Source organism: Flavobacterium sp. N2270 (assembly GCF_025947225.1).
GTDB lineage: Bacteria > Bacteroidota > Bacteroidia > Flavobacteriales > Flavobacteriaceae > Flavobacterium.
The window spans coordinates 1,730,142-1,787,812 of the sequence record NZ_CP110005.1 but is presented as its reverse complement, the minus strand read 5'-3'; the positions used below and the strand labels follow the sequence as shown (position 1 = coordinate 1,787,812).

58 protein-coding genes and 1 pseudogene (2 of these 59 cut by a window edge) are annotated in these 57,671 nt (G+C 29.7%); 27 read left to right on the top strand and 32 right to left on the bottom strand.

Features of this window, described 5'->3' with window-relative positions:
* The 8 genes and pseudogenes from OLM55_RS08370 to OLM55_RS08335 form a co-directional block, all read right to left on the bottom strand.
* Positions 1 to 368: the start of a PD-(D/E)XK motif protein gene (locus OLM55_RS08370; RefSeq protein WP_264558453.1), read on the bottom strand. 619 nt of this gene lie to the left of the window's left edge; 368 of the gene's 987 nt are visible here — the first part of the coding sequence; the start codon lies at positions 366 to 368; the stop codon falls past the left edge of the window.
* A gap of 4 nt (positions 369 to 372) precedes the next feature.
* Complete coding sequence (locus tag OLM55_RS08365; protein ID WP_264558452.1) at positions 373 to 2,538, bottom strand: Z1 domain-containing protein; 2,166 nt, start codon at positions 2,536 to 2,538, stop codon at positions 373 to 375.
* A gap of 3 nt (positions 2,539 to 2,541) precedes the next feature.
* A pseudogene (locus tag OLM55_RS08360) lies at positions 2,542 to 3,945 on the bottom strand (ATP-binding protein); the annotation flags it as partial.
* Positions 3,946 to 4,068: 123 nt separating this feature from the next.
* A complete protein-coding gene (locus OLM55_RS08355; protein ID WP_264558451.1) occupies positions 4,069 to 5,361 on the bottom strand; it encodes a DNA cytosine methyltransferase in 1,293 nt (430 codons plus the stop codon).
* Between the two features lie 615 nt (positions 5,362 to 5,976).
* Positions 5,977 to 8,136 (bottom strand): VapE domain-containing protein, encoded by a 2,160-nt coding sequence (locus tag OLM55_RS08350; protein WP_264558450.1) that lies wholly within the window; start codon positions 8,134 to 8,136, stop codon positions 5,977 to 5,979.
* A 97-nt stretch (positions 8,137 to 8,233) separates the two neighbouring features.
* A complete protein-coding gene (locus tag OLM55_RS08345) occupies positions 8,234 to 8,515 on the bottom strand; it encodes a helix-turn-helix domain-containing protein (protein ID WP_153200096.1) in 282 nt (93 codons plus the stop codon).
* A gap of 89 nt (positions 8,516 to 8,604) precedes the next feature.
* On the bottom strand, positions 8,605 to 9,513 hold the full coding sequence (locus OLM55_RS08340) for a hypothetical protein (RefSeq protein ID WP_264558449.1): 909 nt from the start codon (positions 9,511 to 9,513) through the stop codon (positions 8,605 to 8,607).
* A 326-nt stretch (positions 9,514 to 9,839) separates the two neighbouring features.
* On the bottom strand, positions 9,840 to 11,057 hold the full coding sequence (locus tag OLM55_RS08335; RefSeq protein ID WP_264558448.1) for a site-specific integrase: 1,218 nt from the start codon (positions 11,055 to 11,057) through the stop codon (positions 9,840 to 9,842).
* A 399-nt stretch (positions 11,058 to 11,456) separates the two neighbouring features.
* Between OLM55_RS08335 and OLM55_RS08330 the strand changes: the two genes are divergently transcribed.
* The 9 genes from OLM55_RS08330 to OLM55_RS08290 all read left to right on the top strand — a co-directional run bounded on the left by OLM55_RS08330 (position 11,457) and on the right by OLM55_RS08290 (position 18,961).
* Positions 11,457 to 12,047 carry a hypothetical protein gene (locus OLM55_RS08330; RefSeq protein WP_264558447.1) on the top strand — a complete coding sequence of 197 codons (591 nt, stop codon included), beginning with the start codon at positions 11,457 to 11,459 and terminating at the stop codon, positions 12,045 to 12,047.
* A gap of 157 nt (positions 12,048 to 12,204) precedes the next feature.
* A complete protein-coding gene (locus OLM55_RS08325; RefSeq protein WP_264558446.1) occupies positions 12,205 to 13,194 on the top strand; it encodes an EbsA family protein in 990 nt (329 codons plus the stop codon).
* A gap of 151 nt (positions 13,195 to 13,345) precedes the next feature.
* Positions 13,346 to 14,176: a hypothetical protein gene (locus tag OLM55_RS08320; protein WP_264558445.1), complete on the top strand. Its 831-nt coding sequence runs from the start codon at positions 13,346 to 13,348 to the stop codon at positions 14,174 to 14,176.
* 173 nt (positions 14,177 to 14,349) lie between these two features.
* On the top strand, positions 14,350 to 14,991 hold the full coding sequence (locus OLM55_RS08315; protein WP_264558444.1) for a hypothetical protein: 642 nt from the start codon (positions 14,350 to 14,352) through the stop codon (positions 14,989 to 14,991).
* Positions 14,992 to 15,351: 360 nt separating this feature from the next.
* A complete protein-coding gene (locus OLM55_RS08310) occupies positions 15,352 to 15,765 on the top strand; it encodes a hypothetical protein (RefSeq protein WP_264558443.1) in 414 nt (137 codons plus the stop codon).
* Positions 15,766 to 15,925: 160 nt separating this feature from the next.
* Positions 15,926 to 16,492, top strand: coding sequence for a hypothetical protein (locus OLM55_RS08305; protein ID WP_264558442.1), 567 nt, complete (start codon positions 15,926 to 15,928; stop codon positions 16,490 to 16,492).
* A 204-nt stretch (positions 16,493 to 16,696) separates the two neighbouring features.
* A complete protein-coding gene (locus OLM55_RS08300; protein WP_264558441.1) occupies positions 16,697 to 17,203 on the top strand; it encodes a hypothetical protein in 507 nt (168 codons plus the stop codon).
* A 146-nt stretch (positions 17,204 to 17,349) separates the two neighbouring features.
* Complete coding sequence (locus OLM55_RS08295; RefSeq protein WP_264558440.1) at positions 17,350 to 18,117, top strand: YqjF family protein; 768 nt, start codon at positions 17,350 to 17,352, stop codon at positions 18,115 to 18,117.
* Between the two features lie 91 nt (positions 18,118 to 18,208).
* Complete coding sequence (locus tag OLM55_RS08290) at positions 18,209 to 18,961, top strand: hypothetical protein (protein WP_264558439.1); 753 nt, start codon at positions 18,209 to 18,211, stop codon at positions 18,959 to 18,961.
* A 149-nt stretch (positions 18,962 to 19,110) separates the two neighbouring features.
* Here OLM55_RS08290 and guaB read toward each other — a convergent pair whose 3' ends face one another.
* From guaB to OLM55_RS08255, 7 genes are all read right to left on the bottom strand, one after another.
* On the bottom strand, positions 19,111 to 20,583 hold the full coding sequence (gene guaB, locus OLM55_RS08285; RefSeq protein WP_264558438.1) for an IMP dehydrogenase: 1,473 nt from the start codon (positions 20,581 to 20,583) through the stop codon (positions 19,111 to 19,113).
* Between the two features lie 83 nt (positions 20,584 to 20,666).
* On the bottom strand, positions 20,667 to 23,150 hold the full coding sequence (locus OLM55_RS08280; protein ID WP_413614310.1) for a TonB-dependent receptor domain-containing protein: 2,484 nt from the start codon (positions 23,148 to 23,150) through the stop codon (positions 20,667 to 20,669).
* Positions 23,089 to 24,462, bottom strand: a complete 1,374-nt coding sequence (locus OLM55_RS08275; protein WP_413614309.1) for an HTTM domain-containing protein — start codon at positions 24,460 to 24,462, stop codon at positions 23,089 to 23,091. Before OLM55_RS08275 ends, OLM55_RS08280 begins: the two co-directional genes overlap by 62 nt.
* 3 nt (positions 24,463 to 24,465) lie before the next feature.
* Entirely contained in the window at positions 24,466 to 25,578 is a 1,113-nt protein-coding gene (locus OLM55_RS08270) for an imelysin family protein (RefSeq protein ID WP_264558436.1), read from the bottom strand.
* A 72-nt stretch (positions 25,579 to 25,650) separates the two neighbouring features.
* Entirely contained in the window at positions 25,651 to 26,853 is a 1,203-nt protein-coding gene (locus OLM55_RS08265) for a DUF4856 domain-containing protein (protein ID WP_264558435.1), read from the bottom strand.
* Positions 26,854 to 26,967: 114 nt separating this feature from the next.
* On the bottom strand, positions 26,968 to 27,831 hold the full coding sequence (locus tag OLM55_RS08260; protein WP_264558434.1) for a hydroxymethylglutaryl-CoA lyase: 864 nt from the start codon (positions 27,829 to 27,831) through the stop codon (positions 26,968 to 26,970).
* Positions 27,832 to 27,851: 20 nt separating this feature from the next.
* Positions 27,852 to 28,889, bottom strand: coding sequence for a quinone-dependent dihydroorotate dehydrogenase (locus OLM55_RS08255; protein WP_264558433.1), 1,038 nt, complete (start codon positions 28,887 to 28,889; stop codon positions 27,852 to 27,854).
* Between the two features lie 125 nt (positions 28,890 to 29,014).
* Between OLM55_RS08255 and pepT the strand changes: the two genes are divergently transcribed.
* A complete protein-coding gene (pepT, locus tag OLM55_RS08250) occupies positions 29,015 to 30,253 on the top strand; it encodes a peptidase T (protein WP_264558432.1) in 1,239 nt (412 codons plus the stop codon).
* A gap of 63 nt (positions 30,254 to 30,316) precedes the next feature.
* Here pepT and rimK read toward each other — a convergent pair whose 3' ends face one another.
* Positions 30,317 to 31,189 (bottom strand): 30S ribosomal protein S6--L-glutamate ligase, encoded by an 873-nt coding sequence (gene rimK, locus OLM55_RS08245; protein WP_264558431.1) that lies wholly within the window; start codon positions 31,187 to 31,189, stop codon positions 30,317 to 30,319.
* A 149-nt stretch (positions 31,190 to 31,338) separates the two neighbouring features.
* On the opposite strand from rimK, the gene OLM55_RS08240 reads away from it, so the two are divergent.
* Positions 31,339 to 31,914 (top strand): YdeI/OmpD-associated family protein, encoded by a 576-nt coding sequence (locus tag OLM55_RS08240; RefSeq protein WP_264558430.1) that lies wholly within the window; start codon positions 31,339 to 31,341, stop codon positions 31,912 to 31,914.
* Here OLM55_RS08240 and yajC read toward each other — a convergent pair whose 3' ends face one another.
* The 4 genes from yajC to OLM55_RS08220 form a co-directional block, all read right to left on the bottom strand.
* A complete protein-coding gene (gene yajC / locus OLM55_RS08235) occupies positions 31,915 to 32,187 on the bottom strand; it encodes a preprotein translocase subunit YajC (RefSeq protein ID WP_264558429.1) in 273 nt (90 codons plus the stop codon).
* 26 nt (positions 32,188 to 32,213) lie between these two features.
* On the bottom strand, positions 32,214 to 32,663 hold the full coding sequence (locus tag OLM55_RS08230; protein ID WP_264558428.1) for a DUF1573 domain-containing protein: 450 nt from the start codon (positions 32,661 to 32,663) through the stop codon (positions 32,214 to 32,216).
* A gap of 17 nt (positions 32,664 to 32,680) precedes the next feature.
* On the bottom strand, positions 32,681 to 33,589 hold the full coding sequence (gene nusB / locus OLM55_RS08225) for a transcription antitermination factor NusB (protein WP_264558427.1): 909 nt from the start codon (positions 33,587 to 33,589) through the stop codon (positions 32,681 to 32,683).
* A gap of 111 nt (positions 33,590 to 33,700) precedes the next feature.
* A complete protein-coding gene (locus OLM55_RS08220) occupies positions 33,701 to 34,807 on the bottom strand; it encodes a Glu/Leu/Phe/Val family dehydrogenase (RefSeq protein WP_264558426.1) in 1,107 nt (368 codons plus the stop codon).
* 195 nt (positions 34,808 to 35,002) lie between these two features.
* Between OLM55_RS08220 and OLM55_RS08215 the strand changes: the two genes are divergently transcribed.
* Positions 35,003 to 36,766, top strand: coding sequence for an ABC transporter ATP-binding protein (locus tag OLM55_RS08215; RefSeq protein ID WP_264558425.1), 1,764 nt, complete (start codon positions 35,003 to 35,005; stop codon positions 36,764 to 36,766).
* 66 nt (positions 36,767 to 36,832) lie between these two features.
* Positions 36,833 to 37,207: a PUR family DNA/RNA-binding protein gene (locus OLM55_RS08210; protein WP_264558424.1), complete on the top strand. Its 375-nt coding sequence runs from the start codon at positions 36,833 to 36,835 to the stop codon at positions 37,205 to 37,207.
* A 51-nt stretch (positions 37,208 to 37,258) separates the two neighbouring features.
* On the opposite strand, the gene OLM55_RS08205 is transcribed toward OLM55_RS08210, so the two are convergent.
* On the bottom strand, positions 37,259 to 37,600 hold the full coding sequence (locus tag OLM55_RS08205) for a tRNA-binding protein (protein ID WP_264558423.1): 342 nt from the start codon (positions 37,598 to 37,600) through the stop codon (positions 37,259 to 37,261).
* A 113-nt stretch (positions 37,601 to 37,713) separates the two neighbouring features.
* On the opposite strand from OLM55_RS08205, the gene OLM55_RS08200 reads away from it, so the two are divergent.
* Together OLM55_RS08200 and OLM55_RS08195 are read left to right on the top strand one after the other, a co-directional pair.
* The gene (locus OLM55_RS08200) at positions 37,714 to 38,268 is read left to right on the top strand and encodes a thioredoxin family protein (protein WP_264558422.1); all 555 of its coding nucleotides are present in this window, start codon (positions 37,714 to 37,716) and stop codon (positions 38,266 to 38,268) included.
* Positions 38,269 to 38,271: 3 nt separating this feature from the next.
* Positions 38,272 to 38,724 carry a hypothetical protein gene (locus OLM55_RS08195; protein WP_264558421.1) on the top strand — a complete coding sequence of 151 codons (453 nt, stop codon included), beginning with the start codon at positions 38,272 to 38,274 and terminating at the stop codon, positions 38,722 to 38,724.
* On the opposite strand, the gene OLM55_RS08190 is transcribed toward OLM55_RS08195, so the two are convergent.
* The 5 genes from OLM55_RS08190 to OLM55_RS08170 form a co-directional block, all read right to left on the bottom strand.
* Positions 38,717 to 39,142 (bottom strand): hypothetical protein, encoded by a 426-nt coding sequence (locus OLM55_RS08190; RefSeq protein WP_264558420.1) that lies wholly within the window; start codon positions 39,140 to 39,142, stop codon positions 38,717 to 38,719. The genes OLM55_RS08195 and OLM55_RS08190 overlap by 8 nt on opposite strands.
* Positions 39,139 to 39,483, bottom strand: a complete 345-nt coding sequence (locus tag OLM55_RS08185; RefSeq protein ID WP_264558419.1) for a hypothetical protein — start codon at positions 39,481 to 39,483, stop codon at positions 39,139 to 39,141. Before OLM55_RS08185 ends, OLM55_RS08190 begins: the two co-directional genes overlap by 4 nt.
* Positions 39,484 to 39,485: 2 nt before the next feature.
* Positions 39,486 to 39,989 (bottom strand): hypothetical protein, encoded by a 504-nt coding sequence (locus tag OLM55_RS08180; protein WP_264558418.1) that lies wholly within the window; start codon positions 39,987 to 39,989, stop codon positions 39,486 to 39,488.
* Positions 39,990 to 40,039: 50 nt separating this feature from the next.
* A complete protein-coding gene (locus tag OLM55_RS08175) occupies positions 40,040 to 40,327 on the bottom strand; it encodes a c-type cytochrome (protein ID WP_264558417.1) in 288 nt (95 codons plus the stop codon).
* Positions 40,328 to 40,423: 96 nt separating this feature from the next.
* A complete protein-coding gene (locus OLM55_RS08170) occupies positions 40,424 to 41,356 on the bottom strand; it encodes a peptidylprolyl isomerase (protein ID WP_264558416.1) in 933 nt (310 codons plus the stop codon).
* 174 nt (positions 41,357 to 41,530) lie between these two features.
* Here OLM55_RS08170 and OLM55_RS08165 point away from each other — a divergent pair, with 174 nt between their 5' ends.
* The 6 genes from OLM55_RS08165 to OLM55_RS08140 all read left to right on the top strand — a co-directional run bounded on the left by OLM55_RS08165 (position 41,531) and on the right by OLM55_RS08140 (position 47,233).
* On the top strand, positions 41,531 to 42,250 hold the full coding sequence (locus tag OLM55_RS08165; RefSeq protein WP_264558415.1) for a 3-ketoacyl-ACP reductase: 720 nt from the start codon (positions 41,531 to 41,533) through the stop codon (positions 42,248 to 42,250).
* Between the two features lie 73 nt (positions 42,251 to 42,323).
* Positions 42,324 to 43,121: a class I SAM-dependent methyltransferase gene (locus OLM55_RS08160; RefSeq protein WP_264558414.1), complete on the top strand. Its 798-nt coding sequence runs from the start codon at positions 42,324 to 42,326 to the stop codon at positions 43,119 to 43,121.
* A gap of 2 nt (positions 43,122 to 43,123) precedes the next feature.
* Complete coding sequence (locus OLM55_RS08155; RefSeq protein ID WP_264558413.1) at positions 43,124 to 43,567, top strand: DUF1569 domain-containing protein; 444 nt, start codon at positions 43,124 to 43,126, stop codon at positions 43,565 to 43,567.
* Between the two features lie 60 nt (positions 43,568 to 43,627).
* The gene (gene trmD / locus OLM55_RS08150) at positions 43,628 to 44,305 is read left to right on the top strand and encodes a tRNA (guanosine(37)-N1)-methyltransferase TrmD (protein ID WP_264560613.1); all 678 of its coding nucleotides are present in this window, start codon (positions 43,628 to 43,630) and stop codon (positions 44,303 to 44,305) included.
* A gap of 134 nt (positions 44,306 to 44,439) precedes the next feature.
* Positions 44,440 to 44,796: a 50S ribosomal protein L19 gene (gene rplS / locus OLM55_RS08145; protein WP_264558412.1), complete on the top strand. Its 357-nt coding sequence runs from the start codon at positions 44,440 to 44,442 to the stop codon at positions 44,794 to 44,796.
* A 214-nt stretch (positions 44,797 to 45,010) separates the two neighbouring features.
* On the top strand, positions 45,011 to 47,233 hold the full coding sequence (locus OLM55_RS08140; protein ID WP_264558411.1) for an NADP-dependent isocitrate dehydrogenase: 2,223 nt from the start codon (positions 45,011 to 45,013) through the stop codon (positions 47,231 to 47,233).
* A 59-nt stretch (positions 47,234 to 47,292) separates the two neighbouring features.
* On the opposite strand, the gene OLM55_RS08135 is transcribed toward OLM55_RS08140, so the two are convergent.
* On the bottom strand, positions 47,293 to 47,985 hold the full coding sequence (locus OLM55_RS08135; RefSeq protein ID WP_264558410.1) for a hypothetical protein: 693 nt from the start codon (positions 47,983 to 47,985) through the stop codon (positions 47,293 to 47,295).
* Positions 47,986 to 48,107: 122 nt separating this feature from the next.
* Here OLM55_RS08135 and OLM55_RS08130 point away from each other — a divergent pair, with 122 nt between their 5' ends.
* From OLM55_RS08130 to OLM55_RS08120, 3 genes are read left to right on the top strand one after another with little or no spacing between them, the layout of a single operon-like run.
* The gene (locus tag OLM55_RS08130) at positions 48,108 to 50,486 is read left to right on the top strand and encodes a TonB-dependent receptor (protein WP_264558409.1); all 2,379 of its coding nucleotides are present in this window, start codon (positions 48,108 to 48,110) and stop codon (positions 50,484 to 50,486) included.
* Positions 50,487 to 50,490: 4 nt separating this feature from the next.
* Positions 50,491 to 51,327 (top strand): DUF4249 domain-containing protein, encoded by an 837-nt coding sequence (locus OLM55_RS08125; RefSeq protein ID WP_264558408.1) that lies wholly within the window; start codon positions 50,491 to 50,493, stop codon positions 51,325 to 51,327.
* A gap of 33 nt (positions 51,328 to 51,360) precedes the next feature.
* Positions 51,361 to 52,023: a thiamine diphosphokinase gene (locus tag OLM55_RS08120; RefSeq protein WP_264558407.1), complete on the top strand. Its 663-nt coding sequence runs from the start codon at positions 51,361 to 51,363 to the stop codon at positions 52,021 to 52,023.
* On the opposite strand, the gene OLM55_RS08115 is transcribed toward OLM55_RS08120, so the two are convergent.
* Both OLM55_RS08115 and OLM55_RS08110 read right to left on the bottom strand, forming a co-directional pair.
* On the bottom strand, positions 52,020 to 52,403 hold the full coding sequence (locus OLM55_RS08115) for a hypothetical protein (RefSeq protein ID WP_264558406.1): 384 nt from the start codon (positions 52,401 to 52,403) through the stop codon (positions 52,020 to 52,022). The genes OLM55_RS08120 and OLM55_RS08115 overlap by 4 nt on opposite strands.
* A gap of 55 nt (positions 52,404 to 52,458) precedes the next feature.
* Positions 52,459 to 53,637, bottom strand: coding sequence for a M20/M25/M40 family metallo-hydrolase (locus OLM55_RS08110; protein ID WP_264558405.1), 1,179 nt, complete (start codon positions 53,635 to 53,637; stop codon positions 52,459 to 52,461).
* A gap of 151 nt (positions 53,638 to 53,788) precedes the next feature.
* Between OLM55_RS08110 and uvrB the strand changes: the two genes are divergently transcribed.
* The 3 genes from uvrB to OLM55_RS08095 all read left to right on the top strand — a co-directional run bounded on the left by uvrB (position 53,789) and on the right by OLM55_RS08095 (position 56,807).
* The gene (uvrB, locus tag OLM55_RS08105; RefSeq protein WP_264558404.1) at positions 53,789 to 55,777 is read left to right on the top strand and encodes an excinuclease ABC subunit UvrB; all 1,989 of its coding nucleotides are present in this window, start codon (positions 53,789 to 53,791) and stop codon (positions 55,775 to 55,777) included.
* Between the two features lie 99 nt (positions 55,778 to 55,876).
* Positions 55,877 to 56,335: a YciI family protein gene (locus tag OLM55_RS08100; protein WP_264558403.1), complete on the top strand. Its 459-nt coding sequence runs from the start codon at positions 55,877 to 55,879 to the stop codon at positions 56,333 to 56,335.
* 4 nt (positions 56,336 to 56,339) lie between these two features.
* Positions 56,340 to 56,807, top strand: coding sequence for a DMP19 family protein (locus tag OLM55_RS08095; protein WP_264558402.1), 468 nt, complete (start codon positions 56,340 to 56,342; stop codon positions 56,805 to 56,807).
* On the opposite strand, the gene OLM55_RS08090 is transcribed toward OLM55_RS08095, so the two are convergent.
* The 3 genes in view from OLM55_RS08090 to OLM55_RS08080 are tightly spaced (at most 13 nt apart) and all read right to left on the bottom strand, a layout consistent with a single transcriptional unit that may run on beyond the window.
* Complete coding sequence (locus tag OLM55_RS08090; RefSeq protein WP_264558401.1) at positions 56,804 to 56,962, bottom strand: hypothetical protein; 159 nt, start codon at positions 56,960 to 56,962, stop codon at positions 56,804 to 56,806. The two genes, OLM55_RS08095 and OLM55_RS08090, sit on opposite strands and share 4 nt — an antisense overlap.
* A 12-nt stretch (positions 56,963 to 56,974) precedes the next feature.
* On the bottom strand, positions 56,975 to 57,445 hold the full coding sequence (locus OLM55_RS08085) for a hypothetical protein (RefSeq protein WP_264558400.1): 471 nt from the start codon (positions 57,443 to 57,445) through the stop codon (positions 56,975 to 56,977).
* A 13-nt stretch (positions 57,446 to 57,458) separates the two neighbouring features.
* A protein-coding gene (locus OLM55_RS08080) for an alpha/beta hydrolase (RefSeq protein ID WP_264558399.1) crosses the window boundary here: on the bottom strand, positions 57,459 to 57,671 show its 3' portion. The gene runs 429 nt beyond the window's last position; 213 of the gene's 642 nt are visible here — the last part of the coding sequence; its start codon lies off the right edge, out of view; the stop codon is at positions 57,459 to 57,461.

Genomic DNA, 57,671 nt, shown 5'->3' with positions numbered 1-57,671 from the left:
AGTTCTTTTAAATTTGCTATTGCAGGTAGTTTTAATAAAACAAAGTACAAAATATTTAAAAAATATTCTTGTAAATCTATCGAATCTGTTTTCAGTGCAATTATTGTATAAATGCCATCTGCAACTTTTTTATCATTTGATAGTAATTGACATTTTTGATTAAATTGAATAGATATAGATTCTAAATTATAATCCAATGCTTTTTCATTAGTTTCATTTTCGCATTTAATAAAAAATAAAGGCAATCCATCATTAGACAATCCAATTTTATGGTTTTTTATTTTTGGTAAATTAGCAATAATGAAACCATCTGTTTTACTAGGAGTTTCATTTTTTAAATTTTGAAATATTTTAAAAATAGATTGCATTGGTTTATTTATTAATTCCAACAAATGAATGAGCAAAATCCTCAGGATAATATATACCAAGAGTGTGAATTAATTTATTATCCCATTGCATTGAATAATGTTTTAGTCTAATTCTATGTATCTGTATACAAATTGAATCTTCAAAGCATATGCCTTTATCTCCTGGATATTTGTCAGTTCCTGATAATGCACGACCTGAAAAAATATTATTAATTTTCAATTTTCCATCCTCAGTATCCAAACTTCTTCTTCTTCCTTCTTCAACTGAATATGCCATTTGGAAAATATAAACGTGATTTACTTCCTTTTTGTCTGCTAAAAATCTTAAATACTGAATTGTTGAGGATTTTCTCAATGCATCTGGCATATTAGCAATTTTGAAATTCTTTAAAAACTCTATCGCAACATTAATTTCTAGTTTTACATATCTATGTCGTCTATCTGGAGTACCAAAATCCTCATAGTTTTTAAAATTAATGTTGGAAATAAAATTTTCAACAAAAATATTATTTTCATCAATGTGTTGTAAAGCATTAAGTTGTCTCCAACCACTAAGTTTATGTTTTATTAAGTCAACTGATAAAATGTTATTTCTTGTTGGATTTACATTACCACTCAGTATTAAAAGTTGTTCATATTCTTCTAATGAATGTTCTTTTAAGTTTGTTCTGAAAATTTCTTCATGTTCAACATATTCTCGGTATTCCATTATTGATTCGTTAGGAAGAAATACTCTACAACTATCCAGAAAATTTCTTTTATAACCAAAAAAACGACATCGTTGTTGGATTGTATCAGCATTAGACTTACCAATGCTATATCTTGGCATATAAGAAACCATTAATCCTTCTACAGTGTAACCACGATTAAGCATATCAGCACCAACTAAGATATGAGCCGTTGCATTACTCCAATCAATCTCTTTAGAACCAGCTATTACTAATTCAATATTTGTATCAAGAATAACTTGTAATACTTCAACCATTACGGCCTCAAATTCAGGAGGATTTTGAATTCTTCTTACAGCTTCATTATAATTCTCTTTGAATTGTTCAATAAGTTCAGTTTTACTTGGGTCACCATCAGGTAGTTTCAATCTATCTTCCCAACTATCTTTCATCATTTTTACCCAATCATAAAATTGACGACTTACATCTTTCAAGCTATCTGCATGAATTAACATGGAAAGGAAATTCTCTTTATCTTGAATATTTACCGTTATAGCAACTCCACAAATGAAAATTTGTAAAGCATTAATCAGACTTTGAGGACATTCTGATAATTGATTTTTTTTATGATGATATACTTCACCTTCGGGAATAGAAATTATCAAATCTGTATTTTCTTCAAAAAAAGTTTTACCACCTGTATAAGATTTACCAGGAGTTAATACTTTATGAAATTTAGGCGAAAGCAAATCCATTATGTTAATTAACAAAGGACCTTGAGGTGTAGCTGTATATTGAATATATGAATGATTTGGGAGAGCAGCTCTTAAATTTAAAATACTTGAATAGGTAGAGCTAAATTCGTCTTCTTCCCAATCTTCACTTTTACTATTTTTTCTCCCATAAGTATTCAAACTAGCTTGGTCAGCTTCATCATCTATTATTAAAACGCCATTATTTCCTAGTGCTTCTTTTACTTCATATGTATCAAAAATCTTTGTTAACTCTGAAATATGTTTGTGATGTTTTAAAACTGTAATTAGAATTGCTGGTTTATGGTTTAATAATAACGCTCCTTTTATTTTAAGATGAACATTATCTGTTATTGTAGGGCTTTGATATACTTTAAAAAACCTACTATTGTCAGAGTCGGTTAATAAGTCTTTTTTTAGACGATTAGTTGTTTGTTCAAGTAAGTTTACTTTTATTCCAGCAAAATAAATTATAATACGAAAACGATTATCTATAGCTAATGCTGTTAATGTAGTAAATGACATTGTTTTACCACTTTGAACATAACCAATCGCAATTCCAGTAGTACTACCAATTGTCTCAATAGGATTTACACAATTTTTTAAAATACTTTCGGATTCATACAATAAAGTTTCTTTCTCTTCAGCATCTAATTTTGTTAACCGATTAATTAAATCCAATGTTCTTGAACCTTGAATTATATTTAATTCAGAATTAGCTTGATTAATAATTTTAATGGTTTCAGCCATAGTTTATAGATTTTTTATAAATGAATTAAAATTCAACCTGACGTTACCTGCCCCTTTTGTGCCTTGTGAAGGTGCAATGATTTCTGCCAATACAAGTGATCTTATAATTAATAAAATTGGCTGATAATCTTCTTCTTTTTTCAATTTCTCAAAACGTGCAAAGAAAGGATGTGCTAAATTTATTTTGTAGATTACTTTTTTTGAAAAAAGTTCATCGTCAATTATTACCATTGAATATAAATCAGATACAGCATGTTCTGTAATTAATTCAAGACGTAATTTATATTTATCACCCTTTAACTCTATAATTTCTTCATGAGAATCTATAGTTTCTGCTTTTTTTGAAAATTCAATATTATTAGCTACTAAAGTTTCATTTTCAATCTCTTTGATTGAATTTTCAAGTTTTGTTTTAAGATTTTCTTTGTCGGATACTTTCTTTAAAGCACTAACGATATTTTTACCAACAACCTTATTGTCTTCTATTGTTTTAGGTTTGATATATTTTTCTGCCTGAGTATATAAATCAAAATCTTTATTTGATATTTCAGTTTGAATAGCTTCCATTAGAGCTTCTAAATCCTCTTGCTCCTGAAAACTACCTTTATTAAAACTTACAGCAAACCCTTCTAGTTCTAATTCACCAAAAATTCTTTTATATCTTGGAGAACCCACTTGACCACACAAAACTTTAGGTCTATATTTTTCATCATGGCTACCTTCAATAACTCTACCACGTCTAAAAAGAGAAAGACCATTTAGCGTACTTGTACTCATGGTATTCAGTATTGCAATGAATCCACTAACTTTATATTTGCCTGTTGAAAAATTTATTTCTTTTTTCCATTCAATTGCTTCTCCTTGAGGATTGTTATAATATGGTGCTTTTAAAATTTCAGGTTCCTCATAAATCAATTCTTCATCATTTATAAAAAGTTTCATATCGCCTTTGCGAATGAATTTTCTATAAATACTTAATAAATGCCTTTTAATTTTATCTATTTGATGATTAGAAGGGGCATTCATTGAAAGGTCATGTAAGACAATTTCAGTGTAATGTACGTTTGGACTTTTATCAATATTTTTTACACTTAACAATTCTTGCTCCTCTTTTAGAACTTTATCTAAATCAAATTCTACAAATCTAAGTTCATCTTCACCTAGAGCTGCTGTTTCAACTGTCCATAAGTTAGCAAGCCATATAGAGGCAGTTTTCATTCCCATTCCAAACTCATGCAATCCGGTATTATCTATAGGAATATGCGCTGGTTCGAATGCTCTTTGAAAGTTAACAGAATCTATACCTGCTGCATTGTCAAATATTCTGATGAAGTTATTTTCATTGTCTATATCAATTCTAACCTCAAATTGATAATCATTATTATTATTTTCAAGTAATCTTTTTCTATTACTTTCAAAACTTTGAACCGCATTATCAACATATTCACCTAAAGCATACCAAACAGTATTTTTAAGTTTCTAAATTGACCGTAGACTCCAGTTTGAATTTTTATTGAAACATTTTCTATTTTACTCATAATCCCTTATCAGATTAAATGCAATTCTTTTTACAACACCAACATTAACAGCATTACCTAAAGCTCTAAATGCCTTAGCAACTGTAGGTGGCAATTCTTTTAAGTCTTCCATACATTGCAACTTAGCTGCTTCTTTTCTAGTCATGTATCTACCAAGCCAAGGGAAAATTGGAATTTGAGTAGTTGTAAGAACTAAAGCTGGTGAATATGTAGGTTGCTTAACTCTTATTCCTGATGGTCGGAATTGTACTATTTTATCATTTATTGTAAGTGGTCCTTTATCTCCACAATTCCATTCGAATTTTTGATGACTATTTTCAAATTCTTTAATCTTTGGAATCCAATTATCCAACCATTCTTTGTGTTTAGCATAAAATTCTCTATTGGCACGGATATAGTACTTTTTCCAAACAGGAAATTCAGTTTGACTTGATTTTAAACCATCTTGAGCATAAGTTGGTAAACATTTTAGCATGTCATCAAAGGAGTTGCCTTGAATTAAAGTTCCGAATGCTCCCTTTTTATTTTTTAAATCTCTAGAGTTTAACTTTATTGGAGCTTTACCTTCAAAAGGATAATCGGCACCAAATTCCATTGCCCAAATCGGAAATCTAGGAACTTCTTCTGGTTTTAAATTATCCAAAAACTCTTGCCAAATCATTAAATGATTTTTCGTTGTTTCCTTAAATGTCATGAAATCATCATCATCTGGAATGATAATGTCATGAATACTTATATCGTCTTTTTCTTCTTTTTCTGGGAATTTAAAATCACATAATCCACCTTTCTCTTTTAACCTTCCAACAATATAGAATCTTGAGCGATGTTGTGCAATTCCAAAATGATGAGGAGATAAAATTTCCTCCTTTACATCATATAATTTTGACAATTCATCATGAATTACCTTCCAAGTATTACCTTCATCATGTCCTTTTAAATTTGCAACATTTTCTAAAAAAACAAATTCAGGTTTATGACGATTTAATATTTCTACTATTTTATAAAATAAATTCCCATTTCTTGGATCTTCTAAACCTAATCGTGCACCTGCTTTTGAAAAAGGTTGGCATGGAAAACCTGCGCAAAGAATATCATGGCTTGGAATTTTATTTACATCAACTAAATTAATATCACCTTCGATTTTAGTGTTATGATTTTTCTCATATAAATCTCTAAGTTCACTATTTAGCTCACTTGCAAAAACACAATCATGTCCTAAAGATTGGAGAGCTAAATGGAATCCACCAAGTCCAGCAAATAAATCTATAAATTTTAACTTTCTCATTTTATTATTTATCCCATCATATTTTTGAAACAAAACTTTAAAAAAACAACTAAAATCACTAAAAAACATTAGTGCCTTTCTATTATTTAAAATATTGTTTTAATGATTTAATTCTTACCGAGAGTTTATAATTTCGGATAGTATTAGTATTGACTGTAAATATATAAAAAACCTACATAAAGAAAAATGAGGGAATCCGTATTTACGTTAAAAAAGAAGAAAAATAGTGCAAAATTATGCAGGGTGTAGGGTGTAGGGAAAAAACGTGTAAAAGATTTTTATTTTTTTAGAAATAAAAAAAACGGATTTATTTGAGGAATTGGGTGCAAACTAAACTTAGTCCTTTATTGATTTGCTTTTAATTGTGCTGATGTTGCTAGAAAATTTGAAAAGTAAAAAAACAAAAAATGTTTGTGTGAAAATTTGGTTACACCCCTTACACCCTCTTTTTAGTATTCAGTTTTCGGTGTTCAGTTTGCAGAAAGAAAAGTGGATATCCTAACTAGAATCTCATTGTCTTTCCAAATTCATCTTTAATTTTTTTGGAGAAACTGAAACAAGTTCAGTTTGACAAGTAATCTTATTTTAGGACATCCACTTTTGAAATATTTGGGTTTATATTTCGGATTGTCGGTTGGTTTGATCTACTTCTTCGTAGGTAAATTCTTTTACTGCGTAGACTGGACTTCCTTTTCGCATTAGTCTTGTGAAATTGTGTTTTTTTAATGCTTTTCCAATTTTGTTTATTGTTCCATCGGTGATGGTTATTTTTGCTCTTTCAGCTAGTTTGGCTGCTATTTGTGAGGCGTTTAAATAATGGGTGGCATTTTCTCTATCGCAAGGTTCAAACCATGTTAAAAGCAATTCTTCTTCTGGGCTTCTTAGTTGGTATTGTTCGTTGTTTTCTGTGATTTTTTTGATTTCTTCTTGGTCGAACCAATGTCTGAATCCTGTTTTAAATAAATACAAGGCTTGTGATAATACATTGTCAATGTTGATTTCGTGTTGGTATTGGATGTTTTCCACTTCAAAACAAAGGAATCGTCTGCTTCCTGTACTGTCGTTTAAGAATTGCGCTGTGTTGACACTTCCGGCAAATGATGCGCGTCTTGGCATGGTTTCGTTGTTGTGTCCGTAGGCTTTTCTCATTCTAATTTGTGTTTTTGTAATGATTTCTTTTAAGCTTCCAATTTCAGAACGGTTTAGATTTTCTAATTCGTCCAGGTTGATTAACATACATTCTGAAAGCTGCACTAAAGTGTCTTTGTTGTTCGGGTTTATGGTTCCAGAGAACAAATACTCTTTTAATTTTCTAGGTACTAGTTTTTCTACCCAAGTGGTTTTTCCTAATCCTTGTTTTCCACTGAATACAATTACGGTGTGATTGATTACTTTGTCATCTAAAACACAACCGACCATTGCTACCATCCATTTTTTAAAACACTCTTGCCAAAGTTCTTGTTTTGTAGTGGTTATGGTGTTTGCCAATTCTAAAATATAGTCTGTTTTTTCATTATACCCTGGTAGATTGAAAAAGTAATCTTCGAACGGATTGTATAATTCACAGAAATCGGAATACAATAGGTTTCGCAACGAAGAAAGGTTTGTTTTGATTCTTCCTTTTAAACATTCACGAAGCATTGAGTTTTCTATAAAGTCATTCATTACATGCCATTTCTTTTTGGCCCCACCCGACCTCCCCGAAAGGGAGGAGCTTGAAAGCTGTTGATATTCTAGTTTACCTGATACTATGTTGTGACGGAAATTGTATCGAGATGTTAGAAAATTTTCTAGTTTGTCGATTGGTGTTATTCTTGTTTTTTCTTCTTCTTCGTCCTCGTAGAAGTCGCCTCTCGACTCCGCTCGAGGTGACAGGTTTTGATTGTCTGATTTTTTTGTGTTGTTTTTAGTGTTTCTGTTCTTTTCAAAGTTTTCATCTTTACCAAATTCGTGAATGTTACCGTAGGCGCTGTGAACGGTTTGTGTTACTTCTTTTTCATCATAGCCAAAGTCTGTTAATATAAAGCTTAGTGCTTCGTTTAATGAAATGCCTTTTCGGTTTAGGTTACACGCAAGTTGGTGTACGAATACGTTTCGGCTACCTGTCGCGTATTGCACTTTTTTTTCGGTGAATCGGATGCAGTGATTATACACAGCTTCACTGTTAGTCGCAGTCGCAGTCTCAGTTGGTAGTTGAGCCACTTCGACAAGCTCAGTTTGACTAGATTGCTTCGTTTCACTCGCAAAGACAATGGCAGCTTCGTTATGATAGAGGTTATCATCGAATGAGTAGAAACATAGTCGGGTTATGTCTTTTCCGGATTTGTCTATTTCATGGTTTAATAGGGTTTCATAGTGTTTTTGGATGGCCAAAAAGGTTTCCTTGTGATCTTCTTTTGCGGTGTTTACTTTTACTAAAATCTTTAATCCATTGCCTGATGGACTTATGAAACTTGCATAGGTGTATTCGGATTGGTTGGCTTTGTGTTTTGCGTTTTGTAAATCGGTTTGACTTAATTTATCGATGTCTAGGATAATGAAATTGGAGTATGCTTCCAGAAATTCCATTTTTCTTCCACCTACAAATTTTCCTGAAGGTGTGAATGCAGGTAATGATTTTTTGGCTTTTTCATAGGCTTCTAGTTTGTTTTCGGCTAATGATTTACGCAAATAGGTTATCCCTGGTCTGTACTTTCCTGTTTTGATTTCGTGCAGGATTTCGGGAATTGTTTTGTGTTCTATTACTTCGTTGAAGTTTTTGAAGATTGTTATCATGTTCAAGTGAAAAGTGATTAGTGATTAGTGAAAAGTCTTAATGGTTGTTCCTGTTTTACAGTCACAAACCTCACATGTTCCGTTGCACTGTTTCATACTATTTTCCTTTGAATGATTTGTTGTAGTGTTCTTGTAGTAGTTTTTCAACATCAGAAAGTTTGTAGTAGATTTTGCTTCCTACTTGACTGAATGAAATTTTGCCTTCATCTCTCCAGGTTTGTGCTGTGCGTTTGGAGATTTTCATCAGCATAATGAACTCTTGATTGTCTAAGAAGGTTTCTTTCTTTGGGTCTGGCTTGGTGTTTAGTTGGCTTTGAATTGCATCTAATTTTGCCATTAAGTCATTGTACTGGTCTTTTGTTAAAATAATTGCTTCCATTTTCGTAGTTTTTAAAAGATTATGGAGCAAAATTGTGAAGTAAAAAAAAGTCCCTTAGTCCCAATCGGGTCCCAAGGGACTATTATTTATTAGAGGAAATTGTCGAGGTCTATTCGTTTGTGGGTCTTTGGTCGTTTATCGCCTCGTGATGGTTTCAGGATGGTTTCGACTGTTTGGGGACTTATTTCGTTGTTGTCTTTATCGATGAAGTTATTGACGATCATATTTACTATGTCGCCATTAGAAGCATCAATAAAAGATTTTCCTTCTACAAATAATTCGCGACTTAGTTGGTAGAAAATATCAACTAATTGGTTTAGATTTCCGTTGAATTTCAGTTTTTTAGTGATTAGTTTTTTCTCCAGTTCTAGTTCTTTTTCCTTCTCAATTTCAGAACGCATTTTACGAAGCGTTTGTAATTTTTCGATGAATTGAACACATTGCTGGTCATAAGCCTGCAGCTTGTTGTTGATTGAAATGATGTCGGCTTGTCGGTATTCGAAAATTTCTTCGTTTAAAAACAAGATTTGATCATTGAACGATTCCATTTTTTCGACCTGATGTTTGATTTCAAAAAACGAAAAATAACGATCTTCCGATTCTGCATTGATTAACCTTTTTGGAGTTACTTGTTTGGTTTCTTTTACGCTCGAAGATTGCAGCTCCGTTCGTTTTTTCTCAATGATGTTGTACAATTTATTGAATCTACTCAATGCCTTTTGGCTAAAGAATAGTTCTTCATTGTTGGCTAATAATTTTTCGAATTTGTTTAACCAAGTGTTTCCGTCTTGGGCAAGTTGGAGTTGGTAGTTTATGAATTCGGGTAGTTGGGATTGTGGGATTGTAAATACTTTTTCGAGTAAAGCAATACAATAGTTTTCCAGTGTGGGTTCCTGGTCGTGCGTAATGTCAAAAATAGAAGCTGCACTTTGTGCTGTGTCGATGGTTCTCCATTCTGAGAACAATGATTTTTTGATGTTTTGCCCTTTCAAGTTCACGTTTTTTGCCGGTGTTAAATTTGTTCATTCGTAATTATTTGGTTAGTCCATGTAAAAACCAGTTTACTCACATCAGCTTTTAGCTCAAAGTTCGAGTAAACTTCAAGTAAATTAAGGCTTGATTTTGTGTAAATAAGATTTTTTTGGATGCCTAAAATTAGAACAAATTCAGTACCGTTTTGCGTTGTTTTTCGTACAAGTTTTCAACAATTTTGCGAAGGCTTGTATTTGCTAGGGTTTTGAAATTCAGGAGTAAAAAAGCATAAAATTTACCTTCGAAAAAGAAAACGAGAGTAGTTTTTTGAAAAAATTACTCTCGTTCTGTTTTAGTAGATGTAGTTGTCAACCGCTTTGTCTAATTCTTCCGAAATGATTTTAGCATATACCTGGGTTGTGCTGATATCTCGGTGGTCCATTAGTTTTGAAACGTGCTCAATTCTCATTCCGTTGTTTAAAGCATTGGTTGCAAAGGTGTGGCGGCTTATGTGAAATGTTACTTTTACTGGAATTTCTAATTTCTTTGCTATGCGTTGTAATTGAAAATTAGCTGCTTTATTGGCACTTTCTATAAAAGTATAACGGTATTCATCATTCTTTAAATACAGTTCTTTATTTGTGATTACAGGGAATATAAAGTCGTCTTGTTCTGCATTTTCCTTTTTGTATTTATTGATGATATCCAATGCTAACTGACCTATTTTAAACTGATGCATTCTTCCTGTTTTGCGAATTACTTTTTGTATTCTTCTTTCTTCTTCATTGAAGTGTTTTACTTGAAATTCTAATACATCACTGAATCGTAATCCTCCTGCGAAAATTGAAAAGATAAACATATCGCGATATACACTCGCTTTTGATTTTTCATCTATTTTATAATTGATAATCGCCTCGAATTGCTCTTTCTTTAAAAACTGTCTTCTGCTTGGGTCTTTCTTTAATTTCAACTTACTAAACGGATACATGTATTCCGGAATTAAATCTTCTTTAATGGCTTCTTTAAACATAATTGCCAAAATCATAATCGAATAACGTTGTGTTGTATTTCCGTTTTTTAGTTCGTTGCTTAGATAACTCATGTAATCCATCAATAATGAAACTGTAATGTCATCAAAATAAACTTCCTTAGTCCCTACCCATTTTTCAAACTTATCTAAATAAGCATGGTAATTTTTATAGGTTGAAATAGATACGTTGTTTCTGATTCGTTCACAATGTTTTCTGGAATACTCGAAGAAATTTGGTACTTCTTTACCTTTTATGGCTTCTTTTAGTTTTTTAATGGAAACGGTTTTTACTTTACGTTCCATATCGGCAACTTGTCCTTCAGCATCAGCAATTTTTTGAGCAAGTGCTGCATTCATTCGCGCGCTATTAGGATAGCTTTTCTTTACTCTCTGCTTTGCTTCATCCCAATCACTTTCTTTAAGCTTGAGTCCGGCAGTGATAAATTTCGTTTTTCTATCTTTTATAATTCTAATGTACAAAGGGCTTTTACCTGTTTGATCTTTCTGATTGGTGCGTAGTATTAATTTAATAGATGCCATAAAAATAGAATATTAGAAATGTTGTACTATATTTGTAAAGCGATGCAAACGAGTGAAAGTATTGATTTTACTAGTGTTTCATTCTAGTGCAACGGAGTACTAAGGTACAACAATTGGTACAACAAATCAAGTATTTTGATGCTTTTTTATGCTTATATTTGCTTTAGTATTTTTTTTAAAGTCAATAAATACAGTACTTTAAGTGCAAAAGGGTACTTTCAGAAATATTATAGAGATAACAGCGGTTTGCTTCAATGGCTACTTCCGGATTTTCCTACGGAAAATCCGCTGCTGAATGGAATGTTTTGTTATATTTGTAATGGCTTGGTGTTGGTGCAACGCCACTGAGAGCAAGCCGCAGAACGTTATGCGTCACTTTGAAAAAACGGAACGAAAAAGATGAGAATTTTAAAAAATTTAACGGAAAATAATTTAGAAGTTTTAATTAAATCGTTTCCGATTGAATTAAAAGAAGACGTTGAAATTGTTGTTAATTTTTTGAACACAAAAAAATTAACCGTTCATCCTTATTTTGAAAAAGAAATTTTCATAAATAACGAATCAATCTATATTCCAGGAAGAATATATACCGACGAAAATTTAAAAGTAAACGAAATAACTCTATCCGAAAAGCAAAAAACGATTTTAAATTGTTTGTATTTAACTCATAACGATGGATATTTAAGACAACAGAAATTAGAATTATTAAAAGATAATTTTGAAGACTTTGTAATTCCTTATAAAATGAAAATTTTAGGTGAATATGTGATTGAAATTATAGCTGATTTAGAAAAGCATATAACCGAGAAATCAATCGGAAATTATTTAAAGTTTATTCGTGGAAATCCAAAATATTGGAATTTAACAAAAAGTAGAATTGTAAGTTACTGGGGCGAATATTATAAGAGAGATTACAAACTTAAAAATTATATTGGGTATAAATTGATTAAAAAAATAGAAAACGAATTAAAATTAAAAGCGAACGCATAACAGCAGTTAAAAGTAATGGCTTAGGCAAGGGCATACTTCCGAATTTTCTTCGAAAATTCAAAAGTTTGCGTTATATTTGTTTTGGCTTGGTCTTGGCTCGTCGCCACTTCTTTTAGCTGCAAAACGTTGTGCACAATACTATTGAAAAAACGTATAAATGAACGAATCTATAAAAATAAGACCTAACTTAAAATTAATATTCATTTTTAGTTTTTTTAGTGTGTTTCTTTTTGGAATGTTAACATTTCATTTTTCTAAAAGATTTATTGAAGAATTAAATACTGAATTTAATTTAATCATATTTTTAATTCTTTGCGTATTTTTAATTCTATTAATAATTACTTCATTTTTTTCATTAAATTTTTTTTCAAACATTGAAGTAAACGAAAAAGAAATTATTGTAAAGAAAATGTTTTCTAAAAAAATTATTCATATTGAGGATATTAAAGAAATAGTTGTGTCAGAAATAATTGAATTATATGAATTTCTTGCAGAAAGAACTCAAATTCAATTACTAAACAATGAACAAATAAATTTTTATGCATTTAAATATAAAGATTTTTACAAATTAAAAAATTTGTTAAACTACATAAATGAAATTTTAAAAAATGAAAATATAAAGATCAAGAAAATAAATTTGAAAACCGTTTTAACTTCAAATAAAAAATCAAAAGTAAATATAACTAGAGTAAGTAAAACATACAATTTCTCAAGTATTTTATCATTTTCAGGTTTATTATTTTACAGCTTCTTTATTATAATTTTTTTTAACATTATTTCAGGAAAAACAAAAGAGATTAATGATATATTATTGGCGGTTTTAATAATATTCTTTTTTCTTTTTTTATATTCTTTAAATACTAATTATTTCATAATTACTGAAAAACATCTAATAATAAAAAACTCAATATTTTTTTGGAAAAAAGAATGTTTTGAATTTAATGAAATTGAATCAATTAATATTCATTATCACTATAAACAATTAGGAAAAACTGTTGTTGTAAAAACAAAGAAATTTGAAAACAGAAGATTTGTTTCAGATAATTTATTAGAAGGAAACTGGAATGCATTTAAAAGAGAACTAAAAAATAATGGTATTTATACTTTTGACGATAGTAATAATACAACAAGAAGAATATTATATTAAAATACTGTGCACAACAACGGTTAGCAAAAATGGTTTTGGCTTGGTTTTTCCTTCGGAAAAACCTTTATGATTCGTGATTTTATTTTATATTTGCTTTGGTCAGTGATTAATTCAAACCACTTTCGCTAGCCGCAAAACGTTGGCAATAATTATGAAAAAATATCGCAGAAAAATATTCTTATTACTTTTTATTATTCCAATTTTTGGTTTTTCACAGAATCAGTTTTTGGATTTTGTTGTTGACCAAAATAATGATACTATTTATGGAACTATCAGAAATAGAAAAGTTCTTTATGAGAAAAACTCAAATAGTGAAAGAGATAAAATAAAGTTTCGTAGTCATAAATTAAAAAGATACAGAAAGTTTAGAATTAATGATGAAGTTTATATTTATCAAAAACCAAAATTTGAAGACGGAATTTATGCTTCAAAAGAATCTAATACTTCAAAAGATACAATCGTAAAAAAAATTGATGATTTCATAAATGTCCAAAAAAGATTAACTGATTTTGTTATAACAAAAACTAATGATACTATTTACGGAAAAATCGAAGAACCAATATTTGGAAAACTACGTCTTTTTGATTCATCAAATGATATGATTAAAATAGAAAAAGAAAACATCAAAAGATTTAGATTTAACAATGAAATTTTTGAACATAAAGAAAAAAGAAGAGCTACACTTTTTGATGATAAAGATGCTTATCTAAAATTATTAGTAGATGGTAAAGTTAAACTTTACGAATATGAATATAACTACAACCAAAATGATTTAAATTCTGGATTATTTTTAAATGAATATAAAAACTATTTTTACATAGAAATCGATAATGAACTAATATTAATTAATAACTTATTATACAAAAAAAAATTAGCTGAAATATTTTCTGATAATCAGAAATTAGTTTCTAAAATATTGAATGAAGAATATAAAATCGACAATATTTATCTAATAGTAAAATACTATAATGAGTATAAATAACTATTGCCAACAGCTGTTTTGCACAATGGCTTGGGCTTGGTTTTTCCTTCGGAAAAACCTCTATGAATCGTAATTTTGTCTATATTTGTTTTGGTCAGTCTTGAATCACAAGCCACTGATGTAAAGCAGCCAAACGTTAGCAAACATATTGCCAAAAACTGAAAATCAGAAATATGAAATCAAAAATATTTTTTTTAAACTTAATTTTTTGCTTGTTTTATATTTCGTGTAAAGAACCAATCGTAACTTTCGAAGTTGCTCAACCAGAAAACGTAAAAGAACAGAAAGAGTTTCCTAAAAAACTTATTGGAACTTATTACAATTCAGAAAATGATAGTGAATTAATAATTAGAAAATATTTCATCTTTAAAAAAATGCTTATAAAAGATACTTTGAGAATTTCAGAATTAAACAAAAATGAAATAATTAAAAATGACACTTTATACAAACTTAATTCAAATGAAAAATATAAGATTATTAAAATAAATGACAGTTTGTTTTCAAATTATGTCTATTCTGACACAATTTTTAATCTTAAAAAATCAGACGCTTTAAAAAAATTTAAAGGTTACTATTTTCTAAATAAATTAATTGAAAATACTGGATTTTGGGAAGTTGAAAAACTAAACCTAACTAAAGGAATTTTGAATATAAATGGAATTGAAACTGAAAACGAAATAAGTTTATTAGAAAATATTACGGAATCAAAAAAAGATACTGTCAAACCATTTACTATTAAACCAACTAAAAAACAATTTAAAGAATTCATCAAAAAAAATGGTTTTAGTAATGGTGAAGTCTATGTTAAACAATAAATACGTTTGCTAACAACGGTTTGTAGCAATTGCTCGGCTTGGTCTTTGTTTGAATTTTCTCCGAAAATTCTAAAGTAGTTTTGTAATTGTGAAATTAAGTGCTAAATTTACGCAACTACCACAAGCCGTCAAACGTTAACTGCAAGTTTAAAAAACGATATGATTAAGACAATAATGTTTCTCAAAAAAGTTATAATTTTATCAATTGTGATTTCCGCTTTTTTTCTAATTGTAAACGCTTTTTTTGGTGAAAATATATTTAAATACCCGAATAGATTATTGATAATTTTTGGCCTTCAGATTGGACTATTTACAATATTCCATATTAGTTTAATAATATTGAAGAAAAACAGAAATTAAATGAAAAAAAAACTAACAATATTAATACTTTACTTATTTATATTTAGCAGTTTTTGCCCATCTATCTTCCAAAAAGGAGGAGTAAATGATTGTATTTATATTTTAACTTTTATTAACTCAATACTTATTTCTTTAACTCTATCATATGAAATGAAAAAACTTTTCTATGTTGAGAAAATATTTATTTCATTAATAATTGGCTGTTTTGTAGCATCAGTTACTTCTTTAATCGTTTTCCCAGCAATCATAGATTTTATATTTGATGATAAAACATGGTTTCTATGGAAAACAACAAATAGAATATTAATCAACTATTTTTACTATTTAATGAATTTTATAATAATCGGAGTTTTAAATGCATTTTATTATAGTTTTAGAATTCAGAATGGGAAATATGTAAAAACCAGCAGTTAACAGCCGTTTGTAGCAATTGCTAGGCTTGGCTTGTGTTCGGAATTTTCTCCGAAAATTCCACGAGGAGTTTTGTACTTGTAATCTTTTGTTATAAATTTACGCAACTGCCACAAGCGGCAACACGTTAGCAGTAAGCTAAAACGAAGCGGGAGAATAAAAAATGAACTTGAAAAAACAAATAAAACTAAATTCTGACAATGCTTCATCAACTAAACATATTTTAGTTGCTCTACTATTATTTTTTCTTCCATTTGTTGGAATATTTTGTGCAATTGTAAGTGTTGATAATTTTAAAAACTATAATAGTCCTTATTGGTTTACTTTTATCTTTGGAATTATAGGACTTATTATAGCATTATTTATTTCAAGAAAAATTAAACCATATATTGTTTTAAATAATAAAATGATTGATAGTTATGATAATCTAAAAATATTATTCATAATTGGTTTTATTGGATTTACTTTACTTATAGCGCAAAAATTAAACTCCAAACTATCTGTTTTAGAAAAATGTGAAAGCACAATTGTTTTGCAAAAAATATTTCATAAAGGTGGATTTAGAAGACCAGAAAAGAATATTTTAATTGTAAATATTAATGGAGAAAATCAGAAAATTATTTCTGAAAGAAAATATTGGGAAAATATTTCGGTTGGACAATTAGCAAAAGTTTGTGTATATAAAAGCTATATTGGTTTTGACTCTTTAGAGTTATTAGAAGAAAAATAAAAGCCTACTGCTAACAGCAGTTAAAAGTAATAGTTTAGGCAAGGGCATACTTCCGAATTTTGCTTCACCAGTTCGTACAAAGTGCTCGAGTTTTCGAAAATTCAAAAGTTTGTTTTATATTTGGCTTAACTTTGTATTATCTCGTCTCAAATAAATTATCGGTAAAACATTAAAAAATAATATTAACTATAAATAAAAAAAGCTATGAATACATTAAAAAAATCACTTTTATTTATTACCCTTTTTTCATTATTCTTTTCTTGTGACAATAATGATAATTCAGTTTCAAGAAGTACAAATGAAATTGAAATAACAATAGATAATGGGACGCCTATAAGTTATTCTACAAATATTACAGCTAAAGATTATCAATTAGCACCAACCTCAGGCTTTAATTGTTTGTTCAAAATAAACTCAAACAATTCTAATACTGATACTTTTGAATTAATTGTTGGTCAAACTGTAGATGTTTGCCCATTTACTATGACTACTCCTACTAACATTACACTAACAGGATCTGAAATAAGCGTTTTAAATATACAAGGAATTGATATTGATTATTCTAATAGTGGAAATTCAATTGTATTTAATTATCAACTTTTGGGTAATAATGTAGGCGATGATATTAAAATAACATTTGCAGGAACTTATTTTGATAATAGCAATATATCACATACAATTAGTGGTGACATTGACATTGATAGACAATAAATTTAACATACTATTGCCAACTATGGTGATAATTAATTACTTTTTTATCGAATACTACTCAAAATCTTCTGAGATTTTCAGTTTGATGAGTACTCAACCTTGCAACTTCTCATAGTCAATACTACTTATGTTCAAAAGATGAATTTATGAGAAATGATATGCCTAAAGAAATAACAATCCAAGAAATATTAAAAACTACTAGTCACAGACCTTGGAAAATGCCAACCGAAAATTGGAAATTTTATCAAGAATGGAATAATGCTATTTTTCTTCATTGGCAAGTTGAATTAACCGAATTGGAGAAATTTGTGCCGAAAGAACTAGAAATAGACTTGTACGAAGGTAATCCTTGGGTTTCTATTGTTGCGTTTACAATGGAAAAAATAAGACCGAGAAAGCTACCCTATTTCCCTCCAATTTCAAATTTTGATGAAATTAATATCCGAACTTATGTAAAGTCAAAAAATAAAACTGGTGTTTATTTTTTGAGTATTGAAGGCGGAAAAAAATTGTCATGCAAAATTGCAAAAAGAATATCTGAACTTCCATATAGATTTTCAGAAATTAAAAGAAGGGAAAACCAATATAAATCCAATAATTTTGAATTTAAGGACAACTTAAACATTGAGTTTACAATTGGAAATAATATGGTAGAAAAAACAGAATTGGAAAAATGGTTAACTGAAAGATATGCTCTTTTTCAAGATACCAAAACATCAATAAATGAATTTGAAATTCATCATTTGGAATGGCCCATTAATAGACTTGAACTAAAAAAATTAGAATATAATTACCCAAGATTTTACAAACTAATAAAAGACAAACCTAACCTAGTTCAATACTCAAAAGGTGTAAAAGTTATTGCTTGGGGAAAGAATAAAAAAGTAAAAAAGGGTTACAATAACCATTTCTAAGAATTAACTGTAAAACCACAAAATACCTAATACAAAAAAACAAACAATATTGCATTCATCTTAATTGTCCTCACGTATAACCTATAATTTTATGATAAACAAACTTAAAGTATTAATATTCAATAGCTTAATACTATTTGTTTCTTGTAAACAATTGAATAAAGATAAAACAGAATATAATCAAAATAGTATATCAGTTCAAAATTTAGAAGAATTACAAAAAAATAATTTTACCGTTTCTGACATAACAAATGAAAATTGTAATTGTGCAGAAAATGATTTTGCTGGTACAAAAACGGATACCATTTATAAATTATCAAACGGAAAAAAAATTGCTTTATGTGGTTATCGAAATATTGAAAATAAACCCATAAATTTTTCAGAATTTGTGCTTTCTGTTTGTAATGAAAAAAAAATAATTGATTTTTGGGGCGCAACAGAAACTTGTAATTTAAGAACAACAAAAGATACTTTAATTATTGAAGAATTAATAAACTTACCAACTGAAAAGAACAGAATTTATAAACCTACTATTTGGAGTATTGAAAAAATTTACTTTAATAACGAAAAATTAAAAAGAAATAAAATTCTTAACCAAAAAATCAGAAAATACAATAACGAAGAAATTTCAGCAACATTAAAAGAATATGAAAACGCAGATGAAAAAATTAATGATGAAAAGATGCAATTAGTAAATAGACTTTTCATCGCTACAATTTCAAACGATAAAAAAGCACGTAAGTACTTTTATGAATTTGAAATGAAGTATGAACTTGATGGAGCTTTTTCTGAAGAATATAGTGACTTAAAAGAAATGCTTGAAGTTTGGGATAAACAAAAATAGCCCCTACTAACAAAGAGTTTATCAACGACTTGGAACTGTATTTTTTTTCTGATTGGTTTATTAAAAGACGTATATACTCACTATATATAAAATAATTAAAAAAGCCTCGTTTTTAAAAACGAGGCTTTTTTAATTTAAATAGTATATAATTATCTTGAATAATTAGGAGCTTCTTTAGTAATCGTAACATTATGTGGATGGCTTTCCCCTATTCCACTTGCTGTAATTCTCACAAATCTTCCTGTATCTTGAAGGGTTTCAATATCTTTTGAACCACAATATCCCATTCCTGCACGTAAACCTCCAACGAATTGTAGCATACTCTCGTTCAACTCTCCTTTGTAAGGAACACGACCTACAATTCCTTCTGGAACTAATTTTTTAACGTCGTCTTCCACATCTTGAAAATAACGGTCTTTAGAGCCTTCTTTCATAGCTTCTACAGATCCCATACCTCTATATGATTTGAACTTTCTTCCTTCGAAAATTATAGTTTCTCCAGGAGATTCTTTCGTTCCTGCTAATAGAGAACCAAGCATTACACAATCAGCACCTGCAGCAACAGCTTTAGGAATATCACCTGTATAACGAATTCCTCCATCTGCAATAACCGGAACTCCACTGCCTTTTATTGCAGCAGCAACCTCTAAAACAGCTGAAAATTGTGGAAAACCAACTCCAGCAACAACACGTGTTGTACAAATTGAACCCGGACCAATTCCAACTTTCACACCATCAGCACCATTCTCAACTAAATATTTAGCCGCTTCTGGTGTCGCTATATTTCCTACTACAACATCTAAATTTGGAAATGTACTTTTGACTGCTTTTAAAACATCAACTACTCCTTTTGTATGTCCATGAGCTGTATCAATTATAACAGCATCAACTCCAGCATTCACTAATGCAGTAGCTCTTTCAACAGCATCCGCAGTAACTCCTAGAGCAGCAGCAACACGTAAGCGTCCAAATTGATCCTTATTTGCGTTTGGCTTTTGAGTCAATTTAGTTATATCTCTAAAAGTAATTAGTCCGGCAAGTTTATAACCTTCAGAAATTACTAATAATTTTTCAATTTTATGATCTTGCAAAATTTCTTCTGCTTGTTCTAAAGTTGTACCTACTTGTGCAGTAACCAAATTCTCAGAAGTCATAACCTCAACAATAGAACGATTGCTGTTTTTTTCAAAACGCAAATCTCTATTGGTAACAATTCCTTTTAGCGTCATAGTATCATCTACAACAGGAATTCCACCAATACCATGCTCTTTCATCGCTCTTTTAGCATCTCCAACTGTTGCGTTTAATGTTAGTGTTACAGGGTCGATAATCATTCCCGATTCTGCACGTTTAACTTTACGAACTTCAGCCGCTTGGCGTTCAATAGACATATTTTTATGCAAAACACCAATTCCTCCTTCTTGTGCCATAGCAATAGCCATATCACTTTCGGTAACTGTATCCATAGCAGCCGAAATAATAGGAACATTTAATGTAATGTTTTTTGAAAATTTTGATTTGATGCTTACTTCTCTTGGTAGAATTTGAGAGTAATTTGGAACTAAAAGTACATCGTCATAAGTAAGTCCTTCTCCGATGATTTTTGTAGTGTGTGCTTTCATGTTGCAATTTGTAGTTAAATTGCATGCAAAGTTACTTAAAAATCAGGAGTTAGGAGTTAAAAATTAAAAAAATATTTTAAATTCTAAAATTTAATCTCTAAAGTTGCGTAAAATACTCTTGGTTCTGAAGGAATAATTCCTGGACCTGGATAACCTGTAGCTCTTCGTGTAAAATACCAATTATTTAAAACGTTATTCACTCCTGCTTCAAGTTTAAAATTCTTCCATTTATATGAAGCCGAAAAATCAAATACGTAATAAGATGGTATTTCACCATATATACCGCTTGTATTATCATTTACATCTGTAGGAATATTTTGAGCATTCGTATATTGAGAAGATACATAAGTATATTGTAAACTAGTTAAAAAGTTTTTATAACCTACTCCATTTCCAAATTTCATATTATAACTAGGGACAAATTCTACCTTATTTTTTTCAACATTAGGAATATCCGAATTAAGATATTCTGAATTAGTAATGGCAACATTTGAGAATACATTCCAAATGAAATTTTCATAATCAATAAAAAAGGTTTTTCCAATATTCCAATCGATTAAAGATTCAAAACCATAAGTAAAGGCAGTTCCTACATTACTTCTATAACGAACTGGTGTAGCAACATTTGGTATTGTTTTAAGGTACTCTCCTATTTTATCATCATAATACAAACCATAGATACTTGCATCAAAAGAAACTTTATTAAGGATTTGTCCTCTTACACCAATATCTGAGGTATATCCTTTTTCATCGGTAATATTAGGATCAATTGCAGCACTTGGGTTTGCCGTTCTTATATCGTTAAAAGTTACTGAGCGGTAATTTTGTGAAACATTTCCATAAATTTCTATTCCATTTTTCATTTTATAACTCAAACCAATACCCAATAATAAAAAATTACGCTCTTTTATAATGTCTTCATTTTCAATTTCATCATAAATAACATTTCCGGCTAAATCGGTTCTAATTTCTCTATAAAATCCTTTTGCTTGGGTTTTAATACTTTCGTATCTAAAACCTGGAGTAATTGAAAATGAATGAGTTACTCTAAAAATATTTTCTCCAAATACAGAAAAATTTAAATTTGGATAAGTGTAATCTGATTGAGATGCATAATTAGGAAATTCGGAATTTGCCAACTCAAAATCTGGTCCATTCCCTGAACTTCCTGGACCTTGAATACCTGTATTTTTAGCTTGATAATATTTAGCTCCAATTAAAAAAGCATTATTATTCCCTAAAAAATTATATTTTTTTAAATAGCGAGCTTCAGCACCCCAGTTTACGAAATCACCTAAAATTAAATCACGTTCTGTTCCTGGTGTATCTGGATTTGAAACTCTATTTGAACGATATCCTAATGCTTTTCTACTTGCATCTAAACCAAATAATTGTAAAGAAAAATCGGCATTATGTTGAAAATGATGTTTAAATCGAAGTGCAAATAAATTCCAATCTACTTTAAACCAATTACGTGCTCTATTACTCTGTGTAGGATCTTCAGCAAACATAACATCAGTTAATCCTCCAGGCTGTTGTGCTAAATAATCAAAATGTGTATAATCTAAGTGTAAAGATGTATTATCAGTAAATTGATAGTTTAAATTCGTAAAAAAGGTTTTTGAATCAAACTGAGAATTTGGTCTGAAACCATCACCTTGTTTATAGTTATAAAAGGAATAATGGCTAAATTTTCCGTTTGTTCCGCTTAAACTCGTAAAATTGGTAAATAAATTATAAGAACCTAAAGTAGTTCTTGATACTATTTCAATTGGTTTAGTACTGGGTTTCTTAATATTAAAATTAACTAAACCACCAAATTGTGTTCCGTATTGTAAAGAAGCCGCTCCACGAATAATTTGAATAGATTCTAAAGCTTCAGTTGGTGTTGCATAATAACTTTCTGGATAACCTAAAACATCCGCGCTTATATCGTAATTATTTTGACGTGTGTTAAAATTAGAGGTTCTATTAGGGTTTAGTCCTCTACCTCCTATTGAAAGTTGTAAACCTCCATCGTTACTCTCATTAATAGTTAAACCAACAACTTGTGCATAAATTTGACGTGCATTATTTGTAGCTTTATTTGCAGTTAAGTTATCTAGTGAAATAACTTCTGTTTTTTTACCTGCATAAATTGCTGTTTCTTCAATATCTTTCAATTTATTTAAAGCAAATAACTTTTGTTTTTGCTTTATAACAACAACTTCAGATAAATTAGTTGATAAATCTTCTAAAACAATTACTAAATTAGTAGTTGCAACCGAAGCATCAATTGTTTTTTCCAAAATCGTGAATCCTTGTAAGAAAAAAACAAGTTCATTTTTACCCTTAACCACTTCTGAAAAGACGAACTCTCCCTTTGCATTAGAGCTAATTAACTTACTTGTTGTTTTATTATAAATTTCAACATTAGCTAATGGATTTCCAAAAGTATCTGTCACCAAACCTTTAAGATTAGTCTGTGAAAATCCTGAAATTGATACTAATACTAAAAGTAAAACTTTAAAATCCTTTAATTTCATCGTTAAATGGTAAAATCCACGTTTTATGTTGGAATGATTCATACTCTTTTGCTAAATCTACTTTGGGGTCGATATATCTTTTACTCAATCTTCCGTTTAAAGCTACATAACTATCAACAGTAACTTTTGGATCGTTATAGCCCGTTTTTTGATAATAATTATGTAAAAAATGTGCGTATTGTAAAATAAAATCGGGTTGAAAAGACATTTGTTTTTCCTGAAAAGGAGTTAAAAACTTTGAATTATCAACAAATATTTTTTTATTGGTATTGCTATCTGTGATATAAAATTGGGTGTATCCTGCTTTTTCCATAAGCATAACGCGCCATGAAAATCGGAACCCTTCTTCTGTCCAAAACAATTCATCTGGATATAATAAATATCTAAATGGAAACATTAATTGAAATGCCATAAAAAGAGCTAAAAAACTAATTTTAATTGCATTTAATCTTGAAGAAAAATTAATTATCTTTTTTTCTGAAGTATTAAAAATTGTTGTTTTGAATTTAAAAATTTTCGCTATAAAATTCAATACTTTATTGTGAAATGAAGCATCAAAAAAGATAAGACTACTAATTATCATTACATAAGGAAAAACACCAATTGGAAATAAAATTTTTGTTAGAATATGAAAAACTACCACTAGAACAAAAGCAAATTTTCGTGTTTTTCTATTGAATAATAAAAACGGAATTGCTAAATCATAAAGTGCACCAGCCCAACTGAAACTATATTGAACCCATGTTTCATGTAAAAAATTTCCAATTAATGGAATATTTGACTGATTAGGCAACCAAATTTTTAATGGCATAGCTTCGAACAGCCAATCTGAATTTAGTTTTGCTAAACCCGCGTAAAAATAAACAATTGCAAGTGTTAATTTTAAGATATCAATTGTCCATTGTGGAATTTCTTTAAATTTGAATTTTTCATTTTTATAAGCATCAACTGAAAAAGTTGCATTTGCAGGTAAAAAAATAAGTATAAAACTAACAATTGAAATAAAGTAGTAATGATTTAAATAGGTAGTCTTATCCATCAATTCGATGTAGGTAAAACTCAAAAAAAATGTAATAATTGAAAGTTTATACTTGTATCCTATAGCAACTAAAAAAGCTGATAAACCACAAATAATAAAAAGTAAATACGTAAAATTACCTAATGGTTTTACCCAATCAAAACCATAATATGTAAAATGAAATTTTGGTTGAATATAAAATTTATCGACCCAACCGTAGCTTACAAATCTAATTATACTGAATAGCATCATTAAACCAAACGCCAGCCTAAAAAAAGCTAGCGTTGAGGCTTGTGAGGTTTTATTTAAATAAATATTTATATTATTATTTTGCATGTATTAATCACCATCAGCATCTACATAATCTACAGTAATGTTGAATGCTTGCATCATGTCTAATTTAAAATAAACTACATTTTGTTGCAAAGCATCATAACTATTCAACATTGCGTTATTATTAGATAAAATTTGTGTTTCAAAACTATCATTTAACAAAGCATTTGTTGAGTTAATTGTTGTAAATTGATTATTGATTGTAGTACTTAAACTTACTCCGTTTCTAACTGTATTTAAAAAATTCAAGTAAGATTTTAAACTTTCACCTTCAGTAGAAGACAAATAATGTTTTCCATTAAAAAAATCTTGCGCAGCTTTAACTGCTTCATTTAATAGAATTTTAGAAACATCATTTTTATAAAAAGCTTCTCCTTTTTCAGGAAAAGTTGTTCCACTTGAAAAAACTCCTGCAGGAATACCAACTTTACCAGCTCTTATATCTTTTTCATAATATTTTACAAAGTTATTAACCATTCTATTTGTTGAACTGCTTACTGAATTACCATTACTTGCAATAAAAGTGTTCTTATAAGAACCATTCCAGTCGTTTAAAATTGAATTTACATCACTACTTAACTCTGCTATTAAATCCGTTAAATACTGTTTATAATTTAATGCATTAGAATTTGTTGTATAAAATTCAATGATATTATTATCACTTGAAGCTAAACCATTTATCATATAATCTAGTGCAGGAAAACCTTGCCTTGAATATTGTGATAATAATTGAAAATTATAACTTCCAGATGCAATATTTGTATCAATTCCAGCTGTGTTAGTAGGGTAAATATTTGTTTTACTGAAAAAATTAATTTCTTCTGCTTTACCAATATTAAAAAATCCAACATATTGATATGCTTTATATGATTCTAACCATGCTGAACGAAGTACATCTAAATTGGTTTGATTTGGAGTTGTATTAAATGTAGCAATTGCAGAGTTCAAAATAACAACTTTATCTTGAAGGTTTTCATAACTTGGAACAATAATATTATTTGCCCAATTAGTTAATAAAGCTGTCCTATTATAGTTATCACCAGATGAAGATGAACCGTCTTCACTAGAACATGCAAAAACTATAGATAATAAAGTGATTAAAAAAAGATATTTTTTCATTCCTGTTTTTTTTGCAAAATTAATTAAAAAAATAGCATGTTCAAAAGCTAGCTACCCTTTTAAATGTTTATTTTAGTTAACAATTGAAGCTTCTTCTACTGTAAAGCCAAATCGAGTTGCTATATCTAAAGCAATATTATCTAAATGATCATTTAAATAATCTATATCCCACAATCCATTTGTTCCACCTGTTAACTCAGCCAACAAAGCATCAACCTCTGTTTTTGACATATATGGCGTTCCTGTTGCAGGATTATTTGTATAACGTAATGACATTATAAATCCATAAGCTTCCGAAAGTGCATGAAATGCTTTTGCCCCATTATCCGTAACTAATTTTGATTTTCCATCAATTAAATAATACACTCCTCTTACAGCAGGAACTAATGCTAATTTTTCTTTTATAATTGCAATTTGTTGATCTCTTAGAGAGTAGTTATTAGCTACAATAGCTGCTCTTCCTTTTCTAAACGCTAATTCAATATCTGCTTTTAAGAAATTAAAATCAGCATCGGCATCAACTTGATTAATATAACTATCCCAATATTTTCCACCTCCAGCACCATAGATATAACCATAAGCTTCATCCCATTTATGTTCCATATTAGTATAGTTTTTCCCTTCAACTAATACTTTATTTGTATTGTCTGCTCTGTTAGTAGATTCATCTAAAACAGCTAGGCTCAAATAATTATTTACGACTTGATCCATAAAACAAGCTCCCATTAAACCTTTTAATATTATTTGTTGAGGTTCTAGACCATTTGCTGCAATTAAACGCTTTGTTGTACCATCAAGGTATACACCTGGAATATTTTCAGCTGCAATTGTACCATTTGAAGCTGCATTAGCATTATCAAATTGTGACTCAAAAAAAGATCTTACATTTGTTTGCTCAACAGAAGAACCACCTCCGCCTAAATTAACGAAATAATCTTTTGAAGCTGCAGTTTTATCTCTTAATTGTTTTCCAGATTCATTTAATTCTAAAGTAGAGAAAGGGCTATTTGAATTTGAATACATATTATTTAAAATTGCCACATCTACTACTGCATCTGCAGCACCTTGATCTTTAATATAATTACCCAATTCTTGCAACATAAGTATCCTACTTGATTGACCACTATAATCAACAGTTGAAACACCCTCTCTTTCAAAAACATATGCATCAGGGACACTTACTGAGTTTTGTTCATTATTATCATCATCAGAACAAGAAGTTGTTGCTAAAAAAAGAAAAGGAAATAATACTAATGTAATTTTATTTAAGCGCATTTTAATTTATTTATTTAGATTTATTTAAAATAATTTTCTTGCACAAAAATAACAAGTCAAAAATTAATACACAAGTTTATTTAGAATAAATTAAAATAATATTTTTAAAAGTATTTAATGAAACTTGTCAAATATTTTTAACGCTTCATTATAAGCACTTTCAAAACTAATAGCATGACAATTAGTATCAATTTTATTTGCAGTAAAGTAGGACAACATCTTTTCAGTTGGCATGTTTCCTGTTAAATCATCTTTAGCCATTGGGCAACCACCATAACCTTTTATTGCTCCGTCAAAACGAAGACAACCCGCTTTGTATGCAGCATCTATTTTTTCAAACCAAGCATTTGGAGTTGTATGTAGATGTGCTCCAAACTCAATATTAGGATATTTAGTAATTAAATTAGAAAACAAATAATCAATAACTTCTGGTGTAGAACTTCCAACTGTATCAGACAATGAAAGTATTTTAACTCCCATATTCGCTAATTTTTCAGTCCACTCTCCTACTATTTCAACATTCCATGGATCACCATAAGGATTACCAAAGCCCATTGAAATATAAGTTACCACTTCTTTATTTGTTTTATCTGCAATTTCTAATATTTCGTTTAAAGTAACGATAGATTCTGCAATAGTTTTATGCGTATTTCGCATTTGGAAATTTTCAGAAATAGAAAAAGGAAAGCCTAAATACTGAATTTCATTGTGTACTGAAGCTAACTCTGCTCCTCTTGTATTCGCAATAATTGCTAGTAATTTACTTTGCGTTTGAGACAAGTCTAATTGTGCTAATACTTCAGCAGTATCAACCATTTGTGGTATTGCTTTTGGCGAAACAAAACTTCCAAAATCAATTGTATCAAAACCAACTCTTAATAAAGATTGTATATATTGTACTTTTTTTTCAGTTGGAATAAAATCCTTAATGCCTTGCATGGCATCTCTAGGACATTCTATAATTTTTACTTGGCTCATAGTTTTCAAAGATAGCATTTTTAGCTATTTTCTAAAATCTTTTTGTTGATTGATTTTATTAAAGCCGGACCTTCATAAATAAAGCCCGTATACAACTGAATTAAACTTGCTCCTGCTTCAAGTTTTTCAATAGCATCTTCAGCGGTATGAATTCCGCCAACTCCAATAATTGGAAATGATTTATTGCTTTTTTCAGATAAAAATCGGATTACTTCAGTAGATCGTTTTGTTAATGGTTTACCTGATAATCCGCCCATTTCTGATTTGTTTTCAGACTGTAATCCTTCACGAGAAATAGTAGTATTCGTTGCAATTACACCTGCAATTTTAGTTTCATTTACAATTTCAATAATATCTAAAAGTTGTTCATTTGTTAAATCAGGAGCAATTTTAAGCAGAATTGGTTTTGGCATCTCGACTCCGCTCGAAGCGACAGGCCTAGCTAAATTCATATTTTGCAACGTTTGCAACAATTCTGTTAATGGTTTTTTATCTTGAAGTTCTCTAAGATTGGGAGTGTTTGGTGAACTCACATTTACTACAAAATAATCTACATGTGGAAAAAGTGCCTCAAAACAAATTTCGTAATCTTTAACAGCTTCTTCATTTGGAGTCAACTTATTTTTACCAATATTACCACCAATTAAAACGCCGTTATTTTTCTTTAAACGTTCTACTGCTTCTAAAACTCCACCATTATTAAAACCCATTCGGTTAATAATTGCTGAATCTTCTTTTAAACGAAACAAACGTTTTTTAGGATTCCCTTCTTGACCTTTTGGTGTTAAAGTTCCTATCTCTATAAATCCGAATCCTAAATTTGATAATTCTTGGTACAACTTGGCATCTTTATCAAAACCAGCAGCTAAACCAACCGGATTTTTGAATTTTAATCCAAAAACTTCACGCTCTAATCGAGCATCATTTACCTCATAAAGGCTTTTAAAGATAGCTGAAAACCCTATTTTATTTAAAAAACGAATGAGTGAAAATGTAAAGTAATGCACTTTTTCTGGGTCAAATAGAAAAAGTAACGGACGAATAAGTAATTTGTACATAGTTGTGTTGTTGTGTTGTGCAAAAATAAGAATTCAACTTTATAATTAACCATAAGTTTTAAGATTTTACTAATAATGGTTTTCTTAAGAAATAGTATATTTGTATTTTAATTTAAAACAGTAACATGCAACACATTATTGACCGCTTTATAAGCTATGTAACTATAGACACAGAATCAGATCCAAATTCAGAAACAACACCAAGTACAGCTAAACAATGGGATTTAGCTAATAAATTAGTAGAAGAATTAAAAGCAATGGGAATGCAAGAAGTTACCATTGACGAAAATGCTTACATTATGGCAACTTTACCTAGTAATGTGGAGCATGAAGTTCCTACAATTGGTTTTGTAGCTCATTTTGATACCACTCCTGATTTTACAGGTGCCAATGTAAAACCTCAAATTATTGAGAATTACGACGGAAAAGATATTGTTTTAAATGCTGAACAAAACATCGTTTTATCTCCAAATTATTTTGAAGATTTACTTTTATATAAAGGTCAAACTTTAATTACTACCGACGGAACTACGCTTTTAGGAGCAGATGATAAAGCTGGGATTACCGAAATTATGTCGGCAATGGAATATCTAATTCAGCATCCAGAAATTAAACACGGAAAAATTAGAGTTGGGTTTACTCCTGATGAAGAAATTGGTCGTGGAGCACATAAATTTGATGTAGAGAAATTTGGTTGTGAATACGCTTACACCATGGATGGAAGTCAAATTGGCGAATTAGAATACGAAAACTTTAATGCTGCCGGAGCAAAAATTACATTCAAAGGAAAAAGTGTTCACCCAGGTTATGCAAAAGGGAAAATGATTAATTCTATGCTTTTGGCAAACGAATTCATTTCTGCTTTACCTGCAAATGAAGTCCCTGAAAAAACATCGGGTTATGAAGGTTTCTTTCATGTTCATCATTTAGATGGAAGTTTAGAAGAAACGGTTTTACAATTAATTATTCGTGATCATGACAAGGCTATTTTTGAAGCAAGAAAAGAATTAATTCATACTATTGCTGCAAAAATGAATCAACAATATGCAGCACAGTTTGGTGAAGACATTTGTATTGCAGAAGTAAATGATCAATATTTTAATATGCGTGAAAAGGTAGAACCTGTTTTCCATATTGTTGAAATTGCAGAAAAAGCAATGAAAGAACTAGGAATTACTCCATTAATTAAACCAATTCGCGGTGGAACTGATGGTTCTCAATTATCTTACAAAGGCTTACCTTGCCCAAATATTTTTGCTGGTGGACATAATTTTCATGGAAAATATGAATATGTTCCAGTAGAAAGTATGGTAAAAGCTACCGAAGTAATTGTAAAAATTGCAGAATTAACTGCTAAGAAGTAATATTAAAAAAAATAAAAAAGGTTTGCAAATGCAGACCTTTTTTTATTTAAAACATTTAATATATTAAACATTTCTACTTATGTATTTTATAATTTTTTTAGCGATATCTTGACCTGTTGCTCTCTCAATTCCTTCTAAGCCTGGAGAAGAATTTACTTCAAGTATAAGTGGACCTCTAGCCGATTGTAATAAATCGACACCTGCGACACCAAGTCCCATTGCTTTAGCTGCTTTTAAAGCTGCTGTTTCTTCTTCATCAGTTAATTCAATTAACTCAGCTGTTCCTCCTCTATGTAAATTTGAACGAAATTCACCTTCTTTACCTTGACGTTTCATTGCACCTACCACTTGTCCGTCTACAATAAATACACGAATATCTGCTCCACCTGCTTCTTTAATAAACTCTTGTACAATTACCCTTGCTTGCAAACCATGAAAAGCTTCTAAAACAGATTCTGCTGCTTTATCGTTTTCTGCTAAAACCACTCCAAGTCCTTGTGTTCCTTCTAATAATTTAATGATTAATGGTGCCCCTCCAACTTCACTAATAACTGCTTCAACATTTTTAGTATCATTCGTAAAAACAGTTTTTGGTAAACCTAAACCTGCTCTTGACAAAACTTGTAAACTTCTCAGTTTATCTCTTGAACGAACTAATGCTTGAGATTCTACCGCTGTAAATACTTTCATCATTTCAAACTGACGCACTACTGCTGTACCGTAAAAAGTCACAGAAGCACCAATACGAGGTATAATTGCATCAAAACCTTGTAAACGTTGGTTTTTATATACAATTGTTGGGTTTTTTTTCTCAATTACTAAATCACATTTTAAGTGATCTATAACATGCATTTCATGTCCCAGTTTTTCACCAGCTTCAACAAGTCTTTTAGTAGAGTATAAATTTGAGTTTCTCGATAAAATCGCAATCTTCATTCGTTCTTTAAAGTATTAATTATTATTTTCTTATGAATTTTGAAAAGGTAGCAAAAATAGAATTAAAAAAGAAAGAAATACTATTTATTTACAATTGTTTAATAAATGTATCTAAGATTTTTTATTTTTACAAAACTAATCTATTAAAAATGGAGAAAAATCCTTGGAATAAAACGAATCAATGGAATAATGAACTTGAAGTTTTAAAGGCAATCGTTGTTAAAACAAATCTTAAAGAAGTAATTAAATGGGGCGGTCCTGTTTATACTCATAATAGAAAAAATGTAATTGGAATTGGAGGTTTTAAGTCCTATTTTGGTATTTGGTTTTTTAATGGAGTTTTTCTTAAGGATGAAAAAAAACTATTAGTCAACGCCCAAGAAGGCATTACAAAGTCATTACGCCAAATGCGTTTTAATTCAATTGATGAAATTGATGAAAAAACAATTTTAAACTATATTAATGAAGCCATTTTAATTGAAGAAAAAGGCTTAGTTATTAAACCTACGAAGAAAGAGCAAATTACTTCACCTTATTTAAATGATATTTTCATTAAGAACAACGAATTACAACTTGCTTTTAGTGAATTTACACCATATAAGCAAAAGGAATTTATTGAATATATTGAAAGCGCTAAGCAAGAGAAAACAAAACTAATACGATTAGAAAAAATAAAACCGATGATTCTTTCGAATATCGGTTTAAATGATAAATATAGAAAATAATTATTTCTTTTCTGATAGTTTAGAAGTCATTTCTAAAGAAATTGCAGAGCGTTCCATTTTAATTTTTCCTGCCATTGTTTCAACAACAACAGTCCCTTCAGACATTTCGGCAATTTTTCCATGAATTCCTGATTTTGTAATAACTTTATCTCCAGTTTTTAAACCTGCTTCAAAAGCTTTTTCTTTTTTAACTCTTTGCTGTTGAGGGCGAATCATTAAAAAGTAAAATATTGCTATCATTAACAATAATTGTATCGCTAAGGTTGTTGTCATTTCTTATTTTTTTTTGTTATTAAATATTATTTAGATTTTGGTGTAACATTTGCTTTAATATTAAAAACCTCATTACCCATTTCAGTATTTGTTGTTAAAGTAACTGTTTTACTTTGTTGCCCTGGTTTACCATTAGAATTAAAAGAAACTTTTATTGGAGCAGATTGACCTGGAGCAATAGGTTCTTTAGGTGGTTCTGGTACTGTACATCCACAACTTCCTTTTGCATCAGCAATAATTAAATCTGCTTCTCCAACATTTTTTACTATAAATTCTACATCTACAACATCACCTTCATTAATAGTTCCAAAATCGTGTTCAAGTTTATCTAATTCAATTTTTGGAAATTTTCCTGCTAAAGCTTTTTCCGCTTCAACTGATTTCATGTCTTGTTCTGTTATTTTTGAAGAACCTTTTTCATTGCACGCAATAAGTGTTGTAACTAATAAAGCTAAACTTAATGTCTTTTTTAACATAACTAAATTTTTAATTTTTATAATAATCCTCTACCTGTTTTCACAAGCTTATCTTCTGTTTTTAAATCTTTTACTAAATTATCTAAAATTCCGTTGATAAAAATACTACTTTTTGGTGTAGAATACTCTTTTGCAATTTCTAAATATTCGTTAATTGTAACCTTAACAGGAATTGATGGAAATTTTAAAAACTCACAAATAGCCATTTTTAGAATTATTGTGTCTATTTCTGCAATTCTTTCTGTATCCCAGTTAGGAGTTTTATCAATATACTGTTTAGATAACTCAACTTCATTTAAAACGGTTTTACGGAAAAGAGCTTTTGCATAATCTTTATCGTCTTCGTCTTTATAAAGTTTTGTTACTTTAAATTCTTCTTGAGTTTCTTTGACTTGTTTAATTTGCTTAAGAATCATGGTATTTACTAATGGAACATCATCTAACCATGTTAATTTATATTCTTCCAAATATTCGTAAAGTTTTTCATTTGGAGCAATAATTTGAGTGAACAAATCTGCAATAAAAAATTTATCTTCATCAAAAGTTGATTTCGATTTACTCATATAGTCAATATATAATTGACTTTCTTTTACTGCATCAATTAAAAACAAAATAATATCATCATTTTGTTTCCAATTATTGATTTTTCGAGCATCAATTTTATCCAATAGCGATTCACTATTCTTTAAAAGTTGAAGAAATTTATTTTGAGTAAATTTAGAAGATGGATTCTTTTCTTCTTTTGTAGCTAAATGTTTTTTTGAAACTAAATCTAAATACTCTTCTTCTTTGCTTTGAATTTCAATTAATGCTGATAACATTAACAAATACAAATCTTGCATACTTTCGATACTTGCAAATAAGAATTTCTCCTCTTTTTCTAGATTATCAGATTGATGTTGGTGCATTGCATAAATCGTTTGCATCACCTTTATCCTTATATGTCTTCTATTTAACATACTACTTAAAGAACTTTTAAAATTAACAAAGCGAAAGAAAAATTCTTTCGCTTTGCAAAAATACAATATTATTTACTATTATTTATTCTGAATTTCTTTTTTTCTATCGTCAATTCTTTTTTGAGCAATTGAAAAAGCAGCTTGGTGAGTTGTAATATTATTATCATCAGCAAATTTGAAAATCTCTAAAGCTGTATTATAGATGTTTTCTGTTTTTTCCATTACTTGAGCATTAGTCCATTTTACTAATTCAGAGTAAACATTAATTACACCTCCAGCATTAATTAAGAAATCAGGTGCATATAAAATTCCTTTTTCCTTTAATAATTTACCATGAGTTACTTCATTTGCCAATTGGTTATTTGCAGCTCCTGCAATAATTTTAGCTTGAATTCTATTAATTGTTTCATCGTTAATAGTTGCACCTAAAGCACAAGGAGCGTAAATATCAACATCTGCTGAATATAAATCTGAACCTGTATAAATTTTAGCTCCATATTTAGATCCAACTTCATTTAATCTATCTTGATTAAGATCAGCAATAGTTACAATTGCGCCACTTTCAGTTAAATGCTGAACCAACACTTCACCAACGTGACCAATTCCTTGTACTAATACTTTTTTACCTTCTAAATTGTCTGAACCAAATTGATATTTAGCTGCTGCTTTCATCCCTACAAAAACACCATAAGCGGTTACTGGAGAAGGATTACCTGAACCTCCTTTTTCAACTGATATTCCAGCTACGTGTTTTGTAACTTCGCTAACAATATCCATATCTTTTGTTTCCATTCCCACATCTTCAGCAGTAATGTATTTTCCAGATAATGAATCAACAAACTGTCCAAAACGAGTCATTAATTCAGGTGTTTTTTGTGTCTTAGCATCACCAATGATAACAGCCTTACCTCCACCTAAATTTAAACCTGAAATAGAGTTTTTATAAGACATACCTCTAGACAAACGTAATACGTCGTTTAAGGCTTCCCATTCGTTTGTGTAATTCCACATTCTAGTTCCACCAAGAGCTGGGCCTAAAACTGTGTTATGAATACCAATTATTGCTTTTAAACCTGTATCTTTGTCGTTACAAAAAACAACTTGTTCGTGTCCGTCAAATGAAACTTGACCAAAAACAGGATCAACTTTATGCAATTCGTTTGCTTGTACTAATTCTGATGTCATATTGAGTTTGATTGTGTTGTGTTATATTCAAAAATTATTCGCAATATTACGAATAAAATCAAAATGATTGAAAATTTTATCTTTATTTTAATAATTTGACAATTAAACAGTTGATTTTAAGTGAATACATAAATTAGCAATAAAGCATGTAAAATTGTTTTTAAATAAAAAATAATTACTTTTTTAAAATTTAAAATGAAAGAATTACAATATTTAAACAAATATTTTATCAAATATAAATACCGTTTTTTTCTTGGTATTATTATTACAATTGTCGCACAAATATTTTCTTTATTCACTCCTGAATTAATTGGAAATTCTATAAAGACCATTGAAGAATTTACTAAGCAAGAAAATATTTCTTTAGCATTAGTAAAAAAAGAATTGTTCTATAACGTTATTCTTATACTCGTAACTACAATTATTGCTGGTTTTTTAACTTTTTTAATGAGACAAACCCTTATTGTTATGTCGAGATTCATTGAATTTGATTTAAAAAACGAAGTTTACAATCATTATCAAAAATTATCTCAAAGTTTCTATAAACAAAATAGAACAGGTGATTTAATGAGTAGAATAAGTGAAGATGTAGGAAAAGTGAGAATGTACGTGGGGCCAGCTGTAATGTATTCTTTAAATACATTCATCCGTTTTACAGTTGTTATTATATATATGTATAATATTTCTCCTGAATTAACTTTATACTCTTTATTGCCTTTACCACTTTTATCGTATGGTGTTTTCAAAATTAGCTCTGAAATACATAAACGAAGTAGTGAATTTCAAAAAAACCTTTCTACATTATCATCATTTGCACAAGAAATATTTTCTGGAATACGAGTAATTAAAGCTTATGCAATTGAAAAAGAAAAAGAAAAAGAGTTTGAAGCTTTAACGCATGAAAGCAAAAATAAATCAATGTCTTTGGTTAAAGTAAACTCATTATTTGGACCATTGATGATATTACTTATTGGGTTGAGCAATTTAGTAGTCATTTATGTAGGTGGAACTATGTATATTGATGGTAAAATTGAAAGTATTGGTGTTATCGCACAGTTTATTTTATACATCAACATGTTAACTTGGCCTGTAGCTTCTTTAGGTTGGGTTTCTTCATTAGTACAAGAAGCAGAAGCATCTCAAAAAAGATTAAATGAATTTTTAAAAATTACACCTTCAATTCAAAACACTTCATCTCAACATGATGAAATAGTTGGTAAAATTGAATTCAAGAATGCAACTTTTACCTATGATGATACAAATATAACTGCTTTAAAAAATATTTCTTTTGAAATAAACCCAGGTGAAACACTTGCAATTCTTGGAAAAACTGGATCTGGAAAATCATCAATTCTTACGCTAGTAAGTAGAATGTATGATGTTACAAAAGGTTCTATTTTAATTGACAACAAATTAATTCAAGATGTTAATCTTAACGATTTAAGAAACAACATTAGCGTTGTTCCTCAAGACGCATTTTTATTTTCAGACACTATAAAGAACAATATTAAATTTGGTAATGAAAATGCAACTGATAATGAAGTAATAGATGCAGCTAAAAAAGCAATTGTTCACAACAACATAATTAATTTCACCAATCAATACGATACTATTTTAGGAGAACGAGGAATTACTTTATCTGGTGGGCAAAAACAAAGGGTTTCAATTGCTAGAGCGTTAATAAAAAATGCGCCTATTTTATTATTAGACGATTGTTTAAGCGCTGTAGATACAGAAACGGAAGAAGCAATTTTAAATAGTTTAACAAAATATTGTAAAAACAAAACTACAATTCTTGTCAGTCATAGAGTATCTTCTGCTAAAAATGCTACTAAAATTATTATACTCGACGAAGGACAAATTATACAACAAGGTACTCATAATCAATTACTCGAGCAAGAAGGCTACTATAAAGATTTATACAACAAACAACTTTCAGAAAAAGAAATTGTTAATTAATTGTTTTATACCTTTTTTTTTTAGATTTTTGATTTCTATAAAAACCAATAATAGATTCGAAAGATTATGAATGAAAAAGAAATGTTAGATAAAGAAGATATCTTTTCTAAAGTATTAAGGGCAGGAAGAAGAACTTATTTTTTTGATGTTAGAGCTACTAAGGCTGATGATTATTACATAACTATTACTGAAAGTAAAAAGTTTACTGAAGAAGACGGTTCTTATCATTTTAAAAAGCATAAAATTTACTTATACAAGGAAGATTTTGCTGCTTTTCAAGAAATTTTAGACGAAATGACTTCATTTGTTGTAGATCATAAAGGAGAAGAAGTAATTTCTGAAAGACACCAAAAAGACTTCAAAAAAGAAGTATATGAAAATGAAGCTACTGAAAACGTTTCAACAAGCAATTTTACTGACATTAGTTTTGACGATATTTAATATCAAAGTGTTATATAATAAAAAAGCCCTGAAATTTTCAGGGCTTTTTTATTATCCAATTCTTAATCCGTTTTCCACTTTAAAATGAGGCGAAAGCAACACAATGTCATTTTCATTACCCATTGCGCCAAGAACTAAACACTCACTCATAAATTTCCCTATTTGTTTCTTTGGAAAATTTACAACCGCTACAATTTGCTTATTGAATAAATCTTCTTTAGCATAACGTTTGGTAATTTGTGCAGATGATTTTAAAACACCTATTTCTGTACCAAAATCAATTTTTAATTGATAGGCAGGATTTCTCGCTTCAGGAAAATCATTGACCTCTATAATGGTTCCAACACGCATTTCAACTTTTTCAAAATCAGTCCAATTTATTTCAACTTTCATTTTTTTTTCAAATTTAAGAATTTTCAATCATTTTGTAACATTATTCATTTACTAACGTATAATAACAAGAGGTTAATAACTTCTGAAATTTAATTTCTAAACTCTTATTCAAAATGGCTCAAACTCCTTCAAATATGTTGCCTCTTGGTACAAAAGCTCCCGATTTTTTATTACCAGCATCTAATTTTAATACCAATTTTAATTTTGAAGAATGCAAAGGACATAAAGGAACTTTGGTCATGTTTATTTGCAATCATTGTCCGTTTGTGGTTCATGTAATTGATGAAATTGTTATGATTGCTAACGATTATAGAGTTCAAGGAATAGGAGTAGTTGCCATTTCAAGTAATGATATTATTAACTATCCGCAAGATGCTCCAGATAAAATGGCTGATTTTGCTTTAGAAAACAAAATAGAATTTCCTTATTTATACGATGAAACTCAAGAAGTAGCAAAAGCATATGATGCTGCTTGTACACCCGATTTTTATTTATTTGACAGTCAGGATAAATTGGTTTATCGCGGACAAATGGACGATTCAAGACCTGCAAACGCAATTCCTGTTAGTGGAAGCGATTTACGAAATGCAATTGATGCTGTGCTTTACAACCGTAAAATAGTAGAACCACAAAAACCAAGTATAGGTTGTAATATTAAGTGGAAATAAGTCATGCTTAAAAAAGTATCTTTAATTCTATTCTATAGTTTAGCGCTAATATTTATTCTTGATTTTTCATTGACTGGAAAGGAAATTTCAACTGAAGTTTATTTTATTAATTCTGAAAGACAAAATTATTATAATGCAGGTGGAAATTCACATATTTCCTATACTGTTAACACAAAAGAAGTTCAGTTTGTAGTTTCTAAAGAATTTGCAAAAAAGATAAAACAAGGCGATTTTGTTACTATAAAAGAATCAATACTTTTTAATGAAGTGAATTCTTATCGCTTTAATGATTTTTCAGAAACACATTCACTTAGATTATTCTCTGGATTAATCTTACCTTTATTAGTGATACTGATTATTATTGCACAAACAAAGTTTCATTTAAAAATCAGCGCCTTGTCTTTAATTTTTAAAATTATGTTAGTTGGAAATTTGGTTTATGTACTTTTTAATTAGCTGAAAGACAATAACTATCTTTCCTGTATTTATTATTTTTCAAGATATTTTTAAACTTTCTATTTACTCTCTTTCTTCTTTTAGAATAGAATTTATCTTCTTCTTTTAAAGTTTTAAATTCAATTAAAAAATGATTTAATAAAATTACATTAATAAAACATCTATTTTCTAAATGAATAACGTAAGGATGAAGCCCTACAAACTGAACTTTTAATTCATTATACTCGCTTGGAATAATAATTTTAAAATCTCCATTTTCATTAGATTTGGTGTAATATTTTCCATCTGTAGTTTCAATAAATGCATTTTCTAAGAACTGGAAATTTTCATCAAATATTTTACCTTCAATTATTTTATTTTGAGAAAATAATGAAATTGAACTTAAACCAAATAGTAATATTAATAATTTTATATTCATAAATAAGAACCTATTAAAATGATTAATAAAACTATCGCAATTACTATTAAATAAGTATATAATTGAAACTTATACACTTTTTTTCCATCTTCATAATCTGTAAGTAAAATAGTTTCTGTACTTGCTATTATTTCATTTTTAATTAATAATTCATTAACTAAACTTCTGTCTTTATCTTGAATAAAAAAACGAATTCCAGAACTAACGTTAGAATTTTCAACTATGTTATAATAATAATCAATTTTGTTTTCAATTAATAGATGCTCAAAAAGGATATAATCTTTTAATAAAACATACAATTTATAATGTTCATTATATTTAACTTGAATAGTATTTCCCATAACTATTTCTTCTCCATCACAACCTCAATAGGCCTATTGGTTCTTGGTCCGAATTGACGCGATTGTTTTTCATTTTCACTAGAACACAAAATGTACAAATTAAAAGGCTGTAATTGTATAATTTGAGTTTTATAGATTCCTTTTGCATCTGAAATTTTTATGCTGTAATTCTCAGCAGGAAACGTATTCGTCACCGATAAAAAATAACTCTCATTAGCATAAGGAAAGAACCAACGTTCTTTTTCAGTAGATTTGCTTATCAAATAGTTTCGGTCAAATAAAAGTGCTTTGTCTTTATTTATCCAACTTAAGCTATTATCAACATTTAAAACTTCATTCCCTTTTTCATCTACAACAGTAATTTGCAAGTCGTTTATAACAGTTGAATTACCGTTTTCATGTGGCAAAACAACCAAATAAGAAGTAAAATCAAAACCACAATGAGGCACTTGACTATAACAGAATATAGATAAAAGAAGAAAGAATAAAGAAAGTTTATTTTTCATATAAAAAAAGTTTGGCTCAATAATTTAAATCAAAAAATGAGCCAAAAACACTATAGATTCATCGTAACATAATTATACACCAATTCTCTATCCTCATCAGAAATTTTAGCTTTTTTAGCCATACTATTCATAATTGGCGTCCATTTATCTTTTGTATATGCTGCTGGTCTTGGTAAATCGTGACATTTACCACACTTTGCTTCATAAATAGTTTTTCCTTGAACTAATTCAGGAGTAAAATTAGTCATATCTACAACTTCTTCTACCACCACCGCTTTCTTAGCTGTACAAGCAACAAAAATTAGTCCTAAAATGCCAATTAAAATATATTTTTTCATAGTATAAAGTATTTGAAGTAAATATAGTAAAAAAGAAAAATCCCGAAAGAAACTTTCAGGATTTTTATATATTTTAAAAACTAATTAACACTTATCTTATTTAACATCCATTAATTCAACGTCAAAAACTAAAGTCGCATCTGGTGGAATAACTCCTCCAGCACCTCTAGAACCATACCCTAAATATGATGGAATCACAAAACGAGCTTTATCTCCAACTTGTAACAAGGCAATACCTTCGTCCCAACCTTCAATAACTTGTCCTGCACCTAATTTAAAATCAATAGGTTGTTTTCTTTTGTATGAAGAATCAAACACCTGTCCGTTTTCTAAAGCACCTTGGTAATGTACAGAAACTGTTTTCCCTTTTTCTGCTTGTTTACCAGCACCTTTTTGAATCATTTTATAACGTAAACCACTTTCTGTAGTATCAAAACCAGCTGCTAATTTCTCTAAAGCTTCTGCTGCTTGCTTTTTTTGCTCTGCTAACCTTTTTTCACGAGAACCTTCAAAAGTTCTAAATGCTTCAATAGCATTCCATTTTTCAGCTTCTGCTCCTACTCTTACAATTTCGATTGATTCAATTGCATCGCCTTGAGCAACCGCATCAACAACATCCTGTCCTTCAACAACATGACCAAAAACAGTATGCTTACCATCTAACCAATCTGTTGGTATATGTGTAATAAAAAATTGAGAACCATTAGTTCCAGGACCAGCATTTGCCATAGACAATACTCCTGGTCTATCGTGTTTTAATTCAGGGTGAAATTCATCGTCAAATTTATAACCTGCATCACCTGTTCCTGTTCCTTGTGGGCAACCACCTTGTATCATAAAATCTGGAATAACACGGTGAAATTTCAATCCGTTATAATAAGGTGTTCCCATTGGTTTTGCAGTGTTTTCCAATTGTCCTTCAGCTAAACCAACAAAGTTACCAACAGTTCCTGGAGTTTTATCGTGCGTTAATTTCACTAAAATACTTCCTTTTGGCGTATTAAATTTTGCGTAAATTCCGTCTTGCATGTTTTTTAATTTAAATTATTCTGCAAAATTAGTGATTTTATTAGATATAAAAAACTCCAAATTCACAACAAAATCCTAAAAGTGAAACATAAAATTTATATTTAATTTAAGGTTTTAATTACAAAAAAGAAATATTTAATTTTTAATTTTACTTTAAATAAAAATTAGATTAAAATGGAAAATTTAAAAGGTAAAAAGGCAATTATTACAGGAGGAAGCAGAGGTTTAGGAAAAGCTACTGCCCTTGCCTTTGCTAAAGAAGGGATTGATGTTGCTATTACCGGAAGAAATGAAAAGAATTTACAAGAAACTGTTGAAGAATTAAAAGCATTAGGTGTAAATGCTACATACGCTCTGTTTAATATAGGGAATTATGAAGAAGTCCAGAATGGAATAAAACAAATTATCAGTAAATTTGGAAGTGTAGATATTTTGGTAAACAATGCTGGTGTTGCAGCTTTTGGTGCTTTAAATGATATGAAAGTAGATCAATGGTCAGAAATCATTCAAACCAATGTAATGGGAATGTATTTTGTAACCAAAGAAGTATTACCTTATTTAATAGAAAAAAATGAAGGAGATATTTTTAATATTTCTTCAACTGCTGGATTAACCGGAAATGCTAATACTTCTGCTTATTCAGCTTCGAAATTCGCAGTAATTGGAATGTCAGAATCATTAATGAAAGAAGTACGTAAAAACAACATTAGAGTTTGTACTTTAACACCAAGTACAATCGCATCTGACATGTCAATTGAATTAGGAATTGCTAATAAAAATTCAGAAGACTCAGTATTACAACCAGATGATTTTGCAGAATTAATAGTTGCTGGATTAAAATTACCAAGAAGAGCGATGTTAAAAGCAGCTTCCCTTTGGTCAACAAATCCATAAGCTTTAAAAAACATATTAATTTGGACACTTTATTTATTTGAAGTAAATTGTTCCTAATTAAAACACAAGCTATATGAGTATCGATAATTATAAAAATGTAAATAAACAGACATGGAATAATAAAGTCGATATTCATGTAGCTTCTGATTTTTATAATGTTTCCGATTTCCTTTCGGGAAAAAACTCCGTTCCAAAAAATGATTTAGAACTTTTAGGAGATATAAAAGGAAAGAGCATTTTACATTTACAATGCCATTTTGGACAAGACACGCTTTCCTTAGCAAGACTTGGAGCCAAATGCACAGGAGTTGATTTATCCGATAAAGCCATAGAAAAAGCACAACAATTAAATGAAGAACTTAATTTAGATGCCAAATTCATTTGTTGTGATGTTTATGAAAGTCCTAATCATTTAGATGAAAAGTTCGATATTGTTTACACCAGTTATGGAACCATTGGTTGGTTACCCGATTTAGATGAATGGGCAAAAGTCATTTCACATTTCTTAAAACCAAATGGAAAATTAGTTTTTGTAGAATTTCACCCAGTAGTTTGGATGTTTGATGATGATTTTACCAAAATTAAATACCATTATCATAACGAAAAACCAATCTTAGAAGAATACATAGGAACTTATGCAGATCAAAATGCAGACATAAAAACAGATTACATTGGTTGGAATCATTCCCTTTCAGAAGTTTTTCAGTCTTTAATGAATAATGATTTACAAATTGAATATTTTGAAGAATATGATTATTCCAATTACAATTGTTTTAATGAAACCATAGAGTTCGAAACCAATAAATTCAGAATAAAGCATTTGGAAAATAAAATTCCGATGATGTATAGTTTAACAGCAATCAAAAAATAATTATGAAAAGCATCTACAATTCAAATGATAATCAAGAACTTGTAAATAGAATTAACCAAATTAATTCAGAATCAAAACCACTTTGGGGAAAAATGTCGGCTGACCAAATGTGCGAACATTGTCTTTTAACTTCTAACGTAGCTTTTGGAAAACAAGAACTAAAAATCAATTTTTTAATGAAATTGGTTGGAAAAATGATGAAAAACAAAGTTTTCAATTCAGAATTTAAAAAAAACAGCCCAACTGCACCTGAGTTTATTGTCAAAAATTCAGTTGATTTAGATAAGTCAAAAACTGAACTGATTAAAAACATTCAATTATTACAAGACGGTCAAAAAAACATAACGGTAATGAATCATCCTTTTTGGGGAAAAATGACTTACGAAGATTGGGACAAATTGATGTACAATCATATGGATCATCATTTAAAGCAATTTGGAGTTTAATATTTTTGTTGACAGAAACTTTGTAACTTTGCAACTTCAAAAACTTTGAGACAAGAAAAAATGCGCATTGACATCATTACCGTTTTACCAGAACTAATTAAAAGTCCGTTTGAAGCTTCAATATTAAAAAGAGCTATCGAAAAAGGATTGGTTGAAGTTCATTTTCACAATTTAAGAGATTACACTACAAATAAACAAAAAAGTGTAGACGATTATCAATATGGCGGTGGTGCCGGAATGGTTATGAGCATTCAACCTATAGATGATTGTATTTCGAAATTAAAAAGCGAACGCAACTATGATGAAGTGATTTACATGACTCCAGACGGAGAGACCTTAAATCAAAGTATGGCTAATGGGATGTCCATGTTAAAAAACATCATCATTCTTTGCGGACATTATAAAGGTGTAGACCAAAGAGTTCGTGATCAATTCATTACAAAAGAAATTTCCATTGGTGATTACGTTCTTTCTGGTGGTGAACTTGGAGCTGCTGTGCTTTGCGATAGTATTATTAGACTTATACCTGGTGTTTTAAACGATGAGACTTCAGCATTAACTGATAGTTTTCAAGACAATTTACTTTCTCCTCCAATATACACAAGACCTGCAGAATATAAAGGTTGGAAAATTCCAGATATTCTTTTAAGTGGAAATTTTCCTAAAATTGAGGAATGGCGTGAACAAAAAGCATACGAACACACAAAAAACAGAAGACCAGATTTGTTAGAAGAGTAAACCCTATGATTTTAAAAAAAAAGTAATTTTTAATTTTTAATTCACATTTATTTTTTACTTTTGCATCCAGTTTTGGACTAACCTCTGACGATAACCGTGAATGTTACTCTAAATCAAATAGTTATATTTATATTATGGCAAATTTAGTAGATTTCGTAAATAACGAATTCGTAGAAAAAAAAGACTTACCTGTTTTCGCAGCTGGTGATACAATTACTGTATACTACGAAATTAAAGAGGGTGAAAAAACAAGAACTCAGTTTTTTAAGGGTGTAGTAATCCAAAGAAGAGGTACTGGTGCAACAGAAACTTTTACTATTCGTAAAATGTCAGGTGCTATAGGAGTTGAGCGTATCTTCCCTATTAACTTACCAGCTATTCAAAAAATTGAATTAAACCAAAGAGGTAAAGTTCGTAGAGCTCGTATTTTCTACTTTAGAGAACTTACTGGTAAAAAAGCAAAAATTAAAGAAAGAAGATATAAAAACTAATTCTTTCTTGAAAAAATTAAAAGCCTTAACAATGTTAAGGCTTTTTTTTTGACATAAAAAAGGCATTTAAAATACATATTTAATAATTTAAATCTTTTCTATTACCAAATTCTAAATTCCATGTTATTAAGGGATAAGCTATCATAAAATTGTGCTCAATATTTCTTATATTTGCGTGACTTAAAAAAATTTACATTAATTAAACATATATTCCATGTCTAACAAATCTAAAATTATTTACACAATTACAGATGAGGCGCCAATGTTGGCAACACATTCATTTTTACCAATAGTAAAAGCTTTTTCAAAGCCAGCAAATATTGATTTAGAAACAAGAGACATTTCGTTAGCCGGGAGAATCTTAGCCAACTTTCCAGAATTCTTAAAGGAAGATCAAAAAATAGGTGATGCTCTATCAGAATTAGGAACACTAGCAACTTCACCAGACGCTAACATCATTAAATTACCAAATATATCAGCTTCTGTACCTCAATTAAAAGAAGCAATTGCTGAATTACAATCACAAGGTTTTGCAATTCCTAATTTTCCAGAAGACGCACAATCTGATGAAGAAAAAACAATAAAAGCAAAATATGCAAAAGTTTTAGGTTCTGCAGTAAACCCAGTACTTCGTGAAGGAAACTCTGATAGACGTGCTCCAAAAGCGGTTAAAAACTACGCCAAAGCACATCCGCATTCAATGGGAGCTTGGACATCAGATTCAAAATCGCATGTTTCACATATGAACGAAGGCGACTTTTATGGAACTGAACAATCTGTTTGTATTAAAGATAATGGAAGTTTTACTATTGAATTTACAGATGCAAATGGTACAACGAAAATACTAAAAGATGTTTCACCTTTAAAAGCAGGAGAAATTATTGACAGTTCGGTAATGAATATGAATAAATTGAGAGCTTTCATTGCTACTCAAGTAGAAGATGCAAAAGCAAGTGGAGTTTTATTCTCAGTGCACTTAAAAGCTACTATGATGAAGATTTCAGATCCAATTCTTTTTAGCGCATTTGTAGAAGTTTATTTTAAAGATGTTTTTGCAAAATATGCCGATTTATTTAATGAATTAGGTGTAAATACTAAAAATGGTTTAGGTGATGTATATGCAAAAATTGCTGGACACGCTAAACAAGCGGAAGTAGAAGCTGCTTTAACGGCTGCTATGGAAAACGGACCAGCTTTAGCGATGGTAAATTCTGATAAAGGAATTACTAACTTACACGTTCCTTCTGATGTAATTATTGATGCTTCAATGCCTGCAATGATTCGTAACTCAGGACAAATGTGGAATGCAGCTGGAAAATCTCAAGATACTAAAGCTATTATTCCAGACAGATGTTATGCTGGAATTTATCAAGCTACAATTGATTTTTGTAAAGCAAACGGCGCATTAGATCCAAAAACAATGGGAAGTGTTCCTAATGTAGGCTTAATGGCTCAAAAGGCTGAAGAATATGGCTCGCATGACAAAACATTCCAAATGGATGCCAATGGAACTGTTAAAGTTAAAGATGCTAACGGAACTATTTTAATGGAACAAGTAGTTGAAGCTGGAGATATTTTTAGAATGTGTCAAGTTAAAGACGCGCCTATACAAGACTGGGTAAAATTAGCAGTTAACAGAGCAAAAGCTACTGGTGTTCCAACTATTTTTTGGTTAGATGAAAACAGAGCTCACGATAGACAAGTTATTGAAAAAGTAAATTTATATTTAAAAAATCATGATACTACTGGATTAGATATCCGTATTATGAATCCAGTGGATGCTACTAAATTCTCATTAGAAAGAATTGTTAAAGGTTTGGATACTGTTTCGGTTACTGGTAATGTTTTACGAGATTACTTAACGGATTTATTCCCAATTTTAGAAGTTGGAACATCTGCAAAAATGTTATCTATTGTTCCATTAATGAATGGTGGTGGATTATTTGAAACTGGTGCAGGTGGATCAGCTCCAAAACATATTGAACAATTTATTGAAGAAGGATATTTACGTTGGGATTCATTAGGTGAATTTTTAGCATTAGGTGTTTCATATGAACACTTAGGAAACGTATTTAATAATCCAAAAGCGTTAGTTTTATCTGAAACTTTAGATGAAGCTACCGAGAAGTTTTTAGAAAATGATAAATCTCCTGCAAGAAGACTTGGAAGTATAGATAATAGAGGATCTCATTTCTATTTAGCCTTATACTGGGCAAATGCTTTGGCAAACCAAAATAAAGATGCAGAATTAAAAGCAATCTTCGCTCCTATTGCAAATGATTTAAATGTTAATGAAGCTAAAATTAATGAAGAATTAATTGCAGCTCAAGGAAAGCCTCAACAAATTGGCGGTTATTATCATCCAAACTTTGAGTTAACAGATAAAGCAATGCGCCCAAGTGCTACACTAAACGGTATTTTGGCTAAATTACAATAGAAAATATTCTAAAATAAAAAAGCTCCGAATCTTCGGAGCTTTTTTATTTTAATATAAATTTATTCTTGTTCGTCTTTACTTTCATCTTGATTAACAATTACTATTTTCGCTTTTACACCTGTTGTTAAATTCCATTCATTTGATGTAATAATATTTCCTTTATCATCATAAACCCTAAAAGCCGCAGTATTAGGACCTGACGAACCCTGATTTAATGCTTCAAACTCTATTTTATTAAATCCGTCAGATAAATTAATATAATATTCTTTAGAACCTGCTTCTAATAGTATATTAGAAACCTCAACTTTATCATTAACTAAAATTTTAACTCTATCTCCATCAGGATACTCATGATCTCTACAAACAACTTTTAAATATTTGCTTTTTGTATCAAACTGACCTAAAAATTGATCACTTTTAAAGCTTTCATCAATAGGTTTATCAGTTAATTTTTTATTTAATTTATCTTTTACTTCGTCGCCAGGGTTTTTAAAATTATTATCATTCTCAAAAATGCTTTTAGCAGCCTCTTTTTTATTTAAAATAGAGTATTTTTTTAAATAGTTATCATCTTTAGTATCTAAGCTACTCTTAAAATCAAGAGAAGGCAAATCACTTGAAAATTCATTAGGAATATCAACTGACGTTTTTGATTTTAATTCTAATTTTAAAGGCGTGTTTTTTTTGTCAAACTGAGCATAAATACTCATCGAAAACATTAAAAAAAAAGAAATTAAAATTATTTTTTTCATTACATTATTTTTACAAACCTACATAAAAGCTATAATACTTTACTTATATTAACCATACATTAACAAATGTAATAAGTTAAATTTAAAAAAAATCATCAACTTTGTAGTACAAATAGTATACCATGAATAAAATTATTAAATATCTTTATATAATTGCCTTCTCATTTTTTATAAATTTTTCTTATTCTCAAGAAAAGTTTACAATTAGCGGCTCTATTTCTGATACAAAAAATAACGAAACACTTTTTGGAGTTACGGTTTATATAAAAAATTTAGAAACAGGAACATCTACAAATGAATATGGATTTTATTCGTTAACTCTTCCTAAAGGAACATATCAAATTACGGTTAGTTATTTAGGATTTTCTGAAATTACAGAAGAAATTATTCTAAATTCAAATTTAAAGAAAAATTATAAACTAACTGAAGAAAGTTTACAGTTAAACGAAATCGTAGTTACTGATAAACCAAACAAATTGAACATAAAAAAAGCAGAATTTAGCACCAACAAACTTGCAATTTCGACCATAAAAAAAATGCCCGCAATTCTTGGAGAAGTTGACATCATAAAATCAATTTTAACTTTACCTGGCGTTACAAATGCAGGTGAAGGTCAGTCAGGATTTAACGTGAGAGGTGGCGCGGCAGATCAAAATTTAATTTTATTAGATGAAGCTACTATTTACAATTCTTCGCATTTATTTGGTTTCTTTTCTGTTTTTAATGCTGATGCCATTAAAGATTTGAAATTATATAAAGGAGGTATTCCTGCTCGTTATGGAGGAAGGGTAGCTTCAGTATTAGACATTTATCAAAAAGAAGGAAATAGTAATAATTTTAATCTAAGTGGTGGAATTGGATTAATTTCTTCAAGATTATTAGCCGAAGGACCAATTGTAAAAGACAAAGCTTCCTTTTTAGTTGCCGGAAGAAGCTCTTACGCACACTTATTTTTAAAACTTACTGACAATAAGAACTCCGCTTATTTTTATGACTTAAATACTAAACTGAGCTATAATATAAATGATAATAATAGTTTATATTTTTCAGGGTATTTTGGCAGAGACGTATTTAGCTTAAATAATAGTTTTGTAAACACTTATGGAAATAGTGTTTTAAACTTACGTTGGAATCATCTTTTTTCAGATAAATTATTTTCAAATGCTTCACTAATTTACAGCGATTATTATTACGGATTAAAATTAGACTTTATTGGTTTCAATTGGGATAGCGGTATTAAAAATTATAACTTTAAATATGATTTTAAGTATTATTTAAACGATAAAACTAAGTTGAATTTTGGATTAAACACTGTTTACTATGACTTTAATCCTGGAAAAATTGAACCAACAGACTCGTCATCAGGAATAAATCCAGATCAATTGGATAAAAAATATGCTTTTGAACCAGCCGTCTATATTGATATTGAACAAACATTAAGCGAAAAAATTTCCGTAAACTACGGACTAAGATACAGTTCGTTTTACCGTTTAGGAAAACAAGAAATCAACACCTATTTAAACAATGAAGCTGTAACATTTAATCAGGAATTACAAATTTATGAGAAAGCAACTCCTACCGGAACTAAATCATATGGCAGAAACGAAACCATAGCTAGTTTTGGTAATTTTGAACCAAGAGTTGCAATCTCATATGCTATAAATGATGATGTCGCAATTAAAGCCAGTTATAATAGAATGTCGCAATATCTTCATCTTATTTCAAACACGCAATCTCCTACTCCTCTTGATGTTTGGGCTCCAAGTGACAACTATTTAAAACCGCAACTTTTAGATCAATATGCCATTGGTTATTTCAAAAACTTTAAAAATGGAAAATACACACTTGAGGTTGAATCTTTTTACAAAGAAATTCAAAATAGATTAGATTATATTGACGGTGCTGATTTAATTGCAAATGAAGCAATTGAACAAGTCGTTTTAAATGGAAAAGCTAGAGCCTATGGTTTAGAAATTTTAGCCAAAAAAAATGAAGGAAAATTAAACGGCTGGGTTTCTTACACTCTTTCAAGGTCTGAACAACAAACCCCAGGAAGAAATGCCAACGAAACCGGAATTAATAACGGCGAATGGTACAAAACCGGTTGGGACAAATTACATAATCTTTCTGTTACCGGAATGTATCAATTGAATGAAAAATGGAGTTTTGGTTCTATTTTTTCACTGCAAAGCGGACAACCTGTAACTTATCCAAACGGTCAATATGTATATCAAGATATTTCTGTGCCAAGTTATGGATTAAGAAACGAGAACAGACTACCCACCTATCATAGACTTGATATTTCTGCCACTTTAGTTCCTAATAAAAATAAGAATAGAAAATGGTATGGTGAATGGGTTTTTAGTATTTATAATGTTTATAGCCGAAAAAATGCAACATCTATCAGTTTTAGACAAAACCAAGATTCTGGTAATAATGAAGCTGTAAGATTATCTATTTTTGGAATAGTTCCTAGCGCAACTTATAATTTTAAATTTTAGAATCATGATGAAAATTATATTAAAAACAACGCTACTTATAATCTCAATAGTACTATCATCAATTGGTTTAATTTCTTGTGAGGATGTTGTGGATGTAGATTTAAATACAGCTGCCCCAAAACTTGTAATTGACGCATCAATAAAGTGGCAAAAAGGAACTTTGGGTGACGAACAAACTATTAAACTATCAACCACAACAGGTTATTTTGAAAACACAATTCCTACAGTTTCGGGTGCAATAGTTTTTATTACAGATAGTAATTTAATACAATATGATTTTAACGAAGATATTGGAACCGGAAACTACATTTGTACTAATTTTAATCCGGTTTTAAATGAAACTTATGTTTTAACTGTTATTCATGACGGACAAACGTATTTAGCTACTGAAAACTTAATACCATCACCAACAATAGATTCTGTTGAACAAAATGACGAAGGTGGCTTTACTGGCGATGAAATTGAAGTTAAATTCTTTTTTCAGGACGATGGATTAGTAGATAATTTCTACCTTATCCAATTTAATCCTTCATTTTTAAACCTTCCTGAATATGATGTGGTTGATGATGAATTCTTTCAAGGAAATCAAATGTTTGGGCTTTATTTTAACGAAGATTTAGAAGCCGCTGATGATTTAACTTTTACACTTCATGGTATTTCTGAACGATATTATAACTATATGAACGTATTACTTGGTGTTGCAGGAAACAGCGGTGGCCCATTCCAAGCGCCACCAGCAACTGTAAGAGGAAACATCGTTAATCAAACTAATTTTGACAATTATGCACTTGGGTTCTTTAGATTGTCAGAAATAGATACGATGACGTATACAGTTCAATAATTATTTTTAAATTCGTAGTTCAAAAATCTAAAAATGTCATCACACCATATTGTTCGAGACGATCAAGAACCGGCTTTAATTATAGCTAATGGAGCTGCTTGTAATGAAGAACTTTTAGGCCAACTATTAGAATGGTCTCCACTTGTAATCGTTTTAGATTCGGCCATTGAACGTGTTTTAGAATTGGGAATAAAAATAGATGTTCTTTTAGGTGATTTCGACAGAGGTTTTGATGCCGAATATTATAAAGAAAGTCAATATCCTATTGAAATCGTACACACGCCAAACCAGGACAAAACCGATTTAGAAAAAGCATTTGAATATTTAATTGAAAAAGGACATAAAGCAGCAAATGTAATTTGGGCAACCGGAAAACGTGCCGATCATACCATAACGAATATTACCAATATTGTTCGATTTAGAGAAAATCTTAAAATTGTAATTTTAGACGATCATTCTAAGATATTTTTGTTGCCAAATAAGTTCGAAAAATGGTATACAAAAGATTCGATTATATCACTAATTCCTATTGGAGAAGTAAGCGGAATTCATTCTAAAAACTTGTTTTATCCTTTACAAAATGATACTTTATCTATTGGTATTAGAACCGGTAGCAGTAATCATGTTACCGAAGATGGTATTGTTACCATCGAACATTCAAAAGGTAATTTATTACTTATGGAATGTTGGGATTAATTCACTTTTTCTAAAGTTACATTTTTAAACCAAAGTGATGGACAATTAAAAAAACGTAATTCTTTTTTCTTTTTTGCATCAAATCTTGAAGTTGTTTTATTAAGATTGATGAAATTTTTATCTGCTAATTCTTCGCAAGAAAAAACTATCAATTTGTTAACTACCTTCCAATTTCCGTTACCGTAAAAATTTTCATTAACACTTATACTTTGTCCCAAATTTCTAAAAACAGAAACCTCATAAGTTCCATCAGAAGCTAAATTCAATTTGTAATCAATAACAACTCCAGTATCAGTAGTTATATTTTTAGTATAAACTCCAGCATAATCTTGAGCATAAATAGTTGAAAAAGCAAAAAACAAGAATAGAAAATATTTCATAACATAAAAGTTTTTAAAGCTATTCTTACAATAATTATGCCGATTTCAAAAAAAATTACTGTATAACAATTTTTCTTCTAATCACTTTACTATTAGTTTCTAAAGCAACTAAATAAACACCCGATTGAAATTGGCTTATATCTATTTTTTCTAATAAACTAGGATTGTTTATTTTTCTTTCTAAAACTTTTTTTCCATTAATATCAACAATACTAAAAGTATAATTAGAATCATTTAAGGTACCAAAGTTGATATTTAAAAAATCACTTGCTGGATTTGGAAAAAAACTAACTTGAAAATCTTCATTATAACTATTTTCACTTAATGCAGTTGATGCAACTGCAAAATGCAACATTGCTCCGGTAGTTGCCTTAGCAACATTATAATTATAAACCGGATCCATATTTACTAACAAATCGGTTGCTGAATGTTTATGTGATGTTTCGTTCGTTTCAAAAAAACCAGTAATGATTTCATTATTCGATTGAAACGGCATATAATCTGATGCATAAGCATAAGATAAAAATGTATTTAAAGGAGAATATAAACCAACACATGTTATCAATTCATTAGTATAAGTAGTTGATAATGCATTATTTGTTGTTGGAGATGACGTATCTCGTTCACAAGTAATGGTATTATTAGTCATTCCTGCAACACCTCCAACTTCATCAAGGTTAAAAACCAATTTTATATCTAATTTAGGGTTTGTTCCATTTACAACCGAACTCACATAATGTTGACTACCAATTAATCCATCTTCTTCTCCACTAAAATTAATGAATTTTATAGAATATTCTGTTGGAACATTTTGAAGTAAACGAGCCGCCTCTAAAATACAAGCTACTCCACTCCCATTATCATTAGTCCCTGTTCCAACAACAGAATCATAATGTCCGCAAATGATAACGTATTTATTAGGATAAACAGTTCCTATCTTAGTAACAATTAAATTTTTACAAGTAAAAGAGCCATTTGTAAAAGAATCTTCAGTCATTTGCCCTGCTGTATATCCATAAGAAGTATACTTGTTTTTCAGCCAATTTAAAGTATTATCTAAAGCAGTAGTTCCTCTACGTTTAACACCTAAAGCTTCAAACTCTGTTAAATCGGCTGTAACATTTGCTTGAGATACTTGGTTTGCAATATCAGCATAAGCTTGAATAAAAGTTTGAGAATTAGCATAATTTGCAAATAAGAACAAACTAAAAAAAAGTATTTTTATGGTTTTCATAGGTAATAAAGTTAAGCGATTTGGGGATTGCTTTTTACAAATATAAAAATATTTCCGAATTAATTTAGAAATTTAAAAGCTTCTGTTGTTTTAAAATAAAAAACCATAATTCTTCGTAACTTTGCACCTTTAAACTTTGCAATACAACTAAATGAAATTTCAAGTAGTATCAGAATATAAACCAACCGGCGATCAACCCCAAGCAATTGAAAAATTAGCAAAAGGAATTGTCGATGGTGACCAGTTTCAAACTTTATTAGGGGTTACGGGTTCTGGTAAAACATTTACGGTTGCCAATGTAATTCAAGAAGTACAAAAACCTACTTTGGTTTTAGCGCATAATAAAACATTGGCTGCACAGTTATATTCTGAATTTAAACAGTTTTTCCCAAACAATGCGGTAGAATATTTTGTTTCTTACTATGATTATTATCAACCCGAAGCATTTATTCCTGTTACAGGAACGTATATTGAAAAAGATTTATCTATCAATGAAGAATTAGAGAAAATGCGTTTAAGCACAACTTCTTCGCTTCTATCAGGTCGTAGGGATATTTTGGTGGTTGCTTCAGTTTCTTGTTTATACGGTATTGGAAATCCGGTTGAGTTTCAAAAAAATGTGGTTACGGTTGAAAAAAACCAACAAATTTCACGAACCAAATTACTACATCGTTTAGTACAAAGTTTATACGCTAGAACTGAAGCAGAGTTTACTCCAGGAACATTCCGAATTAAAGGCGACACGGTTGAAATTTTTCCAAGTTATGCCGATGACCCATTCAGAGTACATTTTTTTGGTGATGAAATTGAAGAAATAGAATCTTTTGATGCTCGTGATGCAAAAGTGATTGAAAAATACGACAAACTGAATATTTACCCTGCGAACATGTTTGTTACTTCGCCTGATGTCTTACAAAATGCCATTTGGCAAATTCAGCAAGACATGGTGAAGCAAGTGGAATATTTCAGAGAAATTGGAAAACATTTAGAAGCAAAACGATTAGAAGAACGAACCAATTTCGATTTAGAAATGATTCGCGAATTAGGTTATTGTTCAGGAATTGAAAATTACTCGCGTTACCTTGACGGAAGAGAACCTGGAACACGACCTTTCTGTTTATTAGATTATTTTCCTGATGATTTTTTAATGGTGGTCGATGAAAGTCACGTAACTATTTCTCAAGTGCATGCAATGTATGGTGGTGACAGAAGTCGTAAAGAAAATTTAGTTGAATACGGTTTTCGTTTGCCAGCAGCAATGGACAATCGTCCGTTGAAGTTTGAAGAATTTGAAGCCTTACAAAACCAAGTCATTTATGTCTCTGCAACTCCAGCAGATTATGAATTAGAAAAAAGTGAAGGAATTTATGTAGAGCAAGTCATTCGTCCAACAGGTTTATTGGATCCAATTATTGAAATTCGCCCAAGTGAAAATCAAATTGACGATTTAATTGAAGAAATTCAACAACGATGTGAAAAAGACGAACGTACATTGGTAACAACCTTAACCAAGCGAATGGCGGAAGAATTGACTAAATATTTAACTAAAGTAGCTATTCGTTGTCGTTATATTCATTCTGATGTTGATACTTTGGAACGCGTAGAAATCATGCAAGATTTACGAAAAGGTATTTTTGATGTTTTAATTGGTGTTAACTTACTTCGTGAAGGTTTAGATTTACCTGAAGTTTCGCTTGTTGCTATTTTAGATGCGGATAAAGAAGGTTTCCTTCGTAGCCATCGTTCGTTGACGCAAACGGTGGGTCGTGCAGCACGAAACGTAAACGGAAAAGCCATTATGTATGCGGATAAGATTACCAAAAGTATGCAGAAAACAATTGACGAAACTACATATCGTAGGGAAAAACAAATGGCTTATAATGCAAAGCACGGATTAGAACCAAAAGCTTTGAATAAAAGTTTAGGAAACGCTTTAAGTGGAAATTCGGTTTCTACGCAATATTATGATAATTTAGAATACAAAGCAGCTGAACCCGAAAGCGAATACTTAACCAAACCTGAAATTGAAAAGAAAATTCGTGAAAAACGAAAAGCAATGGAAAAAGCAGCAAAAGAACTCGACTTTATGCAAGCGGCAAAATTTAGAGATGAAATAAAAGCATTACAAGAAAGAATTTAATACAGTAATTTTGTCATTTCGACGTAGGAGAAATCTCATTAAGATTATTTTAGCTCGGTTTCTTTTCACTCATAATAAAAAATTATACACTAAAAAAAAATGAAAAAACTACATATACTATTCATTATTTTATTCGGCATAACAGCTTCATTTGCTCAAGATGTTAATCCAAATTATGATGCTGAATTAGCAAAAAAACTAAATGCTGATGATTACGGAATGAAACAATATGTTTTTGTAATTCTAAAAACAGGAACAAATACAACAACTGATAAGGAATTTACATCTGAATGTTTTACAAGTCATATGGCTAATATTAACAAATTAGTAAAAGAAAAAAAACTAATTGTTGCTGGACCAATGTTTAAAAACGACGATAATATAAGAGGAATTTTTATTCTTGATGTAAAAACATTTGAAGAAGCCAATTTGTTATTAGAAAACGACAAAGCCATAAAAGAAAAAATATTAAAAGCTGAATTATACAACTGGTATGGTTCTGCTGCCTTATCAGAATATTTAGAATCATCAGATAAAATCTGGAAAATAAATCCTTAATAAAATGAAAAACATAAACGAAATACTTACCCTTACTGACGAAATTGAAATTATTGAAGCTGTTGGAACAATCATTTGGGATAAAAAACAAGAAGCGGACGAATTATCTGAAGGTGAAACAAATTTTATACTTATTGATATTTTTGAAGGCGCAATAAACGAAGGCGGATTTCTTCATTTTTTTAGCAATGAAGTGGGCGATTATGCCAGAGAAGTATTAGAAGCATATAAGAAAATTGGCGCTCCAAAAACCGCAAACATTATTGCAAAAGCAATTGGTTTATTCGGAATTAATAATTTCCATGATGAATTGGAAAAGAGAAAAAATGCCATTGCAAAACTAGATGAAAATGCACTTTCGGGTTGGGAAGATTTAGAAGAAATTTTCTTTGAAGACGAACAAGAAGAAGATGTGGTAACGCTAATTGTAGAATACATTAGAAATAATACATCTGATTTTAATTATGTTTAATTAAAATCAAATGTAAAAGCTTTTTTGTCTTTTAAAAGTTCAAAAATATCATCAATATTATATTCGCCTTTATATATATAACAATTGCCATTTGGATCTATTAACACAAAACTACCACATGGATAATGCAATGGAAAATAAACTGATTCAATCAATGCATTTTTGTCTTAAACCCATTTTAATTTCCCATATTTTTCAGTCCCTACTTTGGAGGTAAATACAAAAAATTGTTTAACATTATTAACTCTATTTATTCTTCTTTCATAATTTTGATATTTTGCACTAATATAGCTGTTGCTCTTATGTCCTGAAGAATTACAATAATCCATTCCAGGATAATAATTTATTATAATAATATCATCCTTACTAAAATAATCTTTTTTAAATGATAAATTTGATTTTATAGAATCGAGTAAAGCAATTGAAATTTTTTTCTTGACTAACCTTTTAACTTTAACATTTACAAAAGCCGTATCAACATCAAATTTTAAATTAATAAAAGATTCTAATGATTCTATTTTGTTGAATTCATCAACTGTAATGATTTCTAAATTATCATTTACATATATTTCATTTTTTTGACCAAAAAGAGTACTAATATTTAAAATTATGATTAGAAAAAAAGTCGATTTATACATCAAATAATATTTTTTAATTAGTTAATAAACGCTGCTCAAAAATCCATTTCTTCGTTGGTTCCATCCAAACGCTCAAAGGTTTGTATATGAAACCGTGACCTAAATTTGTCTTCAATTCAATCTGTTCAAATTTAGTAGTAAAATTATCTTTGGCTTTCCAATAATCGTAGTTTTTTCCTGCAATATCATCAGATGAATCATAAATACATAAAACTTTCCCGTGAAA

What these genes read in the sequence shown, in the direction of transcription:
- pepT (WP_264558432.1), top strand. Translation starts at nt 29,015, where the DNA reads ATGCAACACATTATTGACCGCTTTATAAGCTATGTAACTATAGACACA.
- OLM55_RS08170 (WP_264558416.1), bottom strand. Translation starts at nt 41,356, where the DNA reads ATGCAAGACGGAATTTACGCAAAATTTAATACGCCAAAAGGAAGTATT.
- OLM55_RS08155 (WP_264558413.1), top strand. Translation starts at nt 43,124, where the DNA reads ATGAAAAGCATCTACAATTCAAATGATAATCAAGAACTTGTAAATAGA.
- OLM55_RS08275 (WP_413614309.1), bottom strand. Translation starts at nt 24,462, where the DNA reads ATGCAAAATAATAATATAAATATTTATTTAAATAAAACCTCACAAGCC.
- OLM55_RS08280 (WP_413614310.1), bottom strand. Translation starts at nt 23,150, where the DNA reads ATGAATCATTCCAACATAAAACGTGGATTTTACCATTTAACGATGAAA.
- OLM55_RS08240 (WP_264558430.1), top strand. Translation starts at nt 31,339, where the DNA reads ATGGAGAAAAATCCTTGGAATAAAACGAATCAATGGAATAATGAACTT.
- OLM55_RS08210 (WP_264558424.1), top strand. Translation starts at nt 36,833, where the DNA reads ATGAATGAAAAAGAAATGTTAGATAAAGAAGATATCTTTTCTAAAGTA.
- OLM55_RS08215 (WP_264558425.1), top strand. Translation starts at nt 35,003, where the DNA reads ATGAAAGAATTACAATATTTAAACAAATATTTTATCAAATATAAATAC.
- OLM55_RS08200 (WP_264558422.1), top strand. Translation starts at nt 37,714, where the DNA reads ATGGCTCAAACTCCTTCAAATATGTTGCCTCTTGGTACAAAAGCTCCC.
- OLM55_RS08125 (WP_264558408.1), top strand. Translation starts at nt 50,491, where the DNA reads ATGATGAAAATTATATTAAAAACAACGCTACTTATAATCTCAATAGTA.
- OLM55_RS08205 (WP_264558423.1), bottom strand. Translation starts at nt 37,600, where the DNA reads ATGAAAGTTGAAATAAATTGGACTGATTTTGAAAAAGTTGAAATGCGT.
- rplS (WP_264558412.1), top strand. Translation starts at nt 44,440, where the DNA reads ATGGCAAATTTAGTAGATTTCGTAAATAACGAATTCGTAGAAAAAAAA.
- guaB (WP_264558438.1), bottom strand. Translation starts at nt 20,583, where the DNA reads ATGAAAGCACACACTACAAAAATCATCGGAGAAGGACTTACTTATGAC.
- OLM55_RS08230 (WP_264558428.1), bottom strand. Translation starts at nt 32,663, where the DNA reads ATGTTAAAAAAGACATTAAGTTTAGCTTTATTAGTTACAACACTTATT.
- OLM55_RS08110 (WP_264558405.1), bottom strand. Translation starts at nt 53,637, where the DNA reads ATGAAAACCATAAAAATACTTTTTTTTAGTTTGTTCTTATTTGCAAAT.
- OLM55_RS08310 (WP_264558443.1), top strand. Translation starts at nt 15,352, where the DNA reads ATGAAAAAAAAACTAACAATATTAATACTTTACTTATTTATATTTAGC.
- yajC (WP_264558429.1), bottom strand. Translation starts at nt 32,187, where the DNA reads ATGACAACAACCTTAGCGATACAATTATTGTTAATGATAGCAATATTT.
- OLM55_RS08365 (WP_264558452.1), bottom strand. Translation starts at nt 2,538, where the DNA reads ATGGCTGAAACCATTAAAATTATTAATCAAGCTAATTCTGAATTAAAT.
- OLM55_RS08115 (WP_264558406.1), bottom strand. Translation starts at nt 52,403, where the DNA reads ATGAAATATTTTCTATTCTTGTTTTTTGCTTTTTCAACTATTTATGCT.
- OLM55_RS08305 (WP_264558442.1), top strand. Translation starts at nt 15,926, where the DNA reads ATGAACTTGAAAAAACAAATAAAACTAAATTCTGACAATGCTTCATCA.
- OLM55_RS08255 (WP_264558433.1), bottom strand. Translation starts at nt 28,889, where the DNA reads ATGTACAAATTACTTATTCGTCCGTTACTTTTTCTATTTGACCCAGAA.
- OLM55_RS08320 (WP_264558445.1), top strand. Translation starts at nt 13,346, where the DNA reads ATGAAAAAATATCGCAGAAAAATATTCTTATTACTTTTTATTATTCCA.
- OLM55_RS08345 (WP_153200096.1), bottom strand. Translation starts at nt 8,515, where the DNA reads ATGGAAGCAATTATTTTAACAAAAGACCAGTACAATGACTTAATGGCA.
- OLM55_RS08140 (WP_264558411.1), top strand. Translation starts at nt 45,011, where the DNA reads ATGTCTAACAAATCTAAAATTATTTACACAATTACAGATGAGGCGCCA.
- OLM55_RS08085 (WP_264558400.1), bottom strand. Translation starts at nt 57,445, where the DNA reads ATGTATAAATCGACTTTTTTTCTAATCATAATTTTAAATATTAGTACT.
- OLM55_RS08295 (WP_264558440.1), top strand. Translation starts at nt 17,350, where the DNA reads ATGAGAAATGATATGCCTAAAGAAATAACAATCCAAGAAATATTAAAA.
- OLM55_RS08220 (WP_264558426.1), bottom strand. Translation starts at nt 34,807, where the DNA reads ATGACATCAGAATTAGTACAAGCAAACGAATTGCATAAAGTTGATCCT.
- OLM55_RS08315 (WP_264558444.1), top strand. Translation starts at nt 14,350, where the DNA reads ATGAAATCAAAAATATTTTTTTTAAACTTAATTTTTTGCTTGTTTTAT.
- rimK (WP_264558431.1), bottom strand. Translation starts at nt 31,189, where the DNA reads ATGAAGATTGCGATTTTATCGAGAAACTCAAATTTATACTCTACTAAA.
- trmD (WP_264560613.1), top strand. Translation starts at nt 43,628, where the DNA reads ATGCGCATTGACATCATTACCGTTTTACCAGAACTAATTAAAAGTCCG.
- OLM55_RS08180 (WP_264558418.1), bottom strand. Translation starts at nt 39,989, where the DNA reads ATGAAAAATAAACTTTCTTTATTCTTTCTTCTTTTATCTATATTCTGT.
- OLM55_RS08270 (WP_264558436.1), bottom strand. Translation starts at nt 25,578, where the DNA reads ATGAAAAAATATCTTTTTTTAATCACTTTATTATCTATAGTTTTTGCA.
- OLM55_RS08300 (WP_264558441.1), top strand. Translation starts at nt 16,697, where the DNA reads ATGAATACATTAAAAAAATCACTTTTATTTATTACCCTTTTTTCATTA.
- OLM55_RS08185 (WP_264558419.1), bottom strand. Translation starts at nt 39,483, where the DNA reads ATGGGAAATACTATTCAAGTTAAATATAATGAACATTATAAATTGTAT.
- OLM55_RS08175 (WP_264558417.1), bottom strand. Translation starts at nt 40,327, where the DNA reads ATGAAAAAATATATTTTAATTGGCATTTTAGGACTAATTTTTGTTGCT.
- OLM55_RS08195 (WP_264558421.1), top strand. Translation starts at nt 38,272, where the DNA reads ATGCTTAAAAAAGTATCTTTAATTCTATTCTATAGTTTAGCGCTAATA.
- OLM55_RS08095 (WP_264558402.1), top strand. Translation starts at nt 56,340, where the DNA reads ATGAAAAACATAAACGAAATACTTACCCTTACTGACGAAATTGAAATT.
- uvrB (WP_264558404.1), top strand. Translation starts at nt 53,789, where the DNA reads ATGAAATTTCAAGTAGTATCAGAATATAAACCAACCGGCGATCAACCC.
- OLM55_RS08260 (WP_264558434.1), bottom strand. Translation starts at nt 27,831, where the DNA reads ATGAGCCAAGTAAAAATTATAGAATGTCCTAGAGATGCCATGCAAGGC.
- OLM55_RS08265 (WP_264558435.1), bottom strand. Translation starts at nt 26,853, where the DNA reads ATGCGCTTAAATAAAATTACATTAGTATTATTTCCTTTTCTTTTTTTA.
- OLM55_RS08100 (WP_264558403.1), top strand. Translation starts at nt 55,877, where the DNA reads ATGAAAAAACTACATATACTATTCATTATTTTATTCGGCATAACAGCT.
- OLM55_RS08330 (WP_264558447.1), top strand. Translation starts at nt 11,457, where the DNA reads ATGAGAATTTTAAAAAATTTAACGGAAAATAATTTAGAAGTTTTAATT.
- OLM55_RS08290 (WP_264558439.1), top strand. Translation starts at nt 18,209, where the DNA reads ATGATAAACAAACTTAAAGTATTAATATTCAATAGCTTAATACTATTT.
- OLM55_RS08165 (WP_264558415.1), top strand. Translation starts at nt 41,531, where the DNA reads ATGGAAAATTTAAAAGGTAAAAAGGCAATTATTACAGGAGGAAGCAGA.
- OLM55_RS08325 (WP_264558446.1), top strand. Translation starts at nt 12,205, where the DNA reads ATGAACGAATCTATAAAAATAAGACCTAACTTAAAATTAATATTCATT.
- OLM55_RS08190 (WP_264558420.1), bottom strand. Translation starts at nt 39,142, where the DNA reads ATGAATATAAAATTATTAATATTACTATTTGGTTTAAGTTCAATTTCA.
- OLM55_RS08160 (WP_264558414.1), top strand. Translation starts at nt 42,324, where the DNA reads ATGAGTATCGATAATTATAAAAATGTAAATAAACAGACATGGAATAAT.
- OLM55_RS08135 (WP_264558410.1), bottom strand. Translation starts at nt 47,985, where the DNA reads ATGAAAAAAATAATTTTAATTTCTTTTTTTTTAATGTTTTCGATGAGT.
- OLM55_RS08120 (WP_264558407.1), top strand. Translation starts at nt 51,361, where the DNA reads ATGTCATCACACCATATTGTTCGAGACGATCAAGAACCGGCTTTAATT.
- OLM55_RS08130 (WP_264558409.1), top strand. Translation starts at nt 48,108, where the DNA reads ATGAATAAAATTATTAAATATCTTTATATAATTGCCTTCTCATTTTTT.
- nusB (WP_264558427.1), bottom strand. Translation starts at nt 33,589, where the DNA reads ATGCAAACGATTTATGCAATGCACCAACATCAATCTGATAATCTAGAA.
- OLM55_RS08350 (WP_264558450.1), bottom strand. Translation starts at nt 8,136, where the DNA reads ATGATAACAATCTTCAAAAACTTCAACGAAGTAATAGAACACAAAACA.
- OLM55_RS08335 (WP_264558448.1), bottom strand. Translation starts at nt 11,057, where the DNA reads ATGGCATCTATTAAATTAATACTACGCACCAATCAGAAAGATCAAACA.
- OLM55_RS08355 (WP_264558451.1), bottom strand. Translation starts at nt 5,361, where the DNA reads ATGAGAAAGTTAAAATTTATAGATTTATTTGCTGGACTTGGTGGATTC.